The sequence below is a fragment of the Nitrincola nitratireducens genome (assembly GCF_000585235.1).
GTDB classification, from domain to species: Bacteria; Pseudomonadota; Gammaproteobacteria; order Pseudomonadales; family Balneatricaceae; genus Nitrincola; species Nitrincola alkalisediminis.
Genome location: NZ_AONB01000004.1, coordinates 57,672 through 115,342 on the forward strand (window position 1 = coordinate 57,672; position 57,671 = coordinate 115,342).

The following is a 57,671-nucleotide window of genomic DNA, read 5'->3' on the forward strand; positions in this document are numbered from 1 at the left end:
GTGTAAAAGCTGTCACCGTTGTGATCAACAGCTCGAACTCATTCATCAAGCGGGGCAAGGTTGGCATCAAAAAAGGATTGAAGAGGATCATCTTGAGCCTGATTCAGATGCATCGAAAAAATAAAGTTCAAACTTTGTAAGAAAACTGGTGACTTAAACGACATATCCTTCAAATAGGATAAGAGGATATATCGATGTTAGTTTCGTCTATGCAGATTTATGTAATGGTGGCTGCATTACTAGTAGTCACTGCTTTCACCTTGATGACGGCGCCAGCGGTCAAAACAGCAGAAGGCTTTTTTAGCGGTAAAGAACAGGGAAGTGTGCCGAGTCTTTGGACGCTGACCTTGTCACAAGTGACGACGTGGATTTTTGCACGTTCTTTATTGAACGCGGCCATTCTCGGTTACCTATTCGGGATTGCTGGCACTTTGGCTTATGGTGTTTATTATGGCTCTTTTCTCACGGGTTGGTTAATTATCGATCGCCTTAGGTTTCATCATGGTGAAACGAGTATTCAAGACTTTTTTGCGAGGCAGTTTGGTCGCTTAGGTTCCTACTGTTACAACCTACTAGTGTCGTTACGCTTGCTATCAGAAGTTTTTGCCAATTTACTTGTGGTCGGTATAGTGTTTGGTGCGGTGGGATCTGGAGCTTGGCAGGTTTCGATCTTATTGGTTGCTGGATTAACGCTTGTTTACTCCATGCGCGGCGGGCTGAGTGCGTCCTTGAAAACCGATGTTCAGCAGATGCTGATTTTATTGGTAATTTTGGCGGGCTTAATGGTGTTGCTTTTGACGCATCAGGCTTTTGAGTGGCCAGCGATCTTGAACAGTTCTCCAGAGTTAACGAATCCTGGTTGGATACTTCTCATTGTTGCACTTTTACAGGTAATCAGTTATCCGCTACATGATCCTGTCATGATGGATCGCGGATTGCTGGCGGATCGCCAAACCACCCGTAAAAGCTTTATTCATGCCTTTTGGATATCCATCTTGTTTATCCTGTTGTTCGGTTTATTGGGTGTTTTCGCCGGTTTACATCGCATGGGTGAAGAGGAACTTATGAGTACCTTGCAGCGATTGTTTGGCACGCCCGTCATGCTGTTAGTTGGTATGGCGCTGATTATCTCTGCGGCATCAACCATGGATTCTACGTTATCCAGTGCCTCACGCTTAGCGGTTGTCGAAATGAAAATTGGACAAGCGACGCCTGCAACTGGGCGTTGGGCAATGCTATTGTTTATGTTGGGTGGGCTGTTTTTGGTCTACGTTGGCACCAATGATCTGTTTGCGGCTGTGGCTGTCAGTGGGACGGCATCCCTGTTTTTAACACCCGTCATCATCTTTAATATTTGGTTAAAACGAGACGTGGCGCGTTGGAGCTTTGCTGTTAATTTTATCTTTGCGGTATTAGGCTCTGTGCTCTATTTTTTGGAAACCTCTGGCCACACCAATCTCTTAGGTGACATCACGGGTTTGAGCCACAGCTATAGCAAGCTTTTGGTGATTACCTTCTTTATTTTGATCGTGGGTCTGTTTAGTTTTGCCTTAGGACTGGAACCTAAACGTAAGGGGAGTGTAAATGAGCGCAGAGCGTGAAGGGCGTAGCTGTCCAATTGATTACCGTTATTCTCCTAGCCTTATCGCTGCAACTGAACCTTGTCTCTCAACACAGGTTCTGTATGTCGCTGGCGGTCTTTATGGCAACCCTTATGCGCTCGATTGTTTGGAAGCGATGGTGTCTGATGAACCTCATGCAAAGCTGATCTTTAACGGTGATTTCCATTGGTTTGATGCCAAAACTGAACTCTTCAGTAGTATCAATAATCGAGTGGCCAAGTATTCTGCTATAGCGGGTAATGTCGAAAAAGAACTGGCTAGGACTGTGTCAGCGAATGTTGGCTGCGGCTGTGCGTACCCTGAAGCAGTTGATCAAGCAATCGTCGACCGATCGAATCGGATTCATAAACGATTACAGTCAATTCTACCAAACGATAGTCATCTTTTAGGTTGGTTAAGAAATTTGCCGAATTATGCCGTTGTTGAGGTTGCCGGACGACGCGTGGCTGTCGTGCATGGAGACGCAACATCCCTCGCAGGATGGGGTTTTGAGGCAGGCAGCATCGATCTGCCTGAACAACAAGCACTCATTCAGCGCTGGTTAGTCAAGGCTAACGTTGATGCGTTTGCGTCTTCTCATACTTGCCAAGCGGTCTGTCGTCAATTTCAGTCAGGCGTGGTGATTAATAACGGTGCAGCCGGAATGCCAAATTTTAATGATGGCTGCTATGGCATCATTACGCGAATAGCCCAGACGGCGGGACACCGTAAACCGCTATATTCGACGACCTATCAGGGATTGGTGTATGAAGCCCTACCGCTATTCTACGATCAGGATGCTTGGACAACACTGTTTCTCTCCTTGTGGCCTGAAGGCTCTGATGCCTGGACCTCCTATTGGGACAGAATTGAACAGGGAAGTAAAAGACTTAGATGATTTGATCAGCGTTTAAGTCATAGAGAGTGTAAGAACCACCGTGATGCTTACGACTGAGTTAAAACAGAATATTACTTAAGGTGTGATCAATGAATAAGAAAGTCGTATTACTGGCTGGGTTAGTCTTAGCCGTGTTAGTGGTTTGGCAGCTTGGTTGGCTAGATGCGTTAACCTTTGACAACCTCAAACAGCAGCAGGCTAACCTGATGGCGATGAGAGACGCTCAACCGCTCATGGTGAGTTTGGTTTACCTCTTGGTTTACGTCGGTGTGACTGCCCTGTCCCTTCCGGGAGCTGCGATTATGACACTCGCTGGTGGTGCGATCTTCGGCTTAGGCTGGGGACTGTTATTGGTTTCATTTGCCTCTACGCTGGGTGCAACTCTGGCGATGCTGGTGTCGCGTTTTTTTCTACGCGATTGGGTCAAACAGCGATTTAGCCATAGCATGAAAAAGCTGGATGACGGTGTTGAGCGGGAAGGTGCCTTCTATCTTTTTGCACTACGCCTAGTGCCGGCATTTCCTTTCTTTGTGATCAATCTCGCGATGGGTCTGACACGGATGAACATCTGGACCTTTTGGTGGGTGAGTCAGGTGGGGATGCTGGTCGGTACGGCGGTCTATGTCAATGCCGGTACTCAGCTTGCACAACTTCAGTCACCGAGTGATATTTTATCCATTCAACTCTTGGGCGCCTTCGCGCTGTTGGGTGTATTTCCGTTGCTGGCCCGCAAAGCACTAGAAATCTATAAAAGTCGTCAAGCGTTACGTCAGTGGAAAAAACCGATGCACTTCGATACCAATTTAGTGGTGATCGGTGCTGGTAGTGGTGGTTTGGTCTCGGCTTACATTGCGGCGGCCGTGAAAGCGAAGGTGGTACTGGTTGAAAAGCACCAAATGGGTGGTGACTGTCTGAATACGGGGTGTGTGCCCTCAAAAGCCCTGATTCGTTCAGCGAAACTTGCGCATGAAATGCGTCACGCTGATCACTATGGTTTAAAAAGCCAACAACCGGAGGTCGATTTTGCTGCCGTGATGGATCGTATTCATGCGGTGATCGCTGAGATCGAACCTCATGATTCGGTAGAGCGCTTTACCGGATTAGGTGTCGATGTGCGCCAGGGTAGTGCGAAACTCATTTCGCCTTGGGAAGTTGAGATTACCCTAAATACAGGCGAAGTGCAGCGCGTCACTACCCGCAGCATTATTCTGGCGACGGGTGCTGAACCCTTCGTACCCGATCTTCAAGGATTAGATCAAGTTGACTATCTAACATCTGATAGCCTGTGGCAGTTACGTGAGCTACCTAAAAGGTTGTTAATACTGGGTGGAGGCCCCATCGGTTGTGAATTAGCGCAAGCCTTTCAACGTTTGGGCTCTCAAGTGACGCAAGTAGAGCGTGGTACGCGTCTGATGTCACGAGAAGATGAAGACGCCAGTCAGTTGGTGATGCAGCATTTTCGTCAAGAAGGTGTGGATCTTCGTTTGCAGCATCAAGCGTTACGGTTTGAAGTTGCTGGCGATAAAAAATACCTGATTGCCCAGAAAGTGACTGGAGAAGAAGTCTCTATTGAATTTGATCGTGTACTGATCGCTGTAGGCCGAAAACCAAGACTCAGTGGATATGGTCTTGAAGAATTGGGGCTGTTACCCGAAGAGGCTAAAACACCCGATAGTCTCGATACAAACAAGTATTTGCAGACGCTTTACCCCAATATTTTTGCCTGTGGTGACTTGATAGGTCCTTATCAATTTACCCATGCTGCTTCACATCAGGCATGGCATGCCACAGTGAATGCGTTGTTCGGTGATTTTAAAAAGTTTGCAGTGGACTATCGTTTTCTTCCATGGGCGACATTCACCGATCCTGAAGTGGCCCGAGTCGGTTTAAATGAACAAGAGGCTAAAGAGCAGGGCATCGATTATGAAGTCACGACCTATGGTATCGATGATTTGGATCGTGCCATCGCCGATGGTCAGGCCTATGGCTTTGTGAAAGTCTTAACACAGCAAGGGAAAGATAAAATCTTAGGTGTGACGTTAGTGGGTCCTCATTCTGGTGATTTGATTGCCGAGTTTGTACTCGCCATGAAACATGGACTGGGAATGAATAAATTACTGGGGACGATTCATATTTATCCAACCATGACCGAAGCGAACAAATTTGCGGCAGGCAATTGGAAAAAAGCCCATGCACCCAAGACGGTGTTAGGTTGGCTGCAAAAATTTCATCAGTGGAGGCTTAACTAAGAGAGGCGTTTGAGACACTTGAGTAGCCTCAAACGCATTTTGATAACCCCTTACTTAGTAAGGGGTTATTGAGGTCGTATTAGAACTGGTTCATCGTGTTGTCTTTACCAGACGCTTTCAGTGCAGCATCACCAGAGAAGTACTCTTTGTGATCGTCACCCATGTCAGATCCAGCCATGTTTTGGTGTTTAACGCATGCGATACCTTGACGGATCTCTTTACGTTGAACGCCTGCAACGTATCCTAACATGCCAGCGGCACCGAAGTACTCTTTCGCTAGGTTGTCAGTTGACAGCGCAGCTGTGTGGTATGTAGGCAGCGTGATCAGGTGATGGAAGATGCCTGCTTCACGAGCTGCGTCTGCTTGGAACGTACGGATGCGGTTGTCAGCTTCGATCGCCAATTCAGTTTCATCGTACTCAACGCTCATTAGGTTGGCGCGGTCGTAACTGGAAACATCTTTGCCTTCAGCTGCCATCGCATCAAACACTTGCTGACGGAAGTTCAGCGTCCAGTTGAAAGATGGGCTGTTGTTGTAAACCAGCTTCGCATTTGGCACTTCTTCACGAATGCGATCAACCATTTCTTTGATCTGACCAACGTGAGGCTTCTCAGTTTCGATCCAAAGTAGATCTGCACCGTTTTGCAAAGAAGTCACACAGTCAAGAACCACACGATCAACACCTGAGCCAGGCTTGAACTGGAACAAACCAGACGCTAGACGCTTAGGCTTGAGCAGCTTGCCGTTGGCTTTAACAACCACATCACCATTGGCAATGTCTTCAGCGCTGTTGATGTAGTCACCATCTAAGAAGCTGTTGTACTTATCACCTAGGTCGCCAGGCTCGTTTGTGACTGCGATTTGCTTGGTTAAGCCAGCTCCTAAGGAGTCAGTACGCGCAACGATGATACCATTGTCAATGCCAAGCTCTAAGAAGGCGTAACGAACAGCACGGATCTTCGCTAAGAAATCAGCATGTGGAACGGTTACTTTACCGTCTTGGTGTCCGCATTGTTTCTCGTCTGATACTTGGTTCTCGATCTGAATCGCACAAGCACCCGCTTCGATCATTTTCTTAGCCAACAGGTACGTGGCTTCTTCGTTACCGAAACCAGCATCGATGTCAGCGATGATGGGCACAACATGCGTTTGGAAATTGTCGATTTTGTCTTGAATCGCTTTCTCTTCAGCTGCATTACCCGCGGCACGAGCGGCATCCAATTGACGGAATAAGCCACCCATTTCACGAGCATCTGCTTGACGAAGGAACGTGTAAAGCTCTTCGATCAACGCAGGTACTGAGGTTTTCTCGTGCATGGATTGGTCAGGTAATGGACCAAACTCAGAACGAAGAGCAGCAATCATCCAGCCAGACAGGTAGAGGTAGCGCTTGTTTGTGGTGCCGAAATGCTTTTTGATTGCGATCAGTTTTTGTTGACCGATAAAACCATGCCAGCAACCCAGAGATTGCGTGTACGCTGAGCTATCTGCATCATACTCAGCCATATCACGACGCATTATGTCAGCGGTGTACTGAGCAATGTCTAGACCGGTTTTGAAGCGGTTTTGGGCACGCATGCGAGCTGCGTATTCTGGGTTGATACCTTCGTAAGCAGGACCAAACTCTTTAGCCAAGGTAGCAATAGAATCTATATCTTTATTGATGCTAGACATGGGTTTTCCTTCTCAAAATTATCGGTTGAGGAACATGGAATCTTTACATCTGCGCGAGAGAGTCGTTCCTCTCGGCTCCGTTGAAATCAATAATGCGTTGCTCGGCCTTGACTGTCAAAGCTAATTTTGTGCATAGCAGCATGGCTGTAGTATGACTACAAGCGCTTTGCACGCTAAAATGTAAAAAAACTACAACTCTACGGAGAGTGTTTTGGTGTAAAAAGTGAGTAAATTCAGGGCTCAAGTCGAAGATCAGGGAAATGATTCTATTGAAGAGAGTTTTTAAATAAACAGTCATTTACAAAAAAATAAGTTATTAAAAGTAATTTTTTTATTTCAAAAAGATCTTAATAAAAGCGACTACAAACTCAGGGTAAATTAAGCAAAATGACTGATTTTAAAGCTTTTTATACCAAAGTTGTGATCCTTTGGTCGTAGGTGTTAACTCTAGGGGAGAGGGTTCACTGCTGACTTCAATGGCGACAACAGTGAACAAAAAAGATATGTATGAATATATTTGTTAGGAATGTTTATTCTGATGCGTCAAGGTCATCTTGACTGTAAAGCGAATTGGCGAGGATCAAGTCAGACAAGAGTGTTACTGATTGTGCATCTGCAGCATTGACGTCATCGTCTAGTAAGGGCTCTGGATGGCAAAGACGTTTGGCTAAACGTCGACTGTCAGGTGTATCGAGAGTGTAGTGTTTGCCATCGACAAACAAATGCGTCACGGTCTCTGATTCTATGAATGAATACCGACTTCCTTCGTTTTGCGTTAAGACGCCACCTTCTTCTAAAAATGCGCGAATGTCATCCAGGGAAAAGGGTTCAGCATCTGTATCCGCATAAAGAGGATACTTAGGCTCAGTAATCCACTCACCGAACCATTTCGCGAGGAGATCAGGCTGGTCTAGACTTTCTAGTAGGGTTGCACGCACTTTGTTAAGAGCTTCATGGCTGATTTCACCCGGTTCGGTTTGCAAGGTAAGATCTGGATCGCTGTAACGGGCATCATGACCCAGACGCTCGCCAATATAATCCGTAAAGCTGCGTAAGATTTCGTGATGAGCCGGTGCTCTGAAACCAACCGAGCAGGTCATGCAGTCATCACCGATTGCGATTCCATTGTGACCGACTCTTGGCGGTAAGTAGAGAATATCACCGGGTTCCAATACATAGCTTTCGTGCGCTTCCCATTCAGGAAGAATCATAACTGGCGCATCTTCACGACGAGGTGAATGCTCATCAAATAGCCCACCAATTTCCCAGCGACGCTTGCCTTTCACTTGTATCAGAAACACGTCGTAATTGTCATAGTGAGGCCCAACACCGCCGCCATCTGTGGCATAGCTGATCATTAGGTCATCGACACGCCAATTGGGCACAAATGAAAAGCGACGTAAGAGCGCATTCGCCTCAGGAGACCAATGATCAACGCCTTGTACGAGGAGTGTCCAACCGGAGGCAGGGAGTTGTGCAAAATCGTCGTCATTGAAGGGGCCATGACGCATAGACCATTGATCCGCTGACGGATTAAAGCTGATGAGTCTGGATTCTACATCCTCTTCACATGCCAAGCCCGCTAACTCGTCAGGCTCAATGGGAGGTGGCATCTCTGCTAAGGCATTGCGGATCACTAAGGGTTTCTTCTGCCAGTAATCGCGCAAAAATTCTTCTGCGCTCATATTGCCGAGCGGGGAGTTGGGTATCATATGAGTAACGTCCTGACAGGGTTAAGAGGCTTGATCGTCGTTTGAATGCGATGAGTGCGAAGGGCGTTGATTGCGCTCTAGGCTCTCTTCAACCGAATTCAAAATACCTCTGAGAATACTGAGCTCGGTACGTTCGGGACGAGAGCGATTAAAATAGCGCTTAATCTTATCGAGAACGCGGCCCTCGTGCTGAGGAATAATGAATTGCGTTTGCCGCAGCACCTTTTCCAGGTGCTCGTAGAACAACACCATCTCCGATTGACGTGCATAGGGGGTCTCGTCAATTGAAGCTTGTCTCGGTGTTTTGTAGGTTTTAAATAGTTCATAGCAAACAAGTTGAACAGCCTGAGCTATATTTAAAACGGGATACTCGGGATTGGCATCGATATACAGATGGCGATTGCATGCCAGCATTTCTGCATTGTTTAAGCCCATTGTCTCTCGGCCAAACAGTATTGCGATTTGTCCAGAGTGCGCCTCTTGATGAATCAGTGTTGCCGCCGTTTCTAAATCGAGTAAGGGAAGATTGAAAGTGCGTTCGCGCGCGCTGGTGCCCACAATCAACTGGCAGTCAGCGATGGCTTCATCGAGGCAGCTTACGACCTGTGCGGACTCCAGCAAATCTTTCGCTCCGGCTGCTCGGGAGGTGGCCTCAGGGTCTGGAAAGACCCGAGGCTGGACCAAATACAGCTGGCTTAAGCCCATGTTTTTCATCGCACGGGCAACCGCACCTATGTTACCTGGATGAAAGGTTTCAACAAGAACGATACGGATGTTGTCCAGCATAGCCGCTTAGATTCCTTTTGCTTGCGAGATCGCGTTGCCAATATATGTACTTGGGGTCAATGCCAACAGCTCAGTTTTGGCTGAGTCTGGAATTTCAAGCGTCGCAATAAAGGCTTGCAGGGTGTCACGTGTCATGGCTTGGCCGCGTGTCAGGTCTTTGAGCTTTTCATACGGCTCTTCAATTGCATAGCGACGCATGACGGTTTGGATGGGTTCAGCTAACACTTCCCACGCATTGTCTAAATCTTCGTGCAAGCGCTGCGGATTGGCTTCGAGTTTTGAGATGCCTTTTAAGCTGGCTTGATAGGCAATTAAACTGTGACCAAAGCCCACACCTAAGTTGCGCAACACGGTTGAGTCGGTTAGGTCACGCTGCCATCTTGAAACTGGCAGTTTTTGTGCCAAATGCTGCATGATCGCGTTGGCGATACCTAAGTTGCCTTCTGAGTTTTCAAAGTCTATTGGATTCACTTTATGGGGCATGGTGGATGAACCCACTTCACCAGCGACGGTTTTTTGCTTGAAGTAGCCAAGCGAAATGTAGCCCCACACATCACGATCAAAATCAATTAAGATCGTGTTGAAACGGCAAACTGCATCAAAGAGTTCTGCAATGTAATCGTGGGGTTCGATTTGAGTGGTAAAAGGGTTAAAGGATAAGCCTAGACCCTCGATAAAGCCTTTTGCATTGGCGGCCCAATCGATGCTCGGGTAAGCGCTCAGGTGGGCGTTGTAGTTGCCAACTGCGCCATTGATTTTACCCAGAAACTCAACCGCTTCGATCTGCTTAATTTGGCGTTGTAAGCGATAGGCGACGTTGGCCATTTCTTTACCAACGGTGGTAGGGGACGCCGTTTGACCGTGAGTACGTGACAGCATGGGCAGTTCGGCATGCTGGTGAGCCAACTTGACGATTGCTTCGGTCACCGCGCGCATTTGATCCAACAACAACGCCGTGCCATTTTTAAGCATCAGGGCGTGAGAGAGGTTGTTGATGTCTTCCGAGGTGCAGGCAAAATGCACAAACTCGGTGATGCTATTGAGTTCGGCGTTGTCACTGATTTTTTCTTTAATGAAGTATTCAACCGCTTTGACGTCATGGTTGGTACGGCTTTCAATCGCTTTGATGCGAGCAGCGTCTGTTTCATTGAAGTCGCTGACAATCTGGTTTAGTAGCGTGTTTGCATCTTGGCTTAAGCTCGGGACTTCATCGATTTGAGGATGAGCCGCGAGTTGTTGTAACCAACGGATTTCCACTTCGACACGAAAGCGGATCAGGCCATATTCGCTGAAAAATGAACGTAGGTCTGCGGTTTTGCTACCGTAGCGACCATCGACAGGGGATATAGCGGTGAGGGCAGAAAGCTCCATGAATACGATCTCACTTACTTAACAGTTATAAAGTCTTTGTGCGGGTAAGGCTAATCAGTAAAGGATTAGTGCTTAGCCATAATTCTTTTTAAAGAAGGACGCACACGGGATTTAAAGAAAAACAAATGCCAGCGTTTTCCACCGACCTGACGCCACAGCATGGCTGCACGCACAGAGGCTAACAATAACGCACGAATTTTAGCGGCATTGTCAGGATTCTGCAGGTGTCTTGGATCACCGCCAACTTGCACACGAAAACTAAAGGTGCTCAGTGTGTCCTGGTACAGAGAGGCAAGGCCCGCAATGACATTGCTGTGTGTGTATTGGGATGGATTAAACGACGCACCCTGATCAAGCTCATTTTCAGACGGTTCGGATAAATCAGGGTTAAAATAGCGTGCTTTTGTTTGCAAACCTTCAAGGCGCTGGCCAATGGTTTGCAGCATATCTGGACGATCATTTAATTTACGCTCTAGATGAATCGCACTGAGCGCGTAACGCATCATATCGGCATTTTGTTCTGATTTTTGTTTATCGCACAGCTCTTGCAAAGAGCGAAGGCCGACGCTTAAGTTAAACGGAATATCTCTGACGCCACCAAAAATATCTTCGGTTAGGTCAGGATTGGTGATAAATAAACTTGCGATGCTGGTTTCAAAGCTGTTCTGTGGCACCATTCCGCGGCGAGCGATTTGGCTAACGAGATTGGCGGCTTGAAAAACACCGGCAAGCGCAATTACTTGTTCATCATGCTGTCGTGACATGCTTAGCTGACCCTACTTAAACTACGACTAGTGGTTTCAATAACAGCGCCGCCTAAGCAGGTATCATCCCGATAAAACACGACAGATTGTCCTGGCGTGACAGCGCGTTGCGGTTCATCGAATGTAACTAAAAATGAACCGTTTTCTTGTTGTTCGATCAGGCAAGCCTGATCCGATTGGCGATAACGAACCTTTGCTTTGCAGCGCAAAGGCAATTCTATTTCAGGGCCGTTAATCCAGAAAATATCACTGCAGGTCAGCCATTCGGAGTAAAGTAGCGAATGCTGTTGGCCTTGTACGGCAATTAATACGTTGCGATCCAAGTCTTTATTGCAGGTGAACCAGGGTTCCTCCGAGAAGTCTTTCAGGCCACCAATACCCAGTCCTTGGCGTTGACCGATGGTGTAGTACATCAGCCCTGTATGTTCACCGATGACAATCCCTTCGGGTGTTTCAATTTTACCCGGTTGGGCCGGTAAGTACTGCTGAAGAAAATCTTTGAAGCGACGCTCACCGATGAAGCAGATACCTGTGCTGTCTTTTTTATTGTGTGTAATGAGACCGTGTTGCTCGGCCAAGGCACGAACGTCTGACTTATCGAGTTCTCCAACTGGAAAAAGGCTGAGTCTGAGTTGTTCTTCACCAACTAAATGCAAAAAGTAGCTCTGATCTTTATTGCCATCGAGTCCTTTAAGGAGGTAGGTGCGATCATTGATATCTGCACGACGAACATAATGACCGGTGGCGATTAAATCCGCTCCCAAAAATTGGGCGTACTCCAGAAAAGCTTTAAACTTGATTTCGCGGTTACATAAAATATCGGGGTTGGGTGTACGCCCCGCTTTATATTCAGCTAAAAAATGTTCAAAGACGTTATCCCAGTACTCTGCCGCAAAATTAGCCGTATGAAGGGGTATGCCAAGTGTGTTACAAACAGCCTGAGCATCGGCTAGATCGTCTTTAGCCGTACAGTACTCGGTACCGTCGTCCTCGTCCCAGTTTTTCATAAACAGGCCTTCGACCTGATAGCCTTGCTGCATCAACAACAAAGCCGAAACTGAAGAGTCGACACCTCCAGACATACCCACAATCACTTTGGTGTGTGAAAGATCAGTCATTTCTCGCCGTAATCTTTATCAAAATAAAGCGAATATTATACCAGTTATTTTCCGGGTGTGCTCTGCTTCTTAGTGCTTTTAGGGGAGACTGTGCTAGGTGAGCGGGGTGGAGGACGTTTTGTGCGTGCTGCTGTTTTAGTGTGTTTAGGTTCTGAAGCGGGCAGGTTGACTTGAGTCGTGAGCCACTGACCCGGTTGAAGATGTGCCAGCGTCCAGGGGCCTATTGCATAGCGAATGAGTCTGAGCGTTGGAAAGCCAACGGCGGCCGTCATACGTCTTACTTGTCGATTTCGGCCTTCATGAATAATCAACTCGATCCAAGTAGTCGGCAGATGTTTGCGTTCACGAATAGGCGGATTGCGTGGCCAAAGGTTAGGATCAGGCAGGACGCGGGCTTCGGCCGGGAGGGTTAGGCCGTCTTTTAACATGATACCTTTACGCAGTTGCTCAAGTGCTGTGTCGTCGGGTATGCCTTCAACCTGCACCCAATAGGTTTTAGGCAGTTTGAAGCGAGGATGGGTGAGCTTCTGCTGCAATGCGCCATCTTGAGTGAGTAACAGCAAACCCTCAGAGTCGAAGTCCAAACGTCCGGCTGCATATACATTTGGAACCGGAATAAAGTCGGATAGGGTAGACCGTCCTTCTGGATCCGTAAAGCAACTTAAAACCTGATATGGCTTGTTGAATAAAAGAATTTTAGACATGGCAACACAAACAAATGGCTTAAGACAATGCCTTAGGGTAAGCAATGTGGCAAACACATACAACCATCAAGTCCTATTAATAAATAAATAGGACTGAATTTTGTGTTTGCTATCTCATAAAAGCGAACTGATTACTGAGATTCTAAGAGACGAATATTGATGGCATGCAATCCCTTTGGGCCCTCCTTAGTTTCGAACTGGACGTCTTGCCCAGCTTTCAGACTTTTATAACCATCTGATAAAATTGCAGAAAAGTGCGCAAACAATTCTTCATCGCAGGATTCTGAAAGGATAAAACCATATCCTTTTGAATTGTTAAACCACTTGACCTTACCTGTCTTCATAACTCGCTCCCCAATATCCCTTTTTTTCAGGCCTATAATTGACCTGAACTCAACATTTAACACGTAAGCCGTGACAGATTCAAAAGAAACTGGATACGTGTCTTTACATCCATGCAGGGACTGCTGATACTAAATACCACTCCTGCGAGTTGAATTATATTACGTAAAAGATATCCAACAAAAGAACTAAGTCCAAATTTTATGTTTAATGATGACTTTGAGTGTGATATGCATAACGATAGTAAGATGGAAAATGTAATGGCACACCAAGATGATGGAGATATGTTTGACCAACATTCTGATGGTCAATTGGCAACGGCGGAAACTAAGCCTAAACTGAAGAAGCCACCCATGTACAAGGTGGTGTTGTTAAATGATGACTACACACCTATGGACTTTGTGGTCGAGGTGCTTATGGTATTTTTCAATCTTGATGAAGAAAAAGCCACTCAAATCATGTTGGCCGTTCATCAGCAAGGCAAGGGAGTTTGTGGGGTTTATACACGTGATGTTGCCGAGACTAAAGCGGCACAGGTGACCCAATACGCTCAAGCCAACAAACATCCTTTATTATGTCAAGTAGAGCAGGTCTAGAGAGGTAGCCGTCATGTTAAATCGTGAACTGGAAGATTCATTGAGCGCTGCCTTTCGGGCGGCAAGAGATAAGCGTCATGAGTTTATGACGGTTGAACATCTGCTACTGGCGTTACTGGACAATCGTGAGGCAGCAGAGGTCTTGATGGCGTGTGGGGCTGATTTCCCACGTCTGCGCAGTCAGTTGCAAAACTTTATTGATGAAACCACCCCAATTTTGTCTGATACTTTTGCCTCGATGGAAACGCAACCCACGCTTGGTTTTCAGAGAGTGTTGCAGCGAGCTGTTTTCCATGTGCAGTCATCGGGTAAGTCAGATGTTAACGGCGCCAATGTGCTGGTGGCGATTTTTAGCGAGCAAGAAAGCCATGCTGTGTATGTGTTACAGCAGCAGGGTATCGAACGCTTGGATATTGTTAACTTTATTTCCCACGGCATCTCTAAGGTAGGTGGCAATGAGCCGTCTGAACAGCGTAATAACGACGAGTCTGAAGGCAATGAAGGGGCTGAAAAGGGCCAGAGCGCTTTATCACTCTATGCCGTCAACTTAAACCAGCAAGCCATTTTGGGACGGATTGATCCTCTTGTGGGGCGTGATCATGAAGTAGAACGAGTTGTTCAGATACTGTCGCGCCGTCGTAAAAATAACCCCTTATTAGTGGGTGAGGCGGGCGTGGGCAAAACAGCGATTGCTGAAGGTTTAGCAAAGCTTGTTGTTGAAAAGCAAGTGCCAGATATCATTGCAGACAGTGTTGTTTACTCACTGGATTTAGGGGCGTTGTTAGCCGGTACAAAATACCGCGGTGATTTTGAAAAGCGCCTGAAGAACTTGTTGAATGAAATTCGTCATCAACCTAAATCGATTCTGTTTATTGATGAAATTCACACCATTATTGGTGCAGGTGCGGCGTCCGGTGGTTCGATGGATGCGTCCAATTTACTCAAACCTTTGCTGAGTTCTGGAGAAATACGTTGCATAGGCTCAACGACGTTCCAAGAGTTTAGGGGCATTTTTGAAAAAGATCGTGCGTTAGCTCGACGCTTCCAAAAAGTGGATGTTCTTGAGCCTAGCGTTGCAGATACTTATCAAATACTCAAGGGCTTACGCTCACGTTTTGAAGAACATCATGAGGTTGAGTACACCGATGCTGCCCTAAAATCGGCTGCGGAATTGGCAGATCGTTATATCAATGACAAGCATATGCCAGACAAAGCGATTGATGTGATTGATGAGAGCGGTGCCTATCAACGTTTGCAGAAGCCCGAAAATCGCAAGAAAGTGATTGATGTTCCTGAAATCGAAGCGATTGTGGCAAAAATAGCGCGCATTCCGCCAAAAAGTGTCTCAGCTTCTGATAAGGATCAGCTTAAAAAGCTGGATAGCAACCTTAAAATGGTGGTGCTCGGTCAAGATGAGGCCATTGATACGCTGTCGGCCGCGATCAAGTTGTCTCGTGCTGGCTTAAAAGAGCCCAATAAGCCAGTGGGTTCCTTCCTGTTTGCAGGTCCAACAGGCGTCGGTAAAACGGAAGTCACATCCCAGTTGGCGCGTATTTTAGGCATTGAGTTGGTTCGTTTTGATATGTCTGAGTACATGGAACGACATACCGTATCGCGCTTGATTGGTGCACCGCCAGGATATGTCGGTTTTGACCAAGGTGGTTTGCTGACCGAAGCCATTACCAAAACACCGCATTGTGTGTTGTTGTTAGATGAAATTGAAAAGGCGCATCCGGAAGTCTTCAATATCCTGCTTCAAGTGATGGATAACGGTACCTTGACGGATAATAATGGCCGTAAAGCAGACTTCAGAAATGTGGTGTTAGTCATGACCACTAATGCTGGAGCTGAGGCCATGGGACGTCCATCCATTGGTTTTAGCAAACAAGACCATGCGACGGATGCCATGGAAGCCATTAAGCGTCTGTTTAGCCCTGAGTTCCGTAATCGCTTAGATGCTGTTGTGCAATTCAAGCCATTATCCTTGGATATTATTAAGGGTGTGGTGGATAAATTCTTAACAGAGTTGCAGGCGCAGTTGGATGACAAAGCGGTGGTGCTGGATGTGTCCGAAGCGGCTCGCAGTTGGCTGGCAGAGCATGGCTACGATGACAAAATGGGCGCTCGTCCTATGCGTCGTTTGATCCAGGAAAAAATCAAAAAACCGTTGGCTGAAATGATTTTGTTTGGTGAATTGTCGGAAGGAGGTGGGGAAGTTCACATCGATGTCTGTGATTCTGAAATTTGTTTAACCTGTGAAATGGCGGAAGCGTAATTCCAAAGACAGACCTTTAGGGAGTCGCCGTAAGGGCATACATGGTCACACATCAATCAATACGCTCTGATTTGCTGCTAGTCTTGGTAACCTTGCTGGCAGCAATCAGTTGGGTATTCTCACGTGAAGCGTTAAATGGCATGGAGCCATTGTTTTTTATCGGTGTTCGTTTTTTAGGTGCAGGTCTTTTGTTAGCGATTCCTGGATGGAGTCGCTTGCGTACCTTCTCACCTCAAGCTTGGCGAAGAGCGCTCTTGACAGGTTGCGTCATGGGGATTGCCATGATGTTTTGGATTATGGGCTTGTTCTTTGCCGATAACATGGGAGTCGGGGCTTTTCTGACCAGTTTAGCCGTCGTATTTATACCGATTGTTGGACGCCTCCTGTTTGGCGAAAAGGCCGCTCGCAGTACCTGGGTGGCAATGGGTATTGCGCTGGTTGGCTTGGTTTTTCTGCGCATTGAAGGCGGCTTTTCCTTGTCGACATCGGATCTATTCTTTTTGGCGTCGGCGCTGCTTTTCTCGTTACACTTTAACTTGAACAGTCGTTTTGCTGCCAAGCTCCCGGTTTGGCCATTGACGGCTATTCAGTTGTCGGTAACGGGGATAATTGGCTTGCTGGGATCCTTGGCCTTTGAGTCTGCTCCCAGTTGGCCTAGTCAATCCTTATTGGGTTGGCTCGCGGCGAGTATCTTGATTGGCACCTGTATGCGATTTTTCATTCAGGTGAAAGCTCAGGGCATGGCGCCTGTCAGTCATGCGGCTGTGATTATGACACTGGAGCCAGTATGGGCCTCAATCTTAGGCGTTTATTGGTTTGCTGAATCGATGACGGGGATACAGCTGTTAGGCTGCTGTTTGATTTTCAGTGCATTGCTGGTCAGTCGTTGGCGATTGTTGTTGGGACGACCGGCTTCATAAGGGATGGCGTGTTAGCAAGGGATAAGAGCGATTTTATTCCTTGGCTATTTCTTTTTATAGAAGGGGTTGTTAACCAAATGATGCAGTCTTAATCTTGGGCCAGCTTCAGCGTTTTAAAATCCATTCATGGTCAGGATCATTCTGAAAGATCCAATTACGACTGGGCCCTGCATGGTATTTAGATAATACAAATCATAACCATAGGGCGCCCCAACTGGGTGATAGCCTTTTGGTACCATCACCACACTTTTATCCTCAACAGTAATGGTTTCATCCAAGCTTCTGTCATCTGTGTACACACGTTGAAATGCAAAGCCCTGAGGAGGTTGATGCGGTGGTAATAGGTTTCTTCTAATTGCGTCTCTTTAGGGGCTGCGTCTTGATCGTGTTTATGGGGAGGGTAGCTAGACCAATGTCCGTTGGGGGTGATAACTTCACATACGAGCAGTTTTTCAGCGGCCATATTGCCAAACAAAATATTGCAGACGTAGCGTTGGTTTGTTCCTTCACCACGGACTTCATATTGGGTATCGTCGGGTGAAATTAACCGTGCAGGGTAGAGTCCTTCAGCGGGGGCTTTGCTAATGGCCACTTCGAGTTGTGTCACAGCGGTGACTTGAAACTGATCTTTAGGAGGAACATAGACACTATAAGGCGCTTGTTTTTCAAACACGCTTTCACGCTGACCTAAGCCTGTCCATTCCTCATGCTGAGTCTTGATATCTGCTTTACCCGTCACGATCACAACACAGACTTCTTGATCTTCAGTGGCTTGAGAAAGGATGGCACCGGGTGGTAATTCGTATACCTCAAAGCCGACATATTGCCAATTGGCTGAAGCAGGTGAAATGTGTTGAATGCAGCCAGTCTCCTGATTAAGACTGGATTTTGAGTGTAAAAATGACATGAGATCTCCTAACGATACTTGATTTTTATTCTTGGTATTCGTGGTATGTAAAGAGTATGGCTAAAAAGAAATGAAATTTCCACAAAAAATAAAAAAGGAATAAAAATTCTTTTAAGTGTGGTTTTGTATTTCATTTTATTGTCGATAAAGCAGGTAGGCTTCTGCTACCTGTTGATCAGGGCCATTTATTGATCCGGTGAAGAGTCATGCTCATCATAGGTATGAAAAAAGCTCCAGTAGGCGTAAATAGTGACACCCCCTGCAATCATTCCCCAGAAGGGAGCCCCCGTTGCCCACTCAAACACTGTCCACAGCAAGCAAACAATAACAGCGACAACGCGGCGATGCTTTGGACGAAAAAAATCGACATCTCGTTGATTCATGGTTTCATGATCTCTTGTTAGCGACTTAAATTAAAAGAACATCTTAACCAATTTATAGGCTTAAAAACAAAAAAAGGGTGCATTGCTACACCCAAGAAGCGACACATCAGTGAATAGGGAAAGGGTTACTTCATCGTCGGCATTGAAAACTCAGCCCCCGCTCGAATACCCGTAGGCCAGCGTGCAGTGATGGTTTTCATACGAGTATAAAAACGTACACCATCAGGACCGTGCATGTGCAGTGGACCAAACAGTGAGCGTTTCCAGCCGCCAAAACTGTGGAAGGCCATGGGGACAGGAATGGGAACATTGATTCCAACCATGCCGACTTGAATGTCTTCTGAGTATTGGCGAGCAGTATCACCATCTCGGGTAAAGATTGCGGTGCCGTTGCCATACTCATGACTGTTAACCAATTTAACAGCTTCTTGATAAGTATTTACGCGAACAACGCAGAGGACAGGGCCGAAGATTTCTTCTTCATAGACTCGCATGCCGGGCATAACGTGATCGAATAAGGTTGGGCCCACAAAAAAACCAGTTTCATGGCCCTTGCAAATAAATTCGCGGCCATCTACGACAAGCGTTGCCCCTTCATTCACACCAGTGTTGATATAGTCTAAGACTTTGTCAGCATGTTCACGCGTGACTAATGGGCCCATGTGGGGTTCAACCGCTTGCCCAGTACCAGGACCTACTTGCATATCGGCTATGGCTTGCGTTAGATCGTTAACCAGACGGTCCGCGACTTCGTCGCCAACACAAACAGCCACTGAAATGGCCATGCAGCGCTCACCTGCAGAGCCATACGCCGCTCCCATTAGCGAATTAACGACTTGCTCAGGATCTGCATCAGGCATGACCACCATATGATTTTTCGCGCCACCTAAGGCTTGTACACGCTTACCTGCAGCAGACGCTGTGGCGTAAATGTACTCGGCAATAGGGGTCGATCCAACAAAACTGACGGCCTGAATACGCTCATCCATTAAAAGCACGTCAACGGATTCTTTATCACCATTAACGATATTAAAAACACCCTTTGGTAAGCCTGCTTCAGATAAAAGCTCTGCCAATAAAACAGGTACGGTGGGATCTTTTTCAGAGGGTTTCATCACGAAGGTATTGCCGCAAGCAATCGCAATCGGGAACATCCACATCGGCACCATCGCTGGGAAATTAAACGGTGAAATACCTGCGCATACGCCAAGGGGTTGCATCAGCGAGTAGCTGTCGACTCCCGAGCCTACATTCAATGAATGCTCACCTTTAAGTAGGTGAGGGATACCGCAGGCAAATTCGACGACTTCTAGGCCTCGCGTGAGCTCACCAACAGCATCTGAGAAAACCTTGCCATGTTCTTGCGAGATTGCAGCCGCTATTTTGCTTTCGTTGGCTTCTAGCAACGATTTAAATTTAAATAAAATTCTGGCTCTTTTTAACGGACTCACCTTTTTCCAGCTTTCAAAGGCTGTTTGTGCCGAGGCTATCGCGGCACGTGTTTCATCCGCGCTGGATAAGGCGACTTTGCCGATGGCCTCCCCAGTGGCGGGGTTGTATACGGTTGCTTCGCGACCACTTTGGCTGGCAACACGTTGGCCATCAATATAATTTCCTAAAACTGTCATAAGGGTTTCCTATTCGGGTTAAAGGGAGAGCGAAATAGGCGACTCCCATTTACGTTACCTTGGTTTAAATGACGTCTAACTGAGCTTCAGCGCAAAAAGCCATCAGATTTTTATGACCCAATGTGGCATAGGTCAAAGGGTGAGCAACAGAAGGGTCTTGCTCTGCTTCAACAACGAGCCATCCAGAGTAGTCGCTGGCTTTAAGGCCTTTGAACAAGGTAACGTAATCGATAAAGCCATCACCCGGAACTGTAAATACGCCATTTAATACAGCGTTTAGAAAACTCAAATCACGATTTTTAGCATCGGCCATAACACTGGGGCGTATGTCTTTACAATGAACGTGAACGATGCGGTCCGCAAAATCACGCTGCACAGCAATCGGGTCACCGCCCGCAAAGGTTAAATGACCAGTATCAAGTAGCAACCCCAGTGAAGGGTTTGTTTCAGCCATTAAGCGACGAATATCCGCTTCGGTTTCGATGACTGTCCCCATGTGGTGATGGTAAGCCAGTTGCACGCCTTTTTTGTAACAGTCATCTGCCAGTTTGTTGAGGCGTAATATAAATACTTCCCACTGAGACTCTGTCATGCGGGGAGAGTGGGATAAGGGGGTTTCACGCTGACCATGAACGCAGTCGGTCACTTCACAATACACCATGACCTTCGAGCCCAAAGCTTTAAGAAGATTAAGATGTGAAGCGATTGCTGCTATTTCATCTTCTGCTGTACGCATGAGTAATTCACCACTAAACCAACCGGATACCAAGCTGAGTTTATGTGAGTCTAAAATAGGCCCTAAGGCTTCAGGGGTGCGTGGAAACTTATGCCCTAGCTCAAAGCCGCTAAAGCCCGCTTGTTTGCCTTCACTGAGACAAACATCAAGAGGTGTGTCGCCACCTAACTCTGGCAGGTCGTCATTGGTCCAAGTTAAAGGATTAATGCCTAAACGTACGCTCATACTTATCTCCAGGAACACTCAGTGTTCAATTTTATTTTTATGAAAAAGACTATGTGTTTTGTAATTGACGCGCTTTGTGTGACTCGTATGTGTTGCGCGCTTTTTGTACCTCTGGGCGTGGAGAAACTTCCGGTACTGCAACATCCCACCAAGCCCCTCCCTCTTTGGTATCATTTAGAGGGTCTGTATCGATTGCAATCACATAGGTGCGAGTGGCTAATTTTGCACGCTCAAGTGCTTGCTCAAGCTCATAGATGGAACAAACTTGCTCTGATAGGGCTCCAAGAGATGCTGCATGGGCCGCAAAATCAGTCTTAGGGGCACCGTCATCAATCGTTAAACAGTCTTCCAGTAAATTATTAAACCCAGGGCCACCACAGAACTGTTGGAGGCGATGAATACAACCAAACCCTCGATTATCGAGCACAACCAAGATGATCTTTTGACCCAGCATAACAGAGGTAGCAATTTCCGAGTTCAACATCAGGTATGAGCCATCACCGACTAAAACATAGACTTCGGAGTTAGGTATCGCCATTTTTACGCCAAGACCACCGGCTATTTCGTATCCCATACAGGAGTAGCCATACTCCATGTGATACCCTTTATCAAATCGTGTGCGCCAGAGTTTCTGTAATTCTCCGGGTAAGCCGCCTGCTGCACAGACCACAATATCCTGCTCATTCGCTGCCCGATTCACTGCACCGACAACTTCTGCATCGCAGGGTAGATCTGACTGACGGTTCGCGGTCAGTTTTTCAACGGTTTGATCCCAAGATTGCTTTACAAATGCAGAGCGTTCAATCCACTCGCTTGAGACAGTCCAGCCCGTAAGTGCGTGGTTTAATAGCTTAAGTGTTAGCTTGGCATCACCCACAAGGGCTTGACCCTTGTGTTTTATGGCGTCAAATGCAGCGACATTCAAACAGAGAAGCTTTGCTTCGGGGTTAATCATGGCTCTGGAGCCTGATGCAAAATCACCCAGCCGTGTGCCGATCGCAATAATTAAATCAGCCTCTGCCGCTAGTTGATTGGTGGATGCAGCACCTGTGACACCAATGCTGCCCATATTTTGTGGGTGATCCCAAGGCAAGGCACCTTTGCCTGCTTGAGTTTCGCCGACAGGCAGTTGGCTTTGACTACAGAACTGCTTGAGCTCGTTAAGCGCAAGAGAGTAGTGAACACCACCTCCTGCGATGATTAAAGGTTTTTTTGATGCCTTAATTAAGCGAAGGGCCTCATCTAGCTCTCTAACATCAGGGGACTGGCGACGAAGATGGTGAATTCGTTCAGCAAAAAAATGTTCAGGATAATCGTACGCCATGACCTGAACATCTTGTGGTAGGGCCAAGGTTACGGGTCCACAATCGACGGGATCGGTAAGAACACGTAAGGCTTGCGGCAGCGATGTTAAAAGTTGTTCCGGTCTTGTAATTCGATCAAAAAAACGACTGACAGGTTTGAAACAATCGTTGGAGGTTAAGGTGTGGTCATGAAAATTCTCGACCTGTTGCAAGACTGGATCCGGTAAGCGAGTAGCAAAGGTGTCCCCTGGTAAAAGTAGCAAAGGTAGGCGGTTCACATGCGCCACGGCAGCCGCTGTCACCATGTTTACTGCGCCTGGGCCTGCCGACGCGGTACAGGCCATCATTTGCCGACGATTAAGTGTTTTGGTATAAGCAATTGCAGCATGTGCCATGCCTTGCTCATTGTGAGCGCGATAGGTTGGGAGGTGATCTTTTACTTGATAGAGTGCTTCACCAATTCCTGCGACATTACCATGTCCAAAGATCGCCCAAACACCTGCAAATAGGGGCTTAATTTCGCCATCAACAATAACCTTTTGTGCGGTCATATAACGAATAACGGCTTGCGCATGGTGAGTTTGATTGTTTTCATTATTCGGATCACCTCGTGTGTTCGATGAACATGGATGCCTTTAGGCTCATGTACTTAAAGTTAGGGCTTATTGATTACGAGCTTTCCAGTAGGAAACTAATTGCAAATAGTTTTCGACAACTGCATCAATGAGTGCCTGATCATCAATTTCATTTCGTAACCAAAGCCGACTGGGCTGACTAAAAATGGTACGACCAACCGCAAAACCTTTACAGATATCAAAGCCAGCACTGTTTAAAAATCCTTGCTTTAATTCTTCAGCAGGAGCGTCCAGACCAAGCATAACAACTCCACGACAATGGGGTGCACGTGAATGTATGAGTTGCGTAATAAGTTGCCAGCCATCGGGTGATTGTGGTGGTAATTTCCACCAGTCAGGAAATACCTCTAGGTTATAGAATCGCTTCATCGCATTGATATAGACTTGATCATGTTCAGGCATATTTTTGGGCGGTATAATTTCAAGCAACAGTTCATGTCCTGTCGCTTGGCAAGCATGATAGAGCTCAATCACTTGCCGCTCCTGTGCTAGTCGCAACTGAGGCTGATCATCTGGGTGGTAAAAGACTAAACATTTGACAATATGTTCTTTCGGCCAGGTTGAAAGTTTTGCGCTTATGTTATGCCCACCCTCAAGCTCAATGACACGTGAGCTTGGGAACTCGACAGGGCGACCAATCCACCAACCGCGTCCTGTGACCGCATTAAGGGCATCTTGACCGTAGGTATCGTCAATTAGAACTCCCACTTGGCTTTGGCCGATATGCGATGCGCCAACTTCTGTGGCCTTAACTAAAAGTTGTTTGAGCATAGGAATGCGTGCTGGATCAGCGTTTTCTTCACGTGCCATCGTATACAGCTGTTTGCGGTGGTCAAAGGCTAGGATACACAAGTCATTCCATGCCTTTGGTTGACGCTCTGTTGTGACGCGGTGAAGGTAGTTTAAGCGCTTATCGAGATCTGGACGAGCAATGTTGTGCGCGCGAGCGATGTAGTCGTCCAGTTCTTCTGCACTTGGGATGGCTGGTGCGCAACCATGACGAGAAACAACCAGTGCACCGCATGCATTTGCATAGGCACAGGCGTGCTCCACCGTGGTGTTCGTCAACCATCCGCGCAGGAAGCCGCTTAAAAATGCATCTCCCGCGCCTAGAACGTTGAGTACATCGACCTTGACCCCGCTGTACACCCTAAATTCAGATTCAGAGTCAGGTATCTCTGATTGAAGAAGCGTACACCCATCCGCACCTAATTTAAGCAGTATGGTGGCATTTGTTAGTTCACGAATTTTTCTAAGTGCGGTCAGTGTGTTGGTACTTCCACCGGCAATATGAACTTCTTCTTCTGTGCCAACGAGTAGATCAATATGAGGCAGTATCGATTGCAAGTGCTGGGTGACATCATCACTCGAGATGTAGCGGGTTTCACCATCGCCAGGATTAGTGAGTCCCCACAGCACAGGCCGATAGTCGATATCCAGAATAACCTGTGTATTGGCGGCTTTAGCATATTCAATCGCGGTGTTACTTGTTTTATAGGTTTGTTCAGTAGAGAAGTGCGTTCCTGTAATTAACAGTGCTTTAGCAGATTGAATAAACTCAGGGCTGAAATCTGAACAATCAATGGCCATGTCAGCACAGTCATTTCGATAAAAAATCAAAGGGAAAGTTTCGCGGTCTTTAATACCCAGTATAACGAGTCCCGTTAAACGCTTTTCATCAGTGACAACATGGCTAACATCGACACCTGCGCGGGACAGTTCTTCACGAACAAATCGGCCCATGTGCTCATTTCCCACGCGTGTAAGCATAGCGGATTTTAATCCTAATCGCGCAGTGCCGTACGCGATGTTTCCCGAAGAACCTCCAAGATATTTTGCAAAGCTTGTCATGTCTTCAAGACGACTGCCTATTTGTTCACCATAGAGATCAACAGCAGCACGGCCTAAACAAATCAGATCCAGTGGCTTTTCATTTTTATTCATATTTTTCGCATCCTGTATTAGGAAGAACTGGCTTCTCTAGTTTCAAGTGATCTTATGACAGATTAGAATAATTATTCCAAAATTACAATAGATAGAATAAATGTATTTAATTGTTTTTGATTACGCGTTAAGACAAAGCTGAAGACACAATTTTTTAAATTTTAAAGCGTTGAATTAAGGCCTGCAGACGCTCGTTCTGTTTTGTGAGATCCTGTGCAGCACCAGCACAGGTCTCAGCTGTATGACTGTTTCGCTCTGTAATTTGACTAATCTGCTCTACACCAAGGTTCGCATGATGCAATGCAGACTCTTGCTCTGTGGACGACTGAGATATGAGTTCAACCCGCTCAGAAACCGTTTTTGCTGACTCGACAATTTGTTTAAGTGACTCTGCGGTTCGAGAAACTATATTCATTCCACGCTGGCTCTTCTGCGAGGAGCTCTCAATAAGACTTGCTGACTCCTGTGCTGCTCGCGCGCTACGAGAGGCCAAATTGCGAACTTCATCTGCGACCACTGCAAAGCCACGACCTTGTTCTCCAGCGCGGGCGGCTTCAATCGCTGCGTTTAGGGCCAATAGATTGGTTTGTCCTGCAATGTCGTCAATGGTATTAATGATTTGGGTAATGCTGTCGCCTGCTTGGTTGATGTCTTGCATCGCGGTGATGAGCTCTTGCATCAGTTGATCGCCTTGCTCAGCGGAGATGCGAGAGGTCGCCGAAATACGATCAGCTTCCTTGGCATATTGCGCATTGGCTTCAGTTTGATGAGTGACTTCGTTCATTGTGGCGCTAATTTGCGTGACAGCTGCTGCGGAGTGGTTGGCATCTTCAGCTAATGAATAACTTAAGCGAGAGACATTCTGAGTGAGGTGCGCAATATGCTCAGCGCTGTCTTTTACCTGAGAGACAAGCTCATGCAGGCTCTTAATCATATTCTGTAAGGCTTTTCCAAGCCGATCAACAGGGGAGAGGACATCCACTTTTACACTTAAATCACCTTGTGCGATTCGCTCTGCAGCATCGGCACGTGCTTGTAAACTCAGGGTCATTGCATTTAATGCCTGGGTTAGGTGGCCAATTTCATCGTTAGAGGTGTGTGTTAAGCGTTGCGAAAGATCGCCTTGCTGGATGCTTCCTGCGAGCAGTGCTGCTCGCTTAATCGGCGTTGCGAGTCGGCCAGCACTGATCCACATAAGTAGGATGGACACAAGTGCAACTGTCAGTCCCACAATGACTTGCCAAAATGTACTTTTTAAATTGGCTTGGCTAAGTGCTTGATCTAATTCAAGGGCTTCAGCCAATACGACGGATTCAGGTACGTTGATGAGAAGAGCCCAAGGTGTTTCAATCTTTGCGAGTGTGATGGGCACGATCGCTTCAAATTCACCATTACTTAAGTTGCGCTCAGCGTTTGCTTTCGCTTGTTGAATGGCGGGTCTCAGGGCTTGCCATTCCTGTTCGTTGATTTTCTGACCTATGCGGCTCGGGTTTTCACTATCTGCTACTACGATGCCATGATAACTGACGATGGTTGCTTGCCCCGCACCTTGAAATAACTCTTTATCGAGTGCTTCAACTAACTGCTGAATAAATGTGAGATTGAAATCTGTCCCTGCGATCCCTAGAAAAGTCTTATTCACGATAATGGGAACAGATATGCGTGTTATCCATGTGGAGACATCACCTTGTGAACTTGGGACTGGGTCTTGAAGGGTTGGACGCAGTGTATGCTGTGTTTGATTATACCAATAGCTGATCGCTATCCCATTGTGATGTTGTTCGGCTGTATCAAGATCGGTAGCTGGTATAACGCTGGGTTGTCCATTCGAACGTGTCCAATACGGAATGAAGCGGCCTGTGTCTAATTGACTGCCCGTATGCAGCTGTCTCTGAAAAACATATCTTGATTATCAAGTGCTTGAGGCTCCCAAATGGAATAGGTGCTGTTGAGTTCAGGATTGCCATTTAGAATTGCCGACAGCAGGCTATTTATTCGCGCACGATCACTGCCCATCGCGCGGCGGCTGCCTTCTTGTTGTGCGACCTGAAAACTCATTGCCATAACATTCGCCGCATCTAATCCAACTTGTAACGTTGATTGAATGTTACCTGCGCGAGCCGTTGCAAGGTCGAGTAGGTTGCGAACAGCGGATGCTTCCACCAATGCAGATACTTGAGTATTGACGATTGCTTGCGCCGATTTAGCCTTGTAAAGGCTATACATCACCAGCGTACTGGTTGCCAAAATCAAGCATCCACCAGCGGCTAAAGCGATTTTGAAACGAATATTCCAAATCATGTAGGACCTCATTGATTGTAATTATTAGATTGGAGGGTCAATTCAGAATTGGTGAAGTCAAAAAGGCTCACGGCTGACTTCCAACCCTGAGCCTTGTGTTGCCTATCGATAAAATGCAGGTTGTTCAGGCATCTCGATTGGTTCAATTTGTCCAGATGTTTGTGCCAGAACACAGACATCGCTGGCAACAGCGGCTGCATAGCCATCCCAAGAAGTGGGGCCGGTGATTGAATCTTTGGCAACGCCATCGATAAACATCTGTAGTTCTACATCAAATGCAGCGACAAAGCGCTTTTTCCAGTCCATCAAAATAGCATTTGATAGTTGCGCTTGCTTTCTCATCAAAAGACTCTCAGGTTCAGGCAAGTTGATTACACCTTCCTCACCAACAACTGAACATTGAATGTCGTATCCATACTGACAATTAACGAATATTTCAACATCGATTCGAACCCCTTTAACGGTTTCGAGTAGTACGATTTGTGGATCAGCTAGTTGACTGTGCGAATATCGACTTTTACGAGGAAAGACCACTTGTGCAGTTTTAAAGTCGTCGTCAAGCAACCAGCGAAATACATCCAATTCATGAATTAACGTGTCATAGATTGCCATGGGTGTGATATAGCTTTCAGGTACGCTTGGGTTCCGATGCGCACAATGCAACATCAACGCCTCGCCAATCTGACCTTTATCAATAGCATTTTTTAGGAGTAAGTAGCCGCTGTCATATCGACGCATGAAGCCGACTTGCACTAAACGCTTTCCCCCGGCAACCTCTGCATCGACAATGCGTTTGCAGCCATCAGCTGTGTGAGCAAGTGGCTTTTCACAAAATACGTACTTACCTGCTGCCAGAGCGCTTAGTACGTACTCTTCATGAGTTGGCCCCCATGACGTGACTAGAACAGCATCGACGTTATCTGCTTTGATCAAGTCATGACCGTTGTCATAAATTTGAGCGTCTAAATTTAAACGGTCAACCACTGCTCTTGCTTGATCAGGGTTGACATCTGTAACGGCAACAATTTTACCGCCTGTAAGAGTTTGACTGATACGTTTTGCATGATCTTCGCCAATCATACCGGTTCCGATTACGCCAATTCTAACTGTCATGAGTGTATCTCCAAGAAAAAAATTTTGTTGTTATTGCCAGTATTTATCAACATAACGTTGAATTTCTTCGCGCATAAACCGTGATGATGTTTCGGCCCGTTCTTCCCATCCAAAAACACAGCTCGATAACACGCCGTCAAAGCCCATGTCATGTAAAGTTTTAAAGAAAATATCCCAATTTATTTCGCCTTGCCCCATGTCTAAATGTTGATGAACTCTCGCATTTGATCCTGGCGGGTTGACGATATAACGCAATCCAGAAGAAGCTTTGTGGTTAAAAGTATCAGCGACTCGAGCATGAACAAGCTCGCCTTGTGTCATTCGTAAGGTTGTTTCTAGATCATCACCGTAGTAGAACGCATGGGGGGCAATGTATGAGCACTTGATCGCTTTTGAGTTAATCGTTTTAATGATGTCAACAGCGGGTTCCATCGTTTCTATCCAGTCTTCTGGATGTGGCTCGATGCTGAGTGTAAGGCCTTCACGTTCTAAGATAGGGACCAGAACGTCAATGCTTTTCCAGAAGGCGTTTTCACAGGCTTCAGGCGAATGAATACCTTGCTTGTCAACCAGAGAACGCTCAGGTGAACCTCCTCGGCCAAACTCGGAAATTAAAAGCTCACATTCCATTTCAAGTGCCACTTCAATGACTCGCTTCCAGTTTTCAACTGCATTTAAACGCTCATCCTCATACGGGCTAGACCAGCGATACATGGGTTGCATACTCGCAAGAGTAAGTCCGTAATCTTTTAGTGCTTTTTTGAAGTATTTTACCCGATCAGGGTAAACACGAGGGCGTGTCCACCATTTCACAAAATCATCACGAGGAGAAAGCTCTAGGTGTTCATAACCAAGTTCTGCAGTTAAGCGACAGGTTTCTTCCAACGAAAGATGTCTGTGCATGTAAGGATCTAGTGCAATTTTCATAGTGCTCTCCTACTGTGTTGTGATTATCTTAGGCATTCAATTGAGCATGAATGAAATCCATACTTGCTTGAACTGCAGATAAGGGGTCCGTTAAATTCCATACGGACTCCGCAAACGGCTCGAAAGAAATGTAACCGTCATAACCTGATGTCAGCAGAGTTTTGATTTGTTCAACACTGTTTAAACGATCATTGGGCCCCACCAGTAAACGATGAGAGTCAAGCATGTCGTCAAATGAAATTTCGGGATCCTCAACACCGGAGATATGTACTAAGCCAGTTTGTTTTGCAAAAAACTCGCTTTCTTGTGCACCGACGTGATGAAATGTGTCATGTACAAGTCCGAAACGTTCACTGAGACCAAGTGCACTTATGGTATCGATAATTTGACGTTTCGTGCGTATGGAGGAAATAGGGAAGCCCAATGCTTCGACATACCCTTGAATTTCATATTTTTCAAGAATACCCGCTAAGGCTTGTAAGGATTCACTAAGCTGGGCTTGCTTTTCGTCGGCAGATGCGGTGTTGTTAGCATCGACGAGGGGGCATAGCACCAGACCTCTACCACCACATGCTTGAACAAGCGATGCTAATTTTTCAGCTTGAACCTTGCGCTCTTCATTCCAAATATTGAATGGGTATAGTGCGTTAATACTCAGAATTTCAATACCCTGACGTTTAGCAAGTGTGCCTAGGTCACGAGCTTGAGCAAGATCAATTACAGAGTTGCTTTGTACATCATTACGCAATTCAACGGCCTTTAACCCCATAGTAGCTGCTGACTGTATTAGCTCAGATGCAGTAAAGCGTGGGCAAATCATATGATTAAGAGCAAATTTTGGTGATAGGTTTGGCATGATAGATTTTCCAGCGTTGAGTTTAAGTTTTTGTATTTAACAGGTACATTCGACAATGTAGCCAATTAAGGTTAATCCACTGAGAGATAGATTAACCTTAATAGTGGATTAGGTTTTCTTACTGCGTTTACGTTGGCGGTGTTGATCAACAATCACTGCAACAACAATAATTCCGCCCTTGATGATATCTTGGTAATAAGCGTCAACCCGCAAGAAGGTAAATCCTGAAAGAACAACACCCAATATAAGTGCGCCGATCACCGTACCCAGAATGCGACCACGACCTCCCGATAAAGAGACACCGCCAATTACTGCTGCGGCAATTGCATCAAGTTCATACATCATACCCATGCCAGCTTGGGCTGTTTGAATACGGGCGATGGCAACCATCGCAGCTAAGCCGGTTAAAAGTCCTGCAATGGCGTAGACTTTCATAATATGAGCATCAATATTTATACCAGATACACGTGCAGCTTGAGGGTTTGCTCCAATCGCATATGTAAACTTACCAAAGCGTGTATAGCGCATGATGATGTGAAAAATAACGGCCACCCCTAAAAAAATAACCACAGGTGCCCAACGGTCAAGTCCATTGCCAAGCATGGTAAAACTTTCAGTAAAACCAGAAACTGGACGGCCATCTGTATACCAACGTGCTACACCGCGTGCCGATACCATCATGCCAAGCGTAGCAATGAAGGGTGGAATTTTCGTTTTGGCGATTAAAAAGCCATTTAACAATCCAGCTAAGCCGCCAACAAAAAGGCCTACAAGCAAAGGGATGAAGAAAGGAAGATCCGTTAGAGTAGGGTAAAGAGCTCTTGCCCAATCAGAGGATTGAGCGAATGAGCCTGCTATCATCGCACACATGGCAACGACAGAGCCTGACGAAAGATCAATACCTCCAGTAATAATGATCATTGTAACGCCAATGGCGATAATACCGATCACAGATACTTGAAGCACAATAATTTGAATACGGTTCATATTGGCTAAAAAGCTTTGGCCAACAATCATCCAGCCCAGTACTTCGAATAATAAAGCGATACCAATCAATACTAGTAGAATGCTAAATTCTTGAGGGAAACGTTTTTTATTCCCCTGGGGTTTAGTCTCTATTTCTAAGGGGGATGTAGCGGCTTTTGTTGTCATAGTAACCTCTATCATTTTTATGTTTGTTATATGGTTAGCTTGAATAAAATAAACTGGTTATTGGGAAGCAAGCTCCATGATTTTCACCTGACTCGCTTCTTGACGGTCTAGAATTCCAGTGACATGTCCTTCATGCATGACCATGACTCGATCACTCATTCCAAGTACCTCAGGCATTTCAGAGGAAATCATGATGATGGCCACACCCTTGTGGGCCAGTTTCGAAATTAAGGCATGAATCTCAGACTTTGCACCTACATCTATGCCGCGAGTTGGCTCATCAAGAATAAGAATTTTAGGGTGAGTCATGAGCCATCGAGCAATTAAGACCTTCTGTTGATTTCCACCGGACAAATTTTCAATACATTCGTGCATATCTGGTGTTTTGACCCTTAAGACTTTACTCATGGCAAGGCTATCGCATTCAAGCTGTTTCTCGTTCACAAAGCCTGCTGTGCTGTATTTATCCTGAAGTACCGCAATTTGAATGTTCTCTTGTATATCCAGTGACAAAAAACATCCTGTGTCTTTACGATCCTCAGTTAAAAATGCCATGCCGAGCTTGATGGCTTCTTGTGGGGAGGAAATCCTGACCTGCTTGCCATCGAGTGTTATTGTGCCACTGTCAGCAGGTGTTACTCCAAATAAGGCTTCTGCTACATTTGAACGACCCGAGCCAACCAATCCAGCAATTCCAAATATTTCACCTGCACGCACATTAAATGAAACGTTTTCAAACACACCATTAAGTGTCAGGTTTTTAACCTCAATAACGGTCTCACCAATGTCAACTTCCTCTTTAGGGAACATCTGGGTGAGCTCACGACCAACCATCATTTGAATGATGTCATCACGTGTTACATCGGATGATAAATGTGTACCTATGTAGCACCCGTCTCGAAAAATTGAAAACTCATCGGCTATTTCAAATAGTTCGTTCATCTTATGAGTAATGTAGACAATTCCAATTCCTCTTCCCCGCAACTCTCTGATTATTTCAAAGAGATGTTCAACTTCATTTTCAGTAATTGCGGAGGTCGGTTCGTCCATGATTAGGACATCAGAGTTGAAGGAGACGGCTTTGGCGATTTCCACCATTTGTCGATTAGCAACAGATAATTCTGATATAGGAGCTTCTGGATCAATGTTACGAATATTTAATCGTTCGAATAACTCTTGTGTCATATCGCTCATTGCTTGATGGTTGACTAAACCAAACGCATTTTTGGGTTCACGTCGAATCCAAATATTTTCTGCAACGGTCATATGATCCATTAATAAAAGTTCTTGATGGATCATAGCAATACCTGCTTCTTGAGCAGTAAGAGGATTATCAAGTTTTACTGCTTCACCGCGAAGCCTGATCTCGCCTTGGTCTGGCTGGTAAATACCTGCGATAATCTTCATAAGCGTGGATTTTCCTGCGCCGTTCTCACCCATCAAAGCATGAACGGTGCCGGGTCTTATGCGAAGGGATACATTATCTAATGCGACAACCCCTGGAAACTCTTTTCGAGCGTTTGTCACTTCTAAGACGTACTCGTAATTTACGTTAGATGGGACCGGATTCTGCATTTGCAGGGCAGATGTTGCGCTATTCATAGATAACCTCTTAGAAACTCTTAAACAATGATGATTTAAACGTCTATTGTCGGTGTTAGACTCTTGCATGGTGTGCACACCATGCAAGAATGCTTAGTTATCGATTAATATAATCATCTAAATTGCTTGGGGTAACGAGCTCAAAAGGTACCCATACTTTGGTGTCGACTTCTTCACCTCGTGCTAACTTAATTGCAGCGTCGATAGCGGTTTCACCTTGACCTGCTGCATTTTGGAACACGGTTACATCCAAGTCTCCAGCTCTCATGGCTTGCAGTGCATCGGGTGTTGCATCAATACCAGCGACTACAACGCTGTCCATCTTACGACCACTCGCCTTTAATGCCTGAATAGCACCAAGTGCCATTTCATCGTTGTTCGAAATTACAGCATCAAACTCAATGCCAGCTGCAATCCAGTTTGTCATAAGGTCATTACCAAGAGTGCGTGACCACTCCGCAGTTTGTTCTGCTACAATTTTAAGACCCGAACACTCTTCGGTCGCAATCACATCATGAATGTCTTGCGTGCGCGCTATCGCGGCCTGATTGGAAAGCTCGCCCATCATGATGACCACATTCCCTTTGCCTCCGAGTAAACGACACACTTCTTGTGTTTGAATTGTGCCTGAAACTGTCTCATCAGAAGCAACGAATGCTTGATTTGTTGGAAGATTATCAACATTGACGGGTTGACGGTTAACATAGATGAGGGGTATGCCTGCGCGGCTGACGTCGCTACTGATCGAAACTGTGGCATCTGTATCAACAGCATTGATAATGATCGCATCAACATTGCTGGCAATAAAGTTCTGGATTTGATTTAACTGACGTCCAACCTCGTTGTTGGCATCTTCAATTTGAACGTTGACCCCTTGTGCTCGAGCAGAGTCTTGGATTGCACCTCTTAGAGTAGTTAAGAAGTTGTCATCAAACAAAGCCATTGATACCCCAATTCGAAGATCTTGCTATGCCCGACCAATGGGGTTGCTAATAGAGCAGAAGTTAAGCTGATCAAAGCAATTTTTTTAAGGGAAAAGGTTTTCATATTATTTTTATCTCCTTTATCGAGTGTCCGATTCACTCATTCGTTTCGGATGGTAGAGCGTTTACATCTTGTTTATTTTGCAATAACTCCATTTGGAATTGTTATTTCCAATTTTAAATTATTGGAATATTTTTTCCAAGTTACTGCTGATAGCATTCCATGTCAATAGTTTTTGGAGAATTTTTAAACTGAACCGAGTGGTAAGGGACTTACTTATCTTCTATACCCAGCGAGAGTCCGGCATCTAGCTACCCTGTCTAGGATTATGGATTTTAATCGGCTTTTTCGGACTCTAAGCGGTAGGCTAAAGCAATCGATAAGGTTTGCGCCAAACATAAAGATGAATTCAGTGATCGGAAGCTGCGGACCTGAGCCTCTTGTACAATCAAGCAAGCAGATGCATGGCGTGCAAGGGGACTTAATGGGCTGTCTGAAATCACAATAAGCGGTACTTCTTTTTCAAGTGCAATGTTGGCAACATTAAGTGTTTCTTGACCATAAGGTGAAAAACTAATCGCTATCACCGCATCTTGTTTACCAATGGCTTGTGCTTGTTCGGAGTACATTCCACCAATCCCATCAATTAAGTAAGCGCGTCTATCTACGTGCCGTAAGGCATAGGCAAAATAGGAGGCAATCACAAACGCTCTTCGCACCCCAACAATATGTGTGGCTTCAGCGGCTGCTAGAATATCCAGCACCTTATTGAGTGTGTCCGCATCTATCTCATGGCTGAGTTGTTCAAGGCTAGCGATATTGGCTGCACTGAATTCATCAAGAAGTTGTAGCGGGCTTGGCGTATCCGATTGGCCATATTCTTGGCGGACTAGGCGAATACGCTCGCTGTAATCGGGAACGCCTTCTATAAGCTTTCCTTTGAAAAGCCGTTGCATTTCAGTGAAACCTTGAAACCCAAAGGCATTTGAAAATCGGATAAGCGTTGAGGGCGTAACGCCTGCGTTGTTGGCGATGACGGCCACCGTTTCTAACGCGATATCTCTTGGGTTTTCGAGTAGGTAGCGTGCTGTTTGTTGCAGTCGTTTACTAAGAGAGTTGTATTCGTCCATAATTTGCTTTTCAAGATCTTCAAAGCTCGTCGCTGTTATTTTTGTCATATTGATTTCCGCTTTTTAAGATAAGGTTGAAGCCTTAGTGCTAAGTCAGGCAGGAAAGATCATAACAAAATGAAATAAAAATTCCATTTTTGTATAGAATTTTTATTCCAAAAGTGTTTAAGCAAAGTAGAATAAGAGCAAACAGGGTGCCAGCAGGAAAGTCCTACTGGCACTTGTCATTACGAAGCAGTGTTTATTCTCGCTTGATTCGGTTTCCGCACGCAAACTCATTGACATTGATGACATGATCGCCAATGCGCTCTAGACGGTTCAGTGCATCAATAAATACAACGCCTGCTCTTGGAGCGTAGTTGCCATTTTCAAGGCGATTGTAGTGATTTTTACGAAAGGTTTTACGCTGTTTATTCACACGTTTTTCAAGGCTAATTGCTTCATCTAGTTTGACTTCATGTGGCTCTTTGGCAACATTTTGCACCATATTGGTAATCGCGATATGCAGCACATCCATCATGATTTTAATTTCTTCGTAGGCTTCTTCTGGCCAGCTTGAGCGGTATTCTTCTAGTTTTTCTGCCATTTTTGCTATTTGGTAATAAATATCGCCAATACGTTCTAAGTCATTCAGCATGGCTTGCATATTATGAATGCGCTCAGTGAGTTCGTGCTCCAATGAGGTTCGTTCGCTGATTCTAACCAAGTAGTCTGATATTTCAATTTCGAGACGATCGGTTGCTTTTTCATCTTGACGTAGTTTTTTGATGAGCGCTTCTTTGTCAGCGCTAGGATCAAATAGCAACTCACTGACACGGCCATGCATTTGATCGATAATGCCAGCGAATATTTGAATTTCTTTCTGTGCTTGTTGAATGGCAAACAGCGGGGAAGTCATCATCCCAGTGCTGATGTATTGTAAATGGAACTCGTCTTTCTCGCTGCCGTTTTCCGGTTGGATATATTCAACAAATCGAACAATATAGGGGACTAAGGCAAATAAAATAATGACGTTCAATACGTTAAAGGATGTGTGAAACAATGACAATGCGAGTGTCGCATTGGATCTAGACTCAATATCACCACTCATCACCGATAGGGAGGATTCAGTGAAGTATTGGACTACATGGTCAATTAAGTTTAGAACAGGGTAGATCAGAAGCATCATCCAAATGACGCCAATAACATTAAAGAAGAAATGGAAGCGGGCGGCTCGCTTTGCATGCACATTTCCCACGAGTGCCGCTATGTTAGCTGTGACGGTGGTTCCAATGTTTTCCCCTAAGATCATCGCCGCGGCAACTGGAAAGGATACCCAGCCTTCGAATAGCATGACGAGTGTAATGGCGGTTGCCGCAGATGAGGACTGTGTTAGTAGCGTTAAAATTGTACCAACAAATACAAACAGGATAAGGGATAAAAAGCCATACTCAGTGAAGCCATCTAAAAAACTAAAGAGAGCTGGGTTACTGTTAATGTCGGGGACAGAGCCTTTAATAAACTCAAGCCCAATAAACAAGATCCCAAATCCAACCATAGCCTCGGCGATATTGCGCCAGCGTGCATTTTTGGAGAATAGGAACACAAAGAAAATGCCAATCACGGCAAGTGCAATCGGTGTGATTTTAAACTTGAAACCAAATAATGCAACCAGCCAAGCGGTAATGGTTGTACCAATATTGGCCCCCATAATCACGCCTGTCGATTGAATGAAGGTCAGTAGGCCTGCATTTACGAAGCTAACCGCCATCACGGTCGTGGTGGTCGAAGATTGGGTGATGGCCGTAGTAGCAAAACCGGTAACAACGCCGGTAAAACGGTTTCGCGTCATTCCGCTGAGAATGCCTTTGAGTCGATTGCCGGCTATTTTTTGTAGGCCTTCACTGAAAATTTTCATTCCAAAAATAAAAATACCCAGCGAACCAATGAGTTGTAAAAAATCAAAGAGTGTGTACGACATGACCTACCTATGCATGTTTATGACAATTAGATGAACATTTTATGTCATAAATGTGACATATTTGTGACATCTGCATTATTTTTGCGTTGGGTTGTTACAGTCCCAAGTGATCAGCAGCAGACAATAAATCAGCAGGGCATCGAACCACTTAGATAACTTTAGGTCAAAAACGTTGATTCTGAGACGGTAAACGGGCGTAATTGGTTCCATATTACGATTTTAAGCAGGGGATCTAGTGGCCGAATCCACATCTACACAACGGCGAATGACACGGTTTTTTCAAGCTGCCTTTTGGATCTTGTTGTTGGTTCTATTGTCGTTATACTTTTCGGGTTATTTGGACCAGCGTAATAATCCTAATCGGAATTTGGCCGTTATTGATCTTGAAGTGAGCTCCGAAGTCGTGTTGCAAAGCAATCGTAATGGGCATTATATCGCTCCTGGATTCATTAATGGACACCCCGTTACCTTCTTGTTGGACACTGGAGCAACGACTGTGAGTGTGCCCGAAAGAGTTGCGAAAAAAGTGGGCCTTACACCTGGGCGGGCGGTAAGAGTGAGCACGGCGAACGGGGTTGTTTCGGTATATCAAACGCAGCTCAATACGGTTCAGCTCGGTGGAATTCAAATGCAGTTAGTCGAAGGGCATATCAATCCCCATATGTCATCAGACATTGTTTTGCTGGGGATGAGCTTCATGCGTAATCTCGAAATTAATCAACGCGCAGGTGTTTTGGTGCTTAAACTTCCTTAGTTGTCGCTTTGAACTTCGCGCGTCTGTGGGCAATACTCAAGACTGCTCACAAATTGAGTGGTGACCCGTTATGTTAGACATCATTAAATCCGTCCTTGCCGCTTTTTTTGGCGTCCAGTCGGATCAAAATCGACGTAAGGATTTTCAACGCACATCCCCCTGGCCCTACATAGGGGTGGGAATTTTGATGACAATTATCTTTATTCTATTGGTCGCATTCGTTGCGCATCTGGCTGCAAAATAATCAATTATTTTTTTGCGCGTTCTAGATTCCTGTCTTAGACTCAATTCATTCAATACGTTTGGCTTCATTTCCTGATTGATAACAATAATAGGAGGGAGTGATGATCCGGCTTACATTTGCGGCATTTCTCGGATTTGCGTTATTGCCAGTCTTTGGCAATGTTCATGCGTCTTCAATTAATACCTCATCGGGTTGGAATATGCCGGTGGGCGTTACGGACATCAGTCAAGAAGTCTTTCATCTCCATATGACGATTCTTTGGATTTGCATCGCAATTGCGGTGGTTGTCTTCGGCGTCATGTTTTGGTCTTTATTTAAGTATCGTCGATCAAAGGGTGCTAAATCTGCACACTTCCACGAGAACACCTTTGTTGAAATTATGTGGACGGCCATTCCAATGGTGATCTTGGTGGTGATGGCGATTCCCGCCACTGCCACTTTAAAAAAGATGTACGACACGAGTAATGCCGATATTGATATTTTGGTGACAGGGTATCAGTGGCGCTGGCGTTATGAGTACTTGGGTGAGGATGTCAGCTTTTTTAGTAATCTATCAACCCCTAGAGAGCAAATATACGGTCAAGAAGCGCGCGGCGACTTTTACTTGGTCGAAGTGGATGAGCCGATGGTGGTTCCAGTGGGTCGCAAGATTCGATTATTGCTTACGGCAAATGACGTGATCCATTCTTGGTGGGTACCTGATTTAGCGGTGAAAAAAGATGCCATCCCCGGCTTTATCAACGAGTCTTGGACCCGAATTGATCAACCGGGTGTCTACCGAGGTCAGTGCGCCGAACTCTGCGGTCGTGACCATGCGTTTATGCCCATTGAGGTCAAGGCTGTGTCGGAAGAGGAGTATACGGCATGGTTGGCAAGCAAGCGTGACGCCGCCATGGCGGAAGCACAGGGTGCCGACAGGGAATGGGCGTTGGATGAACTGATGGCGCGAGGTGAAGGAACGTACAATACCTATTGTGCGGCGTGTCATCAACCGGATGGTAAAGGGCTTCCACCTATCTTCCCTGCACTGGCAGGCACTGGGATTTCCATTGATCCAAACGCTCGACAAGCCCATATCGATATTGTGCTGTATGGCAAGACAGGTACGCCTATGCCTGCATTCGGAACGACGCTGTCTGCCGCCGAATTAGCCGCAGTTATTACCTATGAGCGAAACGCTTGGGGCAACGATACCGCCGATAGTGTTCAACCCGCTGAAATCCGTGACTTGTTGGGTTCACAATAATAAGAGGTGAGTGAGATGGCATCTGAATCAACGCACGCGGTTCTTCAGCCAAATGTCGGTACAGCTGAGCAGCATGGACATCACTCTGCTCAGATGCCAACGGGCATTATGCGCTGGGTATTAACCACTAACCATAAGGAAATCGGCTCGCTCTATTTGCTCTTTTCTCTGCTGATGCTGTTTGTTGGTGGAACCATGGCACTGGTCATTCGGGCTGAGTTGTTTCAACCTGGATTGCAGTATGTACAACCCGAATTCTTTAACCAAATGACAACCATGCATGGATTGATCATGGTTTTCGGCGCGATTATGCCGGCATTTGTCGGGCTGGCCAACTGGATGATTCCCATGCAGATTGGTGCGCCGGATATGGCACTGCCCCGGCTCAATAATTTCAGTTTTTGGTTATTGCCGGTCGCATTTGGGATCTTATTATCAACCTGTTAATGGAAGGAGGTGGACCGAATTTTGGCTGGACATTCTATGCGCCTCTATCAACGACCTATGCACCGCCGTCAACCAGCTTTTTTATTATGTCTATCCACTTAGCGGGGATAAGCTCTATTCTTGGCGCTATTAACATAATTGCGACGATTCTAAACTTGCGCACTCCAGGCATGCGCTTGATGGATATGTCGTTATTTGTTTGGACCTGGCTCATTACCGCTTTCTTGCTTATTGCGGTAATGCCCGTGTTAGCCGGTGTTGTGACGATGATGTTATTGGACATTAATTTTGGCACCAGCTTTTTTGATGCAGCAGGGGGTGGGGATCCTGTTTTGTTCCAGCATTTATTTTGGTTTTTTGGTCATCCTGAAGTGTACATCATGATATTGCCTGCTTTTGGTATCGTATCCTTGATTGTTCCTACCTTTGCGCGCAAACGTTTATTTGGCTATGCATCGATGGTGTATGCAACCGCCTCTATTGCGCTGTTATCCTTTGTTGTGTGGGCCCATCATATGTTCACGGTGGGTTTGCCTTTGACTGCCGAACTGTTTTTTATGTATTCAACCATGTTGATTGCGGTTCCAACAGGGGTGAAAGTCTTTAACTGGATAGCGACTCTATTTAGAGGATCGATCACCTTCGAAGTCCCGATGCTCTTTGCACTCGGCTTTATTGTGATGTTCACGATCGGTGGTTTATCGGGTGTGATGCTTGCGATTGTGCCAGCTGACTTTCAATACCATGATACCTATTTTGTAGTAGCTCACTTTCACTATGTGTTAGTTCCGGGAGCGCTCTTTGCTATTTTAGCGGGAGCCTACTACTGGATGCCGAAATGGACAGGCCATTATGCAGACGAAACACTGGGGCGCTGGCATTTCTGGTTATCGGTGATTGGCGTCAACTTAACCTTCTTCCCTATGCATTTCTCAGGTCTCGCTGGCATGCCACGCCGTATTCCAGACTATGCCTTGCAGTTTGCAGATTTTAATATGATTTCATCCATTGGTGGTTTCTTGTTTGGCTTCTCGCAATTGATTTTTGTTTGGGTATTGGTAAAAGCCATTCGTGGTGGTGAAAAAGCGCCGGCTAAGGCATGGGAAGGTGCTGAAGGCTTGGAATGGACAGTGCCTTGTCCAGCACCGACCCATACGTTTGAAACGCCACCTAAATTTGTACCTGAAGTTGACTCTCCGAGTCGACATTAATGGGGAGGTCGCTGTGTCTAAGTCACAGAGTTCTGATGAGGGCGTTAAACGCACGGTACGAATAACACTTTGGGCGTTGTTGGGCATGGTGTTGTTTACCATTGCGCTTGTGCCCTTGTATGACGTGTTTTGCGAAGTCACAGGCTTGAATGGCAAAACGGCGACATCGGCTCAAGTCATGAGTGCTCAGGAGCGTGATGACACTCGATGGGTTCGTGTGCAATTGGTCACACGAAGCGGAACCGGGCTGCCTTGGCGTTTAGAGGCTCTAGATCAAGTCATTGCCGTCCATCCAGGTGAAATTGCACAAGCGCGTTTTCGTTTTACCAATACCAGTGATGTTCGCAGCTCAGGTCGAGCCGTGCCGAGTGTAAGCCCTTCACAAGGGGCTCGGCATTTTAGAAAAATGGAGTGCTTTTGCTTTCAGGAGCAGTGGCTTGAAGGCGGTGAGTCCATCGAGTTGCCGTTGGTTTTTCAGGTTGACCCTGCATTACCTGCTGATATCCAAACCTTAACGCTTGCCTATACCCTTTACCCTATGAGTGAGGTGGTTGCCCAAGGAGGTTACCGTGAGTAGTCAATATTATGTTCCGCCCACCAGTAAATGGCCGATTATTGCCGTTGTGGTATTGGGTTTAACCGCAGTGGGAGCAGGCTCGTTAATGAGCTATGGCTCAGGCTTGCCCTTCTTATTGGCGGGTCTTGTGGGGATTGCGTTTGTTATGTATGGCTGGTTCCGAGACGTCGTCAATGAGTCGATGGGCGGCCTGTATGATGCGCAAATGGATCGATCATTTCGGCAGGGGATGGGTTGGTTTATTTTCTCGGAAGTGATGTTTTTTGCCGCCTTTTTGGTGCCTTGTTTTACATTCGCGTATTTGCACTCCCATGGTTGGATGGGCAAGGTGCAAAAGGCATCACGGCATTACTATGGCCTGACTTTACTGCTAGTTGGCCATTAATGAATACGCCAGATCCCAGCATCGGAGGGCCTAATGCGGTCATTAATCCTTGGACGCTTCCACTGATCAATACCTTATTGTTGGTGTCGTCGAGCGTTACATTGACCGTTGCACACCATGCGTTAAAGGAAGGCAACCGACCAAAATTAACACAGTGGTTAATTGTGACCTTGGCGTTAGGTTTTGTGTTTTTGGTCATCCAAGGCATTGAGTATGTCGAAGCTTGGACACAATTAGGGCTAACGCTGCAGGCCGGTATTTATGGCTCGACTTTTTTCCTGCTAACAGGCTTTCACGGTGTGCATGTCACCATTGGAGCCATTGTGTTACTCGTGATGTTGCTCCGCATAAGACGAGGGCATTTTAGTGCAAACCAACATTTCGCATTTGAAGCGGGCGCGTGGTATTGGCACTTTGTGGATGTGGTGTGGATCGGCTTGTTTCTATTTGTGTATGTCTTTTAAGCTCTCAGCCGAGATGGCCGGATGTAAAACCATAGACGAGCAAAAAAAGCAGTAGGCAGGCTAAGCTGACGCGCACTTTGAGTGATGTTAGTACTCGGGTGGATGAACTGGGATCTTTGAGTAAAAAACCAGCACTTAAGCTTAAACTGGTTAGCATTGCCAAAAATACAAGTGCAATAAGGATTTTTAGCATGAAAGACTCCAAGTATTTGTCATCAATGGCATTGAGTCCTGTCAGTCGAACAAATAAAACAGGTTGGGTCAAGCTTCATTTTAAATGGATTGTCTGGTGGGTGTTTTGGACGGCATTAATGCTGCTGGGTTTGGCTCTGTCTCAGTGGCAGTGGACACGTGCAGCAGAAAAAACTCAAATACAACAGGCTTGGCTATTGGCACCTGTGATCGAACAACCTCAATTTGAACCGCCTGCTTGGAGCAACCTCTCGTTAACGGGAGAGTTTCTAACATCGGAAACGCTTTGGCTCGACAATCGGATTTATCAAGGGCAACTCGGCGTTGCGGTGCTAACCCCGTTGATGACCGGTCAAAACCAGTGGTGGCTAATTCAAAGAGGTTTTATCCCAACATCGGTGGATCGTCGTATTGATCCCGTAGTTGAAACGCCTTCGGGCCAAGTCACCCTTACGGGCCGTTGGCAAACGGAGCTGGGTCGACAGTTGGTGCTGGGCACGAATCGCGAGGGTATGCGTTTGCAGTCGATTGACTTAAGCGCTTGGCAACACCTTGGTGACCGGGTGTTTGAAGGGGTGGTTCATCAAACGGACGGGGACGGTTTGCTGCAACCTTGGTGGACGCCTAATCAAATGCCTCCTGAGCGACATCAAGCCTACGCTGTTCAATGGCTCATGCTATCTGGACTGTGCATTGTTGTGGCTGTGCTGGGGTTTCGTGTGATGACGAAAGAAGCAAGGAGAGAGTCGTGAGAAATCGTTTAAAGCTATTGTGCCTAATCTTTGTTCTTGGTGCGCCTATGCCAATGGCTTGGGCGATGTTGCATTGGCAAATCGGCATTCCTGATCATAAAGTGGCGCATGGGAATTTAGACCATGATCGTCCGATACTCAGTCAATGGCCAATCGGTCAGCTTCCGGATCAATCCCAGTGGTGGTTGGTTTGGTCAACACATGAGACCTGTGATGATGTTTGTTTAGCCGAAGCCGATAAATGGTGGCGACTGCATCGAGCCTTAGGGCGTCAAGCTGAACGGGTCCTGCGTTTACGTATTGGCTCTGATACCGATGTATTGCCCGGCGAAATTGCTGTCTTTTGGGAAGGAAAAGCCCCCGATTGGCATGAAGCCTATAGAGTATGGCTCGTTGATCCACAAGGTCATATTGTTACAGAGTACCCTGCACAGGTCGATGCACGTAGTGTCCATAAAGACTTGGAACGACTGTTAAAGCGCAATCCAGAAAAATAAGTTGTGAGTTTTACTGGTGAACATGCATTTTTGATCTAGTCTTAGTAAAGATCGCCAAAAAACAATTATAAATCGGGGTGATACATGGATTCGAACTCATTTTCCTATGAGTCTTCACCAGCCAAACTCAACATGGCAATTCGTCTGAGCAGTTTGGGAATAGTCTTTACATTCATTGTGATTTTAGTAGGGGTTTGGACACGTTTAGTCGATGCGGGGCTAGGGTGTCCTGATTGGCCTGGATGCTATGGTGCACTCGTTGTACCCAATGCAGAGCGAGCCAGTGATTTTGCACCTCATATACCGCTTGACCCTTTTAAGGCTTGGGTTGAGATGGTTCATCGTTACTTAGCATCCTCTCTAGGGCTTTTGGCAATTGTATTGGTCGTTCTTGCTTGGAAAAATCGTCACTTACGCAATTATCCTGTTGGCGTCAGTGTATTGCTGCTACTGGTGATTTGTCTGCAAGGTGCGTTTGGTGCTTTGACCGTTACGCTCAAACTTTGGCCACAAGTGGTCACATTGCACTTGCTGGGTGGCTTTACTGTTCTCGCAATTTTCTTCTGGCTGAGGTGCCGCTTAGGCGTCTGTCAACGCCAGCCTGTTACACGCTCATCTTTACCTAGGATTTGGTGGTTGGCTATTGCACTCTTGACCCTTCAAGTGGCATTGGGAGGCTGGACATCCAGTAACTATGCGGGTATCGCCTGCACAGGTTTTCCAACCTGCAATAATGAATGGTGGCCAAGTTACATGGATTTTAATGAAGGCTTTCACATCACTCAGGAAGTGGGGCCCAATTACTTGTATGGTCAACTTCATGCAGGGGCACGTACCGCCATTCATTACACACATCGTATCGGTGCTTTAGCGGTCGGTATCGCTTTACTGATGTTATGGCATTATGGTCACACCAAGCAACCATCAATTAGGGGGATCACTCAGTTGATGCTTGGCATTTATGCACTGCAGATCACGCTTGGCATAGTGCTGGTTCTATTTTCGCTCCCGCTCTCTGTTGCGCTGATGCATACAGCGGGTGCTGCCGTGTTGATGCTCTGTTTATTGCGAACAGGTTGGCGTTTGTCGATTGCTCAAGTTTCCTACAGTCCCGCTACTTACAGGAAGGTCTCTCATGCGTAATTCAAATCTACTTATTGCTCATAAATGGGATTTTGCGTCGGGAAGAGCGCTAGCACGTGATTACTTTGAGCTTGGAAAACCCCGCGTTGTGGTTGTGATGCTCGTGTGTGCGGCTGTGGGAATGGCATTATCTGTGCCGGGTGTACCAGACCCAATGATGGCCTTCTTGGGGCTGCTTGGAATTGGCATGTCGGCAATGGGGGCGGCGGCATTTAATCATTTATTGGATCAGCGCTTAGACAAACTGATGCTGCGCACTTCAAGAAGACCTGTTGCAGAAGGGCGTGTGAAAAGTTGGCAGGCTGCGCTTTATGCCTTGGCACTTTCTATATCGGGTATCAGTTTGCTTTGGTTTGAAGTAAACCCTCTAACGGCTGTACTCACTGCAAGTGCTTTATTGGGGTATGCTGTGGTTTACACGGCGTTTTTGAAATGGGCAACGCCGCAAAATATTACCATTGGGGGGTTAGCGGGTGCAGCGCCACCTTTATTGGGTTGGACGGCGATGACGGGGCAGCTTCACGCCGATGCGCTGTTACTGGTATTGATCATTTTTGCCTGGACCCCACCGCATTTTTGGGCTTTAGCCATACATAAAAAAGAGGAGTATGCCAAGGCGGGTGTGCCGATGTTGCCAGTGACCCATGGCAACGAGTTTACACGGCTGCAAATTTGGTTGTATGGATGGTTGACGGTGGCCGCAACCCTGATGCCTGTTGCATCTGGGATGAGTGGCTGGATTTATCTAGTGGGAGCGCTCCTGTTAAACAGCAAGTTTATGTATTGCAACTGGAAAGTATGGAAGGGTGATGATCCATCGGCTCCTTTATCCGCTTTTTGGTTTTCTATTCGCTATCTTCTATACTTATTTTGTTGGTTATTATTTGATCATTATTTTTTCATATGGGTCTAAACGTAAACGGAGTCTAAAGCGTACAACGATCAGTATCACTCGATATTAAGTAACACGAAAATAAAAACAAAATGAACAGTCAAGCGATCAACAGAAATGGAGTGGTGACTACCCTCCAAGGAGCGAAACTATGTTACTGCAGCAAATCAGTGGTGTGATGTTTCACCAGCAAAATATTTGGAAGACGATCCGAGAGCGGCGCTATACTATTCAAGAGTGCTACACACACGTTTTGGTATGGCTTTGTGCAATTCCACCCGTTAGTTTCTTTATCGGAACAACGCAAGTGGGGTGGAGTGTCGGAACGGGCAGTTATGTCAAGTTAACAACCGACAGCGCGTTTATGATCGCTGTTGTCTTTTATATTGCGTTATTGGTTGGGGTTGCATTTATAGCGAATGTGATTCATTGGATGGAAAAAACCTATGGCGCACAATCTGATCTTGCTCACTGTATGGTACTCGCAACCTGTACCGCGACGCCCTTACTCTTAGCGGGAATTACCGGCTTATGGCCGATGCTTTGGTTTGTGGTGGGTGTTGGGCTCATTGCTCTGGCTTATACAGTGTACATTTTATATTCAGGAGTACCTGAGTTGATGAACATCCCCGCAGATCGCGGATTTATGTTCTCAACGTCTATCCTAACCGTGGGGATGGTAGTTCTGGTGAGTATGTTAGCCTCCACTGTTGTCCTCTGGGACCTTGGTATTAGCCCAACCTTTGTATCGGGTTAAAGGGTATTTCGTTTTAAGGAGGGTTTTGGTGGCACCAAAACCCTCCACTTCAGTGAAATTACATCTATGAAATATCTTAAGCCTTTTGGAATATTGGCATTGATACTCGCGGTAGCGGTGAGTGTTTATGTGCACTTCTGGCCGAAAGAGCCTTTGCCTGAGCAGCTTGTCTTGGCCAGCCTATCCGGACAACCTGCGTCATTCAGTGATGTAAAAGGCGATTTGTTGATCGTGAATTTTTGGGCAACCTGGTGTCCACCCTGTGTGCGTGAAATGCCCTTATTAGAGAGCTATGCAGCGAAGGAGGGGGTTTCGGTTGTTTTAATTAACCAAGGTGAGACCGTACCGGCCATCAACCAGTTTTTAACCACCCACCAGCTCGACTTTCAACATCTCTGGCTGGATCCTCGGCAAGAGGCCTTGCATCATATGAAGGTCAGAGGGCTGCCAACAACTCTGTTTTATTCCCGTGAAGGGTATTTGCTGGCAAGCCATCTGGGTGAGTTGTCAGAAGAGGATCTTCAATCTCTAGTGAGTAAACATCTTTAAGCTAGAGAAGCAGGGCTAGATCCTGCTCTATCGGCCCACAAGGGGTATTGATGATACTGAGCATGAGCGGTCTGAACTTTTCTAAAGACCAATGACATGCAGTTTCCCAGTTGACTTGCACGTTGCAGCGCTTGCATTTCGTGCTGCTTTAGAGGTGTGCTCACCCACAACATGACTAAACTACTAAGACCATTTTCCGCTGCTTTGCAGGCCAGAGCGCATGATCCATTCTGATCAGCATGAACCATTCGTACGTTATTCGGATGTATGCCCGCGTCTAAGAGTAGATGTACGTCGGGGTAGTCTTGTGGTGGGGAAATCAGGGTGATCCACTTTTCTTGATGGGCGACTTTTTCAAGCGCAGGGCGAACAAGTCGAGCATCGGCAGAAATGCATTCGATTGCAGTATAGGTTGAGTACATCGTTTATTCCCTCAATACTGATCATTTATACAGTTACTGTATTTATATACAGTATTTTAGGTAAAATCAAGCAAAAGAGACAATCAGTCAAAGAAAGATAAATGAAGAAATGAAGAAATGAAGAAATGAAGAAATGAAGAAATGAAGAAGTAAAGTATGGATGTATGACGACTTCACGCCTAACAGTACCCTGAAGGGCATAAACACCCTAGAGGGCATAAATACCCTGAAGGGCATAAATCAGAGGCGTGGAGTCGTCACCTAAGCGAAGATAGGATTTAAGCGCGTGACAGGAACTTGCCGGTTTCGGTGTTAACTTTCACTTTTTCGCCGGGTTCTATATATTCCGGGACTTGAATTTCTAAGCCGGTTGCCAAAATAGCAGGCTTGGTGCGCCCTGTTGCGCTAGCTGATTTCATGCCGGGTACAGTTTCAACAATTTCCATCACCACTGTAACTGGCATATCCAGAGCAATCATATTGCCATCGACTAACAGGGCCATTAACCCTTCCATGCCATCGGTTAAATAGTCAATCTGATGTGCAATGATGTTGCTGTTAATGGTGTATTGGCTGTAGTCTTCAAGATCCATAAAGGTGTAGAGATCATCTTCTTTGTACAAAAAAGACACTTTGCGACGTTCAAGCTGAACATCCTTGACAATATCATCACCCACATAGGTTTCTTCGTGCTTACGTCCGCTAGGGACCTGTGCAAAGCGGACTTTATACAGTGTGGCTGCTCCACGGGCAGATGGGCTTTTAACATCGACGTTTTGGACAATGTAAAGGTTAGAGTTAATTTCAATCACGTGTCCGCGTTTTAGTTCAACAGCTTTAGGCATAGTTTAGGTCTCAGATACAATCCAAACGAGCATTTTATCTGAGCGCAAGGTATCATTCGAGTTAAATGTGTTCCCGCAATGGAGTATTTCATGCGTTACCCTGCATCGCGTTTACCTCAGGTAGGTACAACAATTTTTACCCAAATGTCGCAACTTGCATCAGACCATCAGGCCATTAATTTATCGCAAGGATTTCCTGATTTTGAGGGGCCACAGGTGCTCCTTGATCGTGTCGGGGAATACATTAAAAAAGGCATGAATCAATATGCGCCCATGACAGGGGTGGAGCCTTTGCGTTTGGCCATTGCCGATAAGATACAGCGTTGCTATGGACGCAAGGTGTGCCCTCAAGCTGAAGTAACAGTCACTTCAGGTGCAACAGAAGCCATCTTTGCAGCAATTGCAGCGACCGTTAGGCCGGGTGATGAGGTCATCGTTTTCGATCCTGCCTATGACAGTTATGAGCCTGCGATCCTGCTTAACGGCGGCGTAGCAAAACACATTCAACTGGACTCATATGATTTTTCAATCAATTGGGACGCAGTGCGTGAAGCGATCACCGCGAGCACGCGTATGATTATTCTTAACTCACCTCATAATCCAAGCGGAGCGACGTTATCTGTCGAAGATGTTGCGGCCTTGGAGGCTCTGGTTGAAAACACGGATATCTTGATATTGGCCGATGAGGTGTATGAGCATATCCTGTTTGATGGGCGTCATCACTTAAGTTTGCATCGTTATGAGGCATTGGCTGAGCGCAGTTTTATTGTGTCTTCGTTTGGCAAAACCTACCATATTACAGGTTGGAAAATTGGCTATTGCGTTGCACCGGCGGCTTTGTCGGTTGAGTTTCGTAAGGTCCATCAGTTCCTCACTTTTAGCACCAGTACACCCATGCAGTATGCCTTGGCGGATTACCTAAACCTAGATAAGGATCACGATCAAGCCTTAGGTGAGTTTTATCAAGCCAAGCGAGATCGCTTTAATACGGCCATGCAGGACAGTCGATTCCAATTTACGCCCTCGCAAGGGACGTATTTTCAGCTGATGGACTACTCAAATATCTCTGATATCAATGATGTTGAGTTTGTGCATTGGTTGGTTAAAGAGGTGGGGGTCGCTGCGATCCCCTTGTCGGTGTTTTATCAAAAAGCGCCTCCAGAGTTACGATGGGTGCGCTTTTGTTTTGCGAAGCGGGACGAGACACTTGATCAAGCGCTGGAGCGGCTGATCAAGGCATAAGAAAGACGTTTATTTACGGGGAGGAATAGAGTAGGTGCTGACAACATGTGCCACCATGGACTCTTCCTCTCCCTCACTGTAAAGCTCTACCTCGCCAATGACCAAGCGCTTGCCTAATTTTAGGATGGTGGCTTTTGCCATGAGCGCAGCGTTTGCACTGGGTTTGTTTAAAAAGTGACAGGTGAAATCTGTGGTCACGGTTAGGGCTTCTGGCCCAATTCTAGATAGAATCACCACATACAGCGCGACATCGGCCAGTGCCATCATCGTGGGGCCCGAAACCGTATTACCTGGGCGTACATGCGTGTTATCGATGGGTAAACGTAACAGGGCATAGTCTTCGGTGATTTCAGCAACTTCGCCATTAAATTGTGGATAGACATCCTGCAAGAAAGCAGTCATATCGTCTTGATTCATTAAAAGTGTTTGTTGAGTCATAGTCTTATCGTGTATGAAGGGTTGACAGAATAGGTTCGAAAAGATCAACAGCGTCAGTCCTGTTCGAACCTATGGCCTTTAGCTTGACGATTTACTAGAGGGTAGCAAACCATCCGCACGGAACATAGCTTTTATGCCACGTAAGGCTTGGCGAATACGGTCTTGATTTTCAATCAATGCAAAACGCACATGATCATCGCCATAATCACCAAAGCCAACACCCGGCGACACACACACCTTTGCTTCTGCCAAGAGTTTTTTGGAGAACTCCAGTGAACCTAATTCAGCATAAGGTTCAGGAATCTTCGCCCAGATGTACATTGATGCTTTGGGTTTCTCAACCATCCAACCGATTTCATGTAAGCCTTTCACCAACACATCGCGCCGTTTTTGATAACTGGCTGTAATGTCTTTTGCACACTGTTGGTCGCCTTCAAGGGCAGCGATGGCCGCAACCTGAAGGGGCGTAAAGGTGCCGTAGTCGTGGTAGCTCTTAATGCGGGCAAGTGCGCTCACCAATTCGGGGTTTCCCACCATAAAACCAATGCGCCAACCAGCCATGTTGTAGCTTTTTGATAATGTAAAAAACTCGACTGCAACCTCTTTAGCCCCCGGCACTTGCATAATCGAGGGCGCTTTCCAGCCATCGTAAACAATGTCGGCATAGGCGAGGTCATGCACGACTAAAATATCATGCTCTTTGGCTAGGGCAATCACACGTTCAAAAAAGTCCAATTCAACGCATTGAGCCGTGGGATTCGATGGAAACCCTAAAATCATCATTTTGGGTTTAGGAATACTTTCTTTGATGGCGCGTTGCAGCTCTTCAAAAAAGTCCATTCCAGGGATCAATGGCACGGAACGAACTTGAGCACCGGCAATGACGGCCCCATAGATATGAATAGGGTAGCTTGGATTGGGTACAAGTACACCATCTCCACGATCAAGCGTGGCAAGCATCAAGTGAGCTAGCCCTTCTTTGGAGCCAATGGTGACAATGGCTTCGTGCTCAGGGTCAATATCCACCTGGTAGCGTTCTTGGTACCAGTGGCTAATGGCGCGACGTAAGCGCGGGATGCCGCGAGAAGTCGAATAGCCGTGGGTATCAGGACGTTGTGCCACTTCACAGAGTTTGTCTACGATGTGCGCTGGTGTGGCCCCATCAGGGTTACCCATGCTCAGATCAATAATATCTTCGCCACGACGGCGCGCAGCCATCTTGAGCTCTGCTGTAATATTAAATACATAGGGGGGTAAGCGCTCGATGCGCTCAAAACGACGTGGTTTTGACATGTGAGTCTCTCTATATACGTAAGCGCCCGGAACCGTCCGAGCGACGCTGGCTGATGCTTCAGCCGTCTGAGCACTAGCTGCGGTTGGATTTGACGTTGATCTGCTTGATCGGCCAAGTGCGACGGGCGGCTAGTGAACTCGAATTCAACGATAGACAAAACCCTTTCGCTTGTCGAGAGCTTAAGACACATATTTTTATATGTGTTCAAGCGGGCGCGTCGCAGCAAAATACACTTAAAAGCGTCATTTGTGCACGATAAAAGTATTTAATAATGATTATAAATAACATAAATACAGTCTTTGATGAAAAAGAGCGTATAATGTTTGACCTTCTTTTTTAGGAAAGAAATGAATTATGACTGGGATGTTAAAAAATATCCGAGTAAAATGGTCTACTTTCGTGGCAGACTGCGTACTAGTGAAAAAACACGGAGATTCATTATGACTATCAGTAATGCGATCATCAAGATCACTAACCTGCGTCTGCGGACCTATATTGGATTTAATCCAGATGAGCGTGAAAAAAAACAGGACGTTGTGATCAACGCTGAAATCCACTATCCAACCAGTCGAGATTGCTTGTCGGATAATGTGTCTGCTGCACTGGATTACAAACAGATCACCAAAAAGGTTATTCAGCATGTTGAAGAGGGGCAGTTCTTGTTATTGGAAAAGTTAGTTGCAGATGTCTTACAGATTTGTGCAGAGCCTGCGTGCGTGACTCATGCACAGGTGACGGTTGATAAACCTCATGCCTTGAGATTTGCAGATTCCGTTTCATTAACCCTTCAATATCACAAATCCTGAACGGTTTAGATCAGGAGAGAGGTCAATTATGATTTCAAAAGAAGCGGCTTTAGTGCAAAAAGCGCTGTTCGACAGAGGGTTGGAAACCCCTATGTTGGATACGGGCATGTCACCCGAGCAAAAATATGAGCGTCTTAAGGGCCTGATGACCGAGGTTGTTGCGACATTAGGTTTAGATTTAAGCGATGATAGTTTGGCCGAAACACCCCATCGCATTGCAAAAATGTATGTGCAAGAGATTTTTTCGGGATTGGATTATCAAAACTTTCCTAAAATAACGGTCATTGACAATAAAATGAAGCTTGATGAAATGGTTCGGGTGTCAGACATTAGCTTGACCAGTACCTGTGAACATCATTTTATTACGATTGATGGCACGGCAACGGTGGCTTACTTGCCTGCTACCAAAATCATTGGATTGTCGAAAATCAATCGGATCGTACGGTTTTTTGCTCAGCGTCCTCAGGTGCAGGAGCGCCTAACCCAGCAGCTGCTGGTTGCACTCCAAGCATTACTCGAAACAGACAACGTTGCCGTGTCGATCAAGGCAACCCATTACTGCGTCAAGTCTCGTGGTGTTCAGGACGTGAACTCCAGCACCTCAACCACCGCATTGGGGGGCATTTTTAAAACCAATCTCCATACACGCGCTGAGTTTTTGCGCTAATGCAGGGGGCGTGTGAATTGAGTAAGGTTATTTTGATCACTGGGGTCGGGCGTCGACTAGGGCTTGCCCTGTCAACCCGTCTTCTTGAGCAAGGCCATCGGGTCATTGGTACCTATCGCACAGAAACGCCCGTTATTGAAGCCTTGCGCGATTTAGGTATGGAAACCTATAAAATTGACTTTAAGAGTCAGTTGGATGTGTCTGATTTTATTAAAGCGTTTAAGAGAAAATACGTCAAATTAGATGCGCTGATTCACAATGCCTCTGACTGGTTGCCTGAGTCGGAGACGCACCAGCATTTTGAAACCATCGAGTATATGATGCAGGTCCACGTGAATGTGCCCTATGTCATGAACCTTGAACTTGGCGCGTTGTTGCAAGCCTCTGATGGGATCGCTGATATTATTCATATCACCGATTACGTTGCAGAAAAAGGTAGTCAGAAGCATATCGCCTATGCGGCCAGTAAGGCGGCCTTGGCCAACATGACCTTATCCTTTGCACAGTTGCTCGCGCCCAAGGTTAAAGTGAACGCAATTGCACCAGCACTGATGCTTTTTAATGAGGCGGATGACGATCAGTACAAAGCAAAAGCTCGAGCAAAATCCATCATGCAAAGGGAAGGTGGTGCGGAGGAGTTCATTCAGGCTGTTGAGTATTTGCTAGCAAGTGGCTATGTCACAGGCAGGACGCTGCCCTTAGATGGCGGGCGTCACATCAAGTAATCATCATTCCATAAGTGCTAGAGTGGTCATCAGTGTCTGATCAATTCTAGCACTCAATTTTAAATGAGTGATATCATCTGCTCGTGTTTTTCCTAAGGTCAGGCTGGCAATTGGCTTATTCCATTCCTGTGCGCGTTTGCAAAAGCGATAACCTGAATAGACCATCAATGATGAGCCAACCACCAGCATCGCATCGCTGACGTCAAGTGCCGATAGTGCCGTTTCAACGTGCTGTTTAGGGACGTTGTCACCAAAAAACACAACGTCCGGTTTTAAAATTCCTCCGCATGTTGGGCAGTCTGGAACATCAAAGTTAGAAAAATCGACTTCAAGGTCGGCATCGCCATCAGGTGCTGCCGTAGCTATGAAATGCAAGAAATGAGGGTTGAGAAGGGCCGAGCGATGATGTATCTCGTCACGCGGACATTGAAAGCCACAATTCATGCAAATCGCACGATCGGAACGTCCATGCAAATCAATCACCTTTTGGCTGCCTGCGGCTTGATGCAGTCGATCAACGTTTTGTGTGACCATTAACGGTACGTGTATTAATCGTTCAAGACGCGCCAGCGCCTGATGACAGGCATTTGGTTGGGCGTCACGAATGATGGGCCATCCGATGAGACTTCGCCCCCAATAACGCTGTCGCGTTGCATGGCTGTTCATGAAGTCTTGATGCTGAACGGGCTGCTTTCGCTTCCAGTTTCCCTTTTCATCACGATAATCAGGAATGCCAGAGTCTGTGCTGACGCCAGCACCCGTCAAAATAAAGAGAGAAGGATGCTGTTGAATAAACTCAGCCAATGCCAATGCCGCATTCTGGTGATTCGATATCGTTTGCATAGTGTCTTTTCAGTGCTTTACTTTTGCACATCCTGCATGAGGCGATCAATACAGCCGACCACGTTTTGACTTGCAGACTCCATTGTTTTTAGGTGTTTGACCATCGCGGCTGCGTCCTGTTTTTTTCCTGCCTCCAGAGCCAAGCGACCAGACTGGTGAACAACTTTATGAGGGCTGTCGAGGTCTTTAAAGCTCGAAAGATGCCCATATTTACGTGCTCCATAGCCTTCAAAGTACCATTTACCTAGGCGGCACTCAGTGTGCGCGTTGACCGGTTGAGTAAAGGCTTCCGCTTCAACATGTTGATAAATTTGATTTTTCCAAACCGCGTGATCCAGCTTAACGGTATTTAAGAAGGCTGCAGTTGTAGCGTTACTGATGATTTTTTGCATATGCTCTGAGCGCGCAAGCACTTCATCAACAACACCGTCAATCTGGGTAGAGGAGGCAGATACATCCGTTGCACTCAGTTGGTTCTGTTCAACTAATTTTTTTATTTCATCGGCTTGCTGCAAAACCAGTCTAACAAGTGCTTCAATCTGGCCACTGGCATCGCCTGCTTTCACAGCAAGTTGACGCACTTCATCTGCAACAACCGCAAACCCTCGACCTGCTTCACCCGCACGCGCTGCTTCAATGGCTGCGTTTAACGCAAGGAGATTCGTTTGGTCAGAAATCTCTTTTATGCTTGAGACAAAGTGATTAATGGAATTGGCTGTTTTATCCAAAACAATGGCCGCATCCATGCTTTTGGATGCGTAGGTATTGATATTGTTTGCACGTTGGCTCAGTGTGGAAAGGGCCACGCGTGTTTGATCAAAGACATTGTCTAAATGTTTTAAAGACTTGCGCTCTTCGACCAATTGTTCAGCTGTGCTGGCTAAGCCTTGGCGAATGGTTTCTAACATGCTGCCACCTTGGAGTTGGCATGCAATGACATGAGCGGTGTTGTCGCTTAGACTGCGTATTGACTGCAGGGTGGCGTCTTTTTGGCTGAGCAGTTCCTTAAGTTCGTTAATCTCATGCAAGTGCATTTCACGTTCGGATACAAGTTGATTTTGGAGTTGCTCAATAACCGCGTTATTCTTATTAAACCACATACACGTTAGCACCTTAATGACAGAAGATGAGTGGTCATGATTTTTTTGAACACTCATATTTCAACGAATTAAGAGTGCCTTTAAAACAATGCCACCGATTTGAGTTCATTATATACAGAGCTAAGTGAACGTCTATTGAGCCTCAGCAAAAAAATGTCATATTAACGTCACTTTCTGCGAACTAATGTCGGGAATGCTCTTTAGTGGGTGAGCTATCTGACATCGCGAGATAGGTTTCTAGCCAATCAAAGCGATCATCAGGCTGCTCTATCTCAAGTAGAATTTGTTTATCACGGGCAGGGAAAGGCATGACGGTGATTAAGCCATTCAGCATTTCTAAGCCGTTTAAATGGGCGAGAGAGCGGCGATCCAAAAATAAGTTTTTGGCTGACGCGTAGTTTTCAAGGTGCTCAAGAAACGCTTGCTCACGACTGGGGTTCAGGTTGAGCACAGCGTCATAGTCCTTGCTAAAGCGTTGCCAGTCGACTTGACCAAGAAGAAAGCCTTCGTCAGTCAAAGTCGACCCGATTAAATCGAATCGACACAGACCCGTTAGCACAATTTCGATACGGCCTTCAGAGGTTTCATTAAAGAACTGAACACGACCTACACCGCCGACTCGCGCTAACTCTCCGGTCTCTTCATCCGGCTGCACCATGCCGATTAACCTTGATGTTTTCATTGAGTATTCAAGCATGGCTAGGTAGCGCGGCTCAAACAAATTGAGAGGAAGGCGAGCCCCTGGCATCAAAACGACATTGTTAAGCGGAAAGAGCGGGATTTGCTCTGGAAGCTCATTGAAAGGCGTTTTAAATAAAGTATGCATACGTCTATTCTCTTAAACTTAACTCATTTCAAACTGTTTATGGGGGCTGGAGTGCCTATTTTCAAGGCTTAATCAACGAGGTCAGCCCATAGATCATATTCGTCAGCATCGACAACTTTTGCTTTTACAATCATTCCAGGTTGTAAGTGCGTTGCGTTATCAATGAATACCTGGCCATCGATTTCTGGAGCATCGGCTTTGCTGCGACCGACAGCGCCTTCTTCAACCACTTCATCGATGATGACATCAATTACGCTACCAATCTTTGCTTGAAGCTTGGCGGCACTGATCTTGGCTTGAACCGCCATAAAACGATCCCAACGCTCTTGTTTGATCTCATCAGGCACAGGGTCTGCTATTTCGTTCGCCGTCGCGCCATCAACAGGCGAGTATTGGAAGCATCCAACACGATCAAGCTGAGCTTCTTCCAAGAAGTCGAGCAAAATCTGGAAGTCTTCTTCGGTCTCGCCGGGGAAGCCAACGATAAATGTACTACGGATAACCAGTTCTGGGCAGATCTCTTTCCAGGCGCGAATGCGTTCTAGTGTGTTTTCGGCATGAGCAGGACGTTTCATTGCCTTCAAAACGCGTGGGCTTGCGTGCTGAAACGGAATGTCTAAATACGGCAATATTTTGCCTTGTGCCATTAAGGGGATGACTTTGTCGACTGAAGGGTAGGGGTAGACATAATGGAGTCTCACCCAAACACCTAGCTCTCCGAGCGCCTCGGCCAGTTCGAGCAAGCGCGTTTTTACAGGGCGGCCTTTCCAGAAGCCTAATGGGTACTTAAGATCCACACCGTAGGCACTGGTGTCTTGTGACACAATTAACAGTTCTTTAACGCCTGCCGTCACCAATCGCTCTGCTTCATTCATCACTTCATCGGCCTTGCGTGACACTAGGTCTCCGCGAAGGGATGGAATAATACAGAAGGTACAGCGATGATTGCAGCCTTCACTAATTTTCACGTAGGCATAGTGTCGTGGGGTGAGTTTAATGCCTTGAGGTGGAACCAAGTTGATAAATGGATCATGCGTTGCTTGATACGGGGCGTGCTCATGCACTGCGCCAACAACCGCTTCATAGGCTTGAGGGCCTGTTACAGTCAATACTTGAGGGTGTAGTTCGCGAATTTCATCTGCATTCACACCTAAGCAGCCCGTTACAATAACGCGCCCATTTTCTTTAATTGCTTCACCAATGGCATCAAGCGACTCTGCTTTGGCAGAATCGATAAAGCCACATGTGTTGACGACGACAACATCGGCATTGTCGTAGGAGGAAGAAATTTCATAACCCTCTGTGCGAAGCTGAGTCAGGATTCGTTCAGAATCAACCAAAGCTTTAGGGCAGCCAAGACTGACAAAACCGACCTTAGGTGCGTTCATTGCGTAAAAACCCTCAAAAGAATAAAAGTAAATTTTACCGAAATCACGCGTAACAGGCGATAGAGCGTCTAGCAGAAGTCTTAAATCATGGTATTATTTTATTTTGATACATATCATTCAATACGTATTGTGTATTTTAAATATGAAGAAGCAAAGTAGTACGCGCG

53 protein-coding genes and 4 pseudogenes (2 of these 57 cut by a window edge) are annotated in these 57,671 nt (G+C 46.2%); 24 read left to right on the forward strand and 33 right to left on the reverse strand.

The features are described 5' to 3' along the window. From D791_RS05545 to D791_RS05560, 4 genes are all read left to right on the forward strand, one after another. A protein-coding gene (locus D791_RS05545; protein ID WP_051514277.1) for a zf-HC2 domain-containing protein crosses the window boundary here: on the forward strand, positions 1–124 show its 3' portion. The gene continues 98 nt to the left of window position 1, outside the view; only the last 124 of its 222 coding nucleotides appear in the window; its start codon lies off the left edge, out of view; its stop codon occupies positions 122–124. A 70-nt stretch (positions 125–194) separates the two neighbouring features. Continuing rightward, positions 195–1,601: an SLC5/6 family protein gene (locus D791_RS05550; protein WP_202806821.1), complete on the forward strand. Its 1,407-nt coding sequence runs from the start codon at positions 195–197 to the stop codon at positions 1,599–1,601. Continuing rightward, positions 1,585–2,499, forward strand: coding sequence for a metallophosphoesterase family protein (locus D791_RS05555; protein WP_036508882.1), 915 nt, complete (start codon positions 1,585–1,587; stop codon positions 2,497–2,499). The genes D791_RS05550 and D791_RS05555 overlap by 17 nt, the downstream gene beginning before the upstream one ends. Before the next feature lie 89 nt (positions 2,500–2,588). After that, positions 2,589–4,748 carry an FAD-dependent oxidoreductase gene (locus D791_RS05560; protein ID WP_036508885.1) on the forward strand — a complete coding sequence of 720 codons (2,160 nt, stop codon included), beginning with the start codon at positions 2,589–2,591 and terminating at the stop codon, positions 4,746–4,748. 79 nt (positions 4,749–4,827) lie between these two features. Here the strand turns inward: D791_RS05560 and D791_RS05565 are convergent, their stop codons facing one another. The 8 genes from D791_RS05565 to D791_RS05600 form a co-directional block, all read right to left on the reverse strand. After that, positions 4,828–6,423 (reverse strand): isocitrate lyase, encoded by a 1,596-nt coding sequence (locus D791_RS05565; RefSeq protein WP_036508888.1) that lies wholly within the window; start codon positions 6,421–6,423, stop codon positions 4,828–4,830. Between the two features lie 530 nt (positions 6,424–6,953). Next, positions 6,954–8,135 carry a ribosomal protein uL16 3-hydroxylase gene (locus D791_RS05570; protein WP_036508891.1) on the reverse strand — a complete coding sequence of 394 codons (1,182 nt, stop codon included), beginning with the start codon at positions 8,133–8,135 and terminating at the stop codon, positions 6,954–6,956. 21 nt (positions 8,136–8,156) lie between these two features. After that, complete coding sequence (locus tag D791_RS05575) at positions 8,157–8,921, reverse strand: RNA methyltransferase (RefSeq protein WP_051514278.1); 765 nt, start codon at positions 8,919–8,921, stop codon at positions 8,157–8,159. Positions 8,922–8,927: 6 nt separating this feature from the next. Further along, the gene (gene purB / locus D791_RS05580; protein WP_036508894.1) at positions 8,928–10,292 is read right to left on the reverse strand and encodes an adenylosuccinate lyase; all 1,365 of its coding nucleotides are present in this window, start codon (positions 10,290–10,292) and stop codon (positions 8,928–8,930) included. Positions 10,293–10,357: 65 nt separating this feature from the next. Next, the gene (locus D791_RS05585) at positions 10,358–11,056 is read right to left on the reverse strand and encodes a lysogenization protein HflD (RefSeq protein WP_036508897.1); all 699 of its coding nucleotides are present in this window, start codon (positions 11,054–11,056) and stop codon (positions 10,358–10,360) included. Between the two features lie 2 nt (positions 11,057–11,058). Further along, on the reverse strand, positions 11,059–12,174 hold the full coding sequence (gene mnmA / locus D791_RS05590) for a tRNA 2-thiouridine(34) synthase MnmA (RefSeq protein WP_036508899.1): 1,116 nt from the start codon (positions 12,172–12,174) through the stop codon (positions 11,059–11,061). A gap of 44 nt (positions 12,175–12,218) precedes the next feature. Next, positions 12,219–12,878 (reverse strand): pseudouridine synthase, encoded by a 660-nt coding sequence (locus D791_RS05595; protein ID WP_036508902.1) that lies wholly within the window; start codon positions 12,876–12,878, stop codon positions 12,219–12,221. A gap of 131 nt (positions 12,879–13,009) precedes the next feature. After that, entirely contained in the window at positions 13,010–13,222 is a 213-nt protein-coding gene (locus tag D791_RS05600) for a cold-shock protein (protein WP_036508905.1), read from the reverse strand. Between the two features lie 258 nt (positions 13,223–13,480). Here D791_RS05600 and clpS point away from each other — a divergent pair, with 258 nt between their 5' ends. From clpS to D791_RS05615, 3 genes are read left to right on the forward strand one after another with little or no spacing between them, the layout of a single operon-like run. Then, positions 13,481–13,816: an ATP-dependent Clp protease adapter ClpS gene (gene clpS, locus D791_RS05605; RefSeq protein WP_425489359.1), complete on the forward strand. Its 336-nt coding sequence runs from the start codon at positions 13,481–13,483 to the stop codon at positions 13,814–13,816. 13 nt (positions 13,817–13,829) lie between these two features. Continuing rightward, a complete protein-coding gene (gene clpA, locus D791_RS05610; protein WP_036508908.1) occupies positions 13,830–16,091 on the forward strand; it encodes an ATP-dependent Clp protease ATP-binding subunit ClpA in 2,262 nt (753 codons plus the stop codon). Positions 16,092–16,132: 41 nt separating this feature from the next. Continuing rightward, positions 16,133–17,011 carry a DMT family transporter gene (locus tag D791_RS05615; RefSeq protein WP_036508911.1) on the forward strand — a complete coding sequence of 293 codons (879 nt, stop codon included), beginning with the start codon at positions 16,133–16,135 and terminating at the stop codon, positions 17,009–17,011. A 113-nt stretch (positions 17,012–17,124) separates the two neighbouring features. Here the strand turns inward: D791_RS05615 and iolB are convergent. The 16 genes and pseudogenes from iolB to D791_RS05690 all read right to left on the reverse strand — a co-directional run bounded on the left by iolB (position 17,125) and on the right by D791_RS05690 (position 36,798). Next, positions 17,125–17,918 (reverse strand): annotated as a pseudogene (gene iolB, locus D791_RS05620) (5-deoxy-glucuronate isomerase). 185 nt (positions 17,919–18,103) lie between these two features. Beyond that, positions 18,104–18,301: a hypothetical protein gene (locus D791_RS05625; protein ID WP_036508914.1), complete on the reverse strand. Its 198-nt coding sequence runs from the start codon at positions 18,299–18,301 to the stop codon at positions 18,104–18,106. A 125-nt stretch (positions 18,302–18,426) separates the two neighbouring features. Further along, positions 18,427–19,929: a CoA-acylating methylmalonate-semialdehyde dehydrogenase gene (locus D791_RS05630; RefSeq protein ID WP_036508916.1), complete on the reverse strand. Its 1,503-nt coding sequence runs from the start codon at positions 19,927–19,929 to the stop codon at positions 18,427–18,429. A 64-nt stretch (positions 19,930–19,993) separates the two neighbouring features. Further along, the gene (gene iolE / locus D791_RS05635; RefSeq protein WP_036508918.1) at positions 19,994–20,890 is read right to left on the reverse strand and encodes a myo-inosose-2 dehydratase; all 897 of its coding nucleotides are present in this window, start codon (positions 20,888–20,890) and stop codon (positions 19,994–19,996) included. Positions 20,891–20,939: 49 nt separating this feature from the next. Beyond that, a pseudogene (gene iolD / locus D791_RS05640) lies at positions 20,940–22,789 on the reverse strand (3D-(3,5/4)-trihydroxycyclohexane-1,2-dione acylhydrolase (decyclizing)). Positions 22,790–22,856: 67 nt separating this feature from the next. Further along, entirely contained in the window at positions 22,857–24,773 is a 1,917-nt protein-coding gene (locus D791_RS05645; RefSeq protein ID WP_036508922.1) for a bifunctional 5-dehydro-2-deoxygluconokinase/5-dehydro-2-deoxyphosphogluconate aldolase, read from the reverse strand. Positions 24,774–24,927: 154 nt separating this feature from the next. Continuing rightward, positions 24,928–26,415: a methyl-accepting chemotaxis protein gene (locus D791_RS05650; protein WP_081763749.1), complete on the reverse strand. Its 1,488-nt coding sequence runs from the start codon at positions 26,413–26,415 to the stop codon at positions 24,928–24,930. 221 nt (positions 26,416–26,636) lie between these two features. Beyond that, the gene (locus D791_RS19540) at positions 26,637–27,074 is read right to left on the reverse strand and encodes a hypothetical protein (protein ID WP_081763750.1); all 438 of its coding nucleotides are present in this window, start codon (positions 27,072–27,074) and stop codon (positions 26,637–26,639) included. Positions 27,075–27,176: 102 nt separating this feature from the next. Further along, positions 27,177–28,187: a bifunctional inositol 2-dehydrogenase/D-chiro-inositol 1-dehydrogenase gene (iolG, locus tag D791_RS05655; RefSeq protein ID WP_036508926.1), complete on the reverse strand. Its 1,011-nt coding sequence runs from the start codon at positions 28,185–28,187 to the stop codon at positions 27,177–27,179. A gap of 30 nt (positions 28,188–28,217) precedes the next feature. Beyond that, a complete protein-coding gene (locus D791_RS05660; RefSeq protein ID WP_036508929.1) occupies positions 28,218–29,114 on the reverse strand; it encodes a sugar phosphate isomerase/epimerase family protein in 897 nt (298 codons plus the stop codon). 28 nt (positions 29,115–29,142) lie between these two features. Further along, on the reverse strand, positions 29,143–29,970 hold the full coding sequence (locus D791_RS05665) for a TIM barrel protein (protein ID WP_036508932.1): 828 nt from the start codon (positions 29,968–29,970) through the stop codon (positions 29,143–29,145). A gap of 108 nt (positions 29,971–30,078) precedes the next feature. After that, positions 30,079–31,122 carry an ABC transporter permease gene (locus D791_RS05670; protein ID WP_036508935.1) on the reverse strand — a complete coding sequence of 348 codons (1,044 nt, stop codon included), beginning with the start codon at positions 31,120–31,122 and terminating at the stop codon, positions 30,079–30,081. A gap of 57 nt (positions 31,123–31,179) precedes the next feature. Then, complete coding sequence (locus D791_RS05675; protein WP_036508938.1) at positions 31,180–32,724, reverse strand: sugar ABC transporter ATP-binding protein; 1,545 nt, start codon at positions 32,722–32,724, stop codon at positions 31,180–31,182. Between the two features lie 97 nt (positions 32,725–32,821). Then, positions 32,822–33,667, reverse strand: coding sequence for a sugar ABC transporter substrate-binding protein (locus D791_RS05680; RefSeq protein ID WP_157682252.1), 846 nt, complete (start codon positions 33,665–33,667; stop codon positions 32,822–32,824). A gap of 376 nt (positions 33,668–34,043) precedes the next feature. Beyond that, positions 34,044–34,886: a MurR/RpiR family transcriptional regulator gene (locus D791_RS05685; protein WP_036508941.1), complete on the reverse strand. Its 843-nt coding sequence runs from the start codon at positions 34,884–34,886 to the stop codon at positions 34,044–34,046. A gap of 193 nt (positions 34,887–35,079) precedes the next feature. Further along, on the reverse strand, positions 35,080–36,798 hold the full coding sequence (locus tag D791_RS05690) for a Na/Pi cotransporter family protein (RefSeq protein WP_036508944.1): 1,719 nt from the start codon (positions 36,796–36,798) through the stop codon (positions 35,080–35,082). A gap of 235 nt (positions 36,799–37,033) precedes the next feature. Here D791_RS05690 and D791_RS05695 point away from each other — a divergent pair, with 235 nt between their 5' ends. The 6 genes and pseudogenes from D791_RS05695 (at position 37,034) to D791_RS05715 (ending at position 42,126) form a co-directional block, all read left to right on the forward strand. Then, positions 37,034–37,552, forward strand: coding sequence for a retropepsin-like aspartic protease family protein (locus tag D791_RS05695; RefSeq protein WP_237748528.1), 519 nt, complete (start codon positions 37,034–37,036; stop codon positions 37,550–37,552). 70 nt (positions 37,553–37,622) lie between these two features. Further along, positions 37,623–37,796 (forward strand): DUF2970 domain-containing protein, encoded by a 174-nt coding sequence (locus D791_RS19545; RefSeq protein WP_081763751.1) that lies wholly within the window; start codon positions 37,623–37,625, stop codon positions 37,794–37,796. 100 nt (positions 37,797–37,896) lie between these two features. Next, complete coding sequence (coxB, locus tag D791_RS05700; RefSeq protein WP_081763752.1) at positions 37,897–39,042, forward strand: cytochrome c oxidase subunit II; 1,146 nt, start codon at positions 37,897–37,899, stop codon at positions 39,040–39,042. Between the two features lie 195 nt (positions 39,043–39,237). After that, a pseudogene (locus D791_RS05705) lies at positions 39,238–40,700 on the forward strand (cytochrome c oxidase subunit I). A 13-nt stretch (positions 40,701–40,713) separates the two neighbouring features. Next, on the forward strand, positions 40,714–41,277 hold the full coding sequence (locus D791_RS05710; protein ID WP_036508949.1) for a cytochrome c oxidase assembly protein: 564 nt from the start codon (positions 40,714–40,716) through the stop codon (positions 41,275–41,277). Continuing rightward, positions 41,270–42,126: pseudogene (locus D791_RS05715) on the forward strand (cytochrome c oxidase subunit 3). The gene D791_RS05710 and the pseudogene D791_RS05715 overlap by 8 nt, the downstream one beginning before the upstream one ends. Before the next feature lie 4 nt (positions 42,127–42,130). On the opposite strand, the gene D791_RS05720 reads toward D791_RS05715, so the two are convergent. Continuing rightward, on the reverse strand, positions 42,131–42,319 hold the full coding sequence (locus D791_RS05720) for a DUF2909 family protein (RefSeq protein ID WP_036508951.1): 189 nt from the start codon (positions 42,317–42,319) through the stop codon (positions 42,131–42,133). On the opposite strand from D791_RS05720, the gene D791_RS05725 reads away from it, so the two are divergent. From D791_RS05725 to D791_RS05750, 6 genes are all read left to right on the forward strand, one after another. Continuing rightward, positions 42,318–43,070: an SURF1 family protein gene (locus D791_RS05725; protein ID WP_051514279.1), complete on the forward strand. Its 753-nt coding sequence runs from the start codon at positions 42,318–42,320 to the stop codon at positions 43,068–43,070. The two genes, D791_RS05720 and D791_RS05725, sit on opposite strands and share 2 nt — an antisense overlap. Then, a complete protein-coding gene (locus tag D791_RS05730) occupies positions 43,067–43,567 on the forward strand; it encodes a hypothetical protein (RefSeq protein WP_036508953.1) in 501 nt (166 codons plus the stop codon). The genes D791_RS05725 and D791_RS05730 overlap by 4 nt, the downstream gene beginning before the upstream one ends. 84 nt (positions 43,568–43,651) lie before the next feature. After that, positions 43,652–44,710 carry a COX15/CtaA family protein gene (locus tag D791_RS05735; protein ID WP_051514280.1) on the forward strand — a complete coding sequence of 353 codons (1,059 nt, stop codon included), beginning with the start codon at positions 43,652–43,654 and terminating at the stop codon, positions 44,708–44,710. Beyond that, the gene (locus D791_RS05740; protein WP_036508955.1) at positions 44,703–45,623 is read left to right on the forward strand and encodes a heme o synthase; all 921 of its coding nucleotides are present in this window, start codon (positions 44,703–44,705) and stop codon (positions 45,621–45,623) included. Before D791_RS05735 ends, D791_RS05740 begins: the two co-directional genes overlap by 8 nt. Before the next feature lie 130 nt (positions 45,624–45,753). Beyond that, positions 45,754–46,359 (forward strand): Yip1 family protein, encoded by a 606-nt coding sequence (locus D791_RS05745; protein ID WP_036508957.1) that lies wholly within the window; start codon positions 45,754–45,756, stop codon positions 46,357–46,359. 66 nt (positions 46,360–46,425) lie between these two features. After that, on the forward strand, positions 46,426–46,908 hold the full coding sequence (locus tag D791_RS05750; protein WP_051514281.1) for a TlpA family protein disulfide reductase: 483 nt from the start codon (positions 46,426–46,428) through the stop codon (positions 46,906–46,908). Here the strand turns inward: D791_RS05750 and D791_RS05755 are convergent. Then, the gene (locus D791_RS05755; protein WP_036508959.1) at positions 46,905–47,330 is read right to left on the reverse strand and encodes a hypothetical protein; all 426 of its coding nucleotides are present in this window, start codon (positions 47,328–47,330) and stop codon (positions 46,905–46,907) included. The genes D791_RS05750 and D791_RS05755 overlap by 4 nt on opposite strands. 278 nt (positions 47,331–47,608) lie before the next feature. Beyond that, positions 47,609–48,175: an elongation factor P-like protein EfpL gene (gene efpL / locus D791_RS05760; protein ID WP_036508961.1), complete on the reverse strand. Its 567-nt coding sequence runs from the start codon at positions 48,173–48,175 to the stop codon at positions 47,609–47,611. Positions 48,176–48,265: 90 nt separating this feature from the next. Between efpL and D791_RS05765 the strand changes: the two genes are divergently transcribed. Further along, positions 48,266–49,417 (forward strand): pyridoxal phosphate-dependent aminotransferase, encoded by a 1,152-nt coding sequence (locus D791_RS05765; protein WP_036508963.1) that lies wholly within the window; start codon positions 48,266–48,268, stop codon positions 49,415–49,417. A gap of 9 nt (positions 49,418–49,426) precedes the next feature. Here the strand turns inward: D791_RS05765 and D791_RS05770 are convergent, their stop codons facing one another. Together D791_RS05770 and alaC are read right to left on the reverse strand one after the other, a co-directional pair. Next, the gene (locus tag D791_RS05770) at positions 49,427–49,855 is read right to left on the reverse strand and encodes a PaaI family thioesterase (protein ID WP_036508965.1); all 429 of its coding nucleotides are present in this window, start codon (positions 49,853–49,855) and stop codon (positions 49,427–49,429) included. Positions 49,856–49,933: 78 nt separating this feature from the next. Next, complete coding sequence (gene alaC, locus D791_RS05775; protein WP_036508967.1) at positions 49,934–51,148, reverse strand: alanine transaminase; 1,215 nt, start codon at positions 51,146–51,148, stop codon at positions 49,934–49,936. Positions 51,149–51,589: 441 nt separating this feature from the next. On the opposite strand from alaC, the gene folX reads away from it, so the two are divergent. From folX to folM, 3 genes are read left to right on the forward strand one after another with little or no spacing between them, the layout of a single operon-like run. Further along, on the forward strand, positions 51,590–51,955 hold the full coding sequence (folX, locus tag D791_RS05780) for a dihydroneopterin triphosphate 2'-epimerase (protein ID WP_193364993.1): 366 nt from the start codon (positions 51,590–51,592) through the stop codon (positions 51,953–51,955). A gap of 28 nt (positions 51,956–51,983) precedes the next feature. Then, the gene (gene folE, locus D791_RS05785; protein ID WP_036508969.1) at positions 51,984–52,622 is read left to right on the forward strand and encodes a GTP cyclohydrolase I FolE; all 639 of its coding nucleotides are present in this window, start codon (positions 51,984–51,986) and stop codon (positions 52,620–52,622) included. A 17-nt stretch (positions 52,623–52,639) separates the two neighbouring features. Then, a complete protein-coding gene (gene folM, locus D791_RS05790; RefSeq protein ID WP_036509173.1) occupies positions 52,640–53,347 on the forward strand; it encodes a dihydromonapterin reductase in 708 nt (235 codons plus the stop codon). 3 nt (positions 53,348–53,350) lie between these two features. Here folM and D791_RS05795 read toward each other — a convergent pair whose 3' ends face one another. From D791_RS05795 to rimO, 4 genes are all read right to left on the reverse strand, one after another. Then, the gene (locus tag D791_RS05795) at positions 53,351–54,190 is read right to left on the reverse strand and encodes an NAD-dependent protein deacetylase (RefSeq protein ID WP_036508971.1); all 840 of its coding nucleotides are present in this window, start codon (positions 54,188–54,190) and stop codon (positions 53,351–53,353) included. 17 nt (positions 54,191–54,207) lie between these two features. Beyond that, entirely contained in the window at positions 54,208–55,290 is a 1,083-nt protein-coding gene (locus D791_RS05800; protein ID WP_036508978.1) for a methyl-accepting chemotaxis protein, read from the reverse strand. A gap of 181 nt (positions 55,291–55,471) precedes the next feature. Beyond that, positions 55,472–56,116 (reverse strand): LON peptidase substrate-binding domain-containing protein, encoded by a 645-nt coding sequence (locus D791_RS18830; RefSeq protein WP_051514282.1) that lies wholly within the window; start codon positions 56,114–56,116, stop codon positions 55,472–55,474. Positions 56,117–56,184: 68 nt separating this feature from the next. Then, positions 56,185–57,504 carry a 30S ribosomal protein S12 methylthiotransferase RimO gene (gene rimO / locus D791_RS05810; RefSeq protein ID WP_036508980.1) on the reverse strand — a complete coding sequence of 440 codons (1,320 nt, stop codon included), beginning with the start codon at positions 57,502–57,504 and terminating at the stop codon, positions 56,185–56,187. 142 nt (positions 57,505–57,646) lie between these two features. On the opposite strand from rimO, the gene D791_RS05815 reads away from it, so the two are divergent. Beyond that, positions 57,647–57,671: the beginning of a DNA-binding protein gene (locus D791_RS05815; RefSeq protein WP_051514283.1), read on the forward strand. The gene runs 653 nt beyond the window's last position; only the first 25 of its 678 coding nucleotides appear in the window; it begins with the start codon at positions 57,647–57,649; its stop codon lies beyond the right edge, outside the window.

What these genes read in the sequence shown, in the direction of transcription:
- folX (WP_193364993.1), top strand. Translation starts at nt 51,590, where the DNA reads ATGACTATCAGTAATGCGATCATCAAGATCACTAACCTGCGTCTGCGG.
- D791_RS19545 (WP_081763751.1), top strand. Translation starts at nt 37,623, where the DNA reads ATGTTAGACATCATTAAATCCGTCCTTGCCGCTTTTTTTGGCGTCCAG.
- D791_RS05690 (WP_036508944.1), bottom strand. Translation starts at nt 36,798, where the DNA reads ATGTCGTACACACTCTTTGATTTTTTACAACTCATTGGTTCGCTGGGT.
- D791_RS05770 (WP_036508965.1), bottom strand. Translation starts at nt 49,855, where the DNA reads ATGACTCAACAAACACTTTTAATGAATCAAGACGATATGACTGCTTTC.
- efpL (WP_036508961.1), bottom strand. Translation starts at nt 48,175, where the DNA reads ATGCCTAAAGCTGTTGAACTAAAACGCGGACACGTGATTGAAATTAAC.
- D791_RS05555 (WP_036508882.1), top strand. Translation starts at nt 1,585, where the DNA reads ATGAGCGCAGAGCGTGAAGGGCGTAGCTGTCCAATTGATTACCGTTAT.
- D791_RS05595 (WP_036508902.1), bottom strand. Translation starts at nt 12,878, where the DNA reads ATGTCTAAAATTCTTTTATTCAACAAGCCATATCAGGTTTTAAGTTGC.
- folE (WP_036508969.1), top strand. Translation starts at nt 51,984, where the DNA reads ATGATTTCAAAAGAAGCGGCTTTAGTGCAAAAAGCGCTGTTCGACAGA.
- D791_RS05660 (WP_036508929.1), bottom strand. Translation starts at nt 29,114, where the DNA reads ATGAAAATTGCACTAGATCCTTACATGCACAGACATCTTTCGTTGGAA.
- D791_RS05735 (WP_051514280.1), top strand. Translation starts at nt 43,652, where the DNA reads ATGGATTCGAACTCATTTTCCTATGAGTCTTCACCAGCCAAACTCAAC.
- D791_RS05765 (WP_036508963.1), top strand. Translation starts at nt 48,266, where the DNA reads ATGCGTTACCCTGCATCGCGTTTACCTCAGGTAGGTACAACAATTTTT.
- D791_RS05745 (WP_036508957.1), top strand. Translation starts at nt 45,754, where the DNA reads ATGTTACTGCAGCAAATCAGTGGTGTGATGTTTCACCAGCAAAATATT.
- D791_RS05680 (WP_157682252.1), bottom strand. Translation starts at nt 33,667, where the DNA reads ATGGCTTTGTTTGATGACAACTTCTTAACTACTCTAAGAGGTGCAATC.
- D791_RS05800 (WP_036508978.1), bottom strand. Translation starts at nt 55,290, where the DNA reads ATGTGGTTTAATAAGAATAACGCGGTTATTGAGCAACTCCAAAATCAA.
- iolE (WP_036508918.1), bottom strand. Translation starts at nt 20,890, where the DNA reads ATGAGCGTACGTTTAGGCATTAATCCTTTAACTTGGACCAATGACGAC.
- D791_RS05565 (WP_036508888.1), bottom strand. Translation starts at nt 6,423, where the DNA reads ATGTCTAGCATCAATAAAGATATAGATTCTATTGCTACCTTGGCTAAA.
- purB (WP_036508894.1), bottom strand. Translation starts at nt 10,292, where the DNA reads ATGGAGCTTTCTGCCCTCACCGCTATATCCCCTGTCGATGGTCGCTAC.
- D791_RS05570 (WP_036508891.1), bottom strand. Translation starts at nt 8,135, where the DNA reads ATGATACCCAACTCCCCGCTCGGCAATATGAGCGCAGAAGAATTTTTG.
- D791_RS05575 (WP_051514278.1), bottom strand. Translation starts at nt 8,921, where the DNA reads ATGCTGGACAACATCCGTATCGTTCTTGTTGAAACCTTTCATCCAGGT.
- mnmA (WP_036508899.1), bottom strand. Translation starts at nt 12,174, where the DNA reads ATGACTGATCTTTCACACACCAAAGTGATTGTGGGTATGTCTGGAGGT.
- D791_RS05630 (WP_036508916.1), bottom strand. Translation starts at nt 19,929, where the DNA reads ATGACAGTTTTAGGAAATTATATTGATGGCCAACGTGTTGCCAGCCAA.
- D791_RS05600 (WP_036508905.1), bottom strand. Translation starts at nt 13,222, where the DNA reads ATGAAGACAGGTAAGGTCAAGTGGTTTAACAATTCAAAAGGATATGGT.
- D791_RS05740 (WP_036508955.1), top strand. Translation starts at nt 44,703, where the DNA reads ATGCGTAATTCAAATCTACTTATTGCTCATAAATGGGATTTTGCGTCG.
- D791_RS05675 (WP_036508938.1), bottom strand. Translation starts at nt 32,724, where the DNA reads ATGAATAGCGCAACATCTGCCCTGCAAATGCAGAATCCGGTCCCATCT.
- D791_RS05615 (WP_036508911.1), top strand. Translation starts at nt 16,133, where the DNA reads ATGGTCACACATCAATCAATACGCTCTGATTTGCTGCTAGTCTTGGTA.
- alaC (WP_036508967.1), bottom strand. Translation starts at nt 51,148, where the DNA reads ATGTCAAAACCACGTCGTTTTGAGCGCATCGAGCGCTTACCCCCCTAT.
- D791_RS05685 (WP_036508941.1), bottom strand. Translation starts at nt 34,886, where the DNA reads ATGACAAAAATAACAGCGACGAGCTTTGAAGATCTTGAAAAGCAAATT.
- D791_RS05795 (WP_036508971.1), bottom strand. Translation starts at nt 54,190, where the DNA reads ATGCAAACGATATCGAATCACCAGAATGCGGCATTGGCATTGGCTGAG.
- D791_RS05665 (WP_036508932.1), bottom strand. Translation starts at nt 29,970, where the DNA reads ATGCCAAACCTATCACCAAAATTTGCTCTTAATCATATGATTTGCCCA.
- D791_RS05755 (WP_036508959.1), bottom strand. Translation starts at nt 47,330, where the DNA reads ATGTACTCAACCTATACTGCAATCGAATGCATTTCTGCCGATGCTCGA.
- rimO (WP_036508980.1), bottom strand. Translation starts at nt 57,504, where the DNA reads ATGAACGCACCTAAGGTCGGTTTTGTCAGTCTTGGCTGCCCTAAAGCT.
- D791_RS18830 (WP_051514282.1), bottom strand. Translation starts at nt 56,116, where the DNA reads ATGCATACTTTATTTAAAACGCCTTTCAATGAGCTTCCAGAGCAAATC.
- D791_RS05550 (WP_202806821.1), top strand. Translation starts at nt 195, where the DNA reads ATGTTAGTTTCGTCTATGCAGATTTATGTAATGGTGGCTGCATTACTA.
- clpA (WP_036508908.1), top strand. Translation starts at nt 13,830, where the DNA reads ATGTTAAATCGTGAACTGGAAGATTCATTGAGCGCTGCCTTTCGGGCG.
- D791_RS05720 (WP_036508951.1), bottom strand. Translation starts at nt 42,319, where the DNA reads ATGCTAAAAATCCTTATTGCACTTGTATTTTTGGCAATGCTAACCAGT.
- D791_RS05750 (WP_051514281.1), top strand. Translation starts at nt 46,426, where the DNA reads ATGAAATATCTTAAGCCTTTTGGAATATTGGCATTGATACTCGCGGTA.
- D791_RS05670 (WP_036508935.1), bottom strand. Translation starts at nt 31,122, where the DNA reads ATGACAACAAAAGCCGCTACATCCCCCTTAGAAATAGAGACTAAACCC.
- D791_RS05625 (WP_036508914.1), bottom strand. Translation starts at nt 18,301, where the DNA reads ATGAATCAACGAGATGTCGATTTTTTTCGTCCAAAGCATCGCCGCGTT.
- D791_RS19540 (WP_081763750.1), bottom strand. Translation starts at nt 27,074, where the DNA reads ATGATTTGGAATATTCGTTTCAAAATCGCTTTAGCCGCTGGTGGATGC.
- coxB (WP_081763752.1), top strand. Translation starts at nt 37,897, where the DNA reads ATGATCCGGCTTACATTTGCGGCATTTCTCGGATTTGCGTTATTGCCA.
- D791_RS05645 (WP_036508922.1), bottom strand. Translation starts at nt 24,773, where the DNA reads ATGAATAAAAATGAAAAGCCACTGGATCTGATTTGTTTAGGCCGTGCT.
- clpS (WP_425489359.1), top strand. Translation starts at nt 13,481, where the DNA reads ATGGCACACCAAGATGATGGAGATATGTTTGACCAACATTCTGATGGT.
- D791_RS05560 (WP_036508885.1), top strand. Translation starts at nt 2,589, where the DNA reads ATGAATAAGAAAGTCGTATTACTGGCTGGGTTAGTCTTAGCCGTGTTA.
- D791_RS05725 (WP_051514279.1), top strand. Translation starts at nt 42,318, where the DNA reads ATGAAAGACTCCAAGTATTTGTCATCAATGGCATTGAGTCCTGTCAGT.
- iolG (WP_036508926.1), bottom strand. Translation starts at nt 28,187, where the DNA reads ATGACAGTTAGAATTGGCGTAATCGGAACCGGTATGATTGGCGAAGAT.
- D791_RS05585 (WP_036508897.1), bottom strand. Translation starts at nt 11,056, where the DNA reads ATGTCACGACAGCATGATGAACAAGTAATTGCGCTTGCCGGTGTTTTT.